At 46.0% G+C, this 41,172-nt stretch carries 37 protein-coding genes, 1 pseudogene and 1 riboswitch (1 of these 39 only partly in view); of the genes and pseudogenes, 9 read left to right on the forward strand and 29 right to left on the reverse strand.

Annotated features, from left to right (window positions below; genetic code table 11):
* The 3 genes from FHS16_RS15640 to FHS16_RS15650 form a co-directional block, all read right to left on the reverse strand.
* Positions 1 to 524, reverse strand: the beginning of a protein-coding gene (locus FHS16_RS15640; RefSeq protein WP_183564100.1) for a sensor histidine kinase. The gene continues 1,249 nt to the left of window position 1, outside the view; 524 of the gene's 1,773 nt are visible here — the first part of the coding sequence; it begins with the start codon at positions 522 to 524; the stop codon falls past the left edge of the window.
* Positions 525 to 527: 3 nt separating this feature from the next.
* Positions 528 to 2,105 (reverse strand): response regulator transcription factor, encoded by a 1,578-nt coding sequence (locus FHS16_RS15645; RefSeq protein ID WP_183564103.1) that lies wholly within the window; start codon positions 2,103 to 2,105, stop codon positions 528 to 530.
* 77 nt (positions 2,106 to 2,182) lie between these two features.
* Positions 2,183 to 3,085 (reverse strand): ArsR/SmtB family transcription factor, encoded by a 903-nt coding sequence (locus tag FHS16_RS15650; RefSeq protein WP_183564106.1) that lies wholly within the window; start codon positions 3,083 to 3,085, stop codon positions 2,183 to 2,185.
* Positions 3,086 to 3,238: 153 nt separating this feature from the next.
* Between FHS16_RS15650 and arfA the strand changes: the two genes are divergently transcribed.
* Positions 3,239 to 4,753, forward strand: a complete 1,515-nt coding sequence (gene arfA, locus FHS16_RS15655) for an arabinosylfuranosidase ArfA (RefSeq protein WP_183564110.1) — start codon at positions 3,239 to 3,241, stop codon at positions 4,751 to 4,753.
* An 893-nt stretch (positions 4,754 to 5,646) separates the two neighbouring features.
* On the opposite strand, the gene FHS16_RS15660 is transcribed toward arfA, so the two are convergent.
* The 6 genes from FHS16_RS15660 to FHS16_RS15685 all read right to left on the reverse strand — a co-directional run bounded on the left by FHS16_RS15660 (position 5,647) and on the right by FHS16_RS15685 (position 13,299).
* Complete coding sequence (locus FHS16_RS15660) at positions 5,647 to 7,269, reverse strand: cellulase family glycosylhydrolase (protein WP_312890929.1); 1,623 nt, start codon at positions 7,267 to 7,269, stop codon at positions 5,647 to 5,649.
* A gap of 20 nt (positions 7,270 to 7,289) precedes the next feature.
* The gene (locus FHS16_RS15665; RefSeq protein WP_246431766.1) at positions 7,290 to 8,147 is read right to left on the reverse strand and encodes a carbohydrate ABC transporter permease; all 858 of its coding nucleotides are present in this window, start codon (positions 8,145 to 8,147) and stop codon (positions 7,290 to 7,292) included.
* Positions 8,144 to 9,031 carry a carbohydrate ABC transporter permease gene (locus FHS16_RS15670; protein WP_183564113.1) on the reverse strand — a complete coding sequence of 296 codons (888 nt, stop codon included), beginning with the start codon at positions 9,029 to 9,031 and terminating at the stop codon, positions 8,144 to 8,146. Before FHS16_RS15670 ends, FHS16_RS15665 begins: the two co-directional genes overlap by 4 nt.
* 31 nt (positions 9,032 to 9,062) lie before the next feature.
* Entirely contained in the window at positions 9,063 to 10,334 is a 1,272-nt protein-coding gene (locus FHS16_RS15675) for an ABC transporter substrate-binding protein (RefSeq protein ID WP_183564116.1), read from the reverse strand.
* A gap of 111 nt (positions 10,335 to 10,445) precedes the next feature.
* On the reverse strand, positions 10,446 to 11,528 hold the full coding sequence (locus tag FHS16_RS15680) for a response regulator (RefSeq protein WP_183564120.1): 1,083 nt from the start codon (positions 11,526 to 11,528) through the stop codon (positions 10,446 to 10,448).
* Positions 11,521 to 13,299: a sensor histidine kinase gene (locus FHS16_RS15685; RefSeq protein ID WP_183564123.1), complete on the reverse strand. Its 1,779-nt coding sequence runs from the start codon at positions 13,297 to 13,299 to the stop codon at positions 11,521 to 11,523. Before FHS16_RS15685 ends, FHS16_RS15680 begins: the two co-directional genes overlap by 8 nt.
* A gap of 234 nt (positions 13,300 to 13,533) precedes the next feature.
* On the opposite strand from FHS16_RS15685, the gene FHS16_RS15690 reads away from it, so the two are divergent.
* Positions 13,534 to 13,809, forward strand: coding sequence for a hypothetical protein (locus FHS16_RS15690; protein WP_183564126.1), 276 nt, complete (start codon positions 13,534 to 13,536; stop codon positions 13,807 to 13,809).
* 157 nt (positions 13,810 to 13,966) lie between these two features.
* On the opposite strand, the gene FHS16_RS15695 is transcribed toward FHS16_RS15690, so the two are convergent.
* From FHS16_RS15695 to FHS16_RS15725, 7 genes are all read right to left on the reverse strand, one after another.
* On the reverse strand, positions 13,967 to 14,227 hold the full coding sequence (locus tag FHS16_RS15695) for a hypothetical protein (RefSeq protein WP_183564129.1): 261 nt from the start codon (positions 14,225 to 14,227) through the stop codon (positions 13,967 to 13,969).
* Positions 14,228 to 14,481: 254 nt separating this feature from the next.
* On the reverse strand, positions 14,482 to 15,633 hold the full coding sequence (locus FHS16_RS15700) for a TolB family protein (RefSeq protein WP_246431767.1): 1,152 nt from the start codon (positions 15,631 to 15,633) through the stop codon (positions 14,482 to 14,484).
* A gap of 36 nt (positions 15,634 to 15,669) precedes the next feature.
* Complete coding sequence (locus FHS16_RS15705) at positions 15,670 to 16,359, reverse strand: metal-dependent hydrolase (RefSeq protein ID WP_183564132.1); 690 nt, start codon at positions 16,357 to 16,359, stop codon at positions 15,670 to 15,672.
* A gap of 75 nt (positions 16,360 to 16,434) precedes the next feature.
* Complete coding sequence (locus FHS16_RS15710) at positions 16,435 to 17,052, reverse strand: cyclase family protein (protein ID WP_183564135.1); 618 nt, start codon at positions 17,050 to 17,052, stop codon at positions 16,435 to 16,437.
* 206 nt (positions 17,053 to 17,258) lie between these two features.
* Positions 17,259 to 17,510 (reverse strand): hypothetical protein, encoded by a 252-nt coding sequence (locus tag FHS16_RS15715; protein ID WP_183564138.1) that lies wholly within the window; start codon positions 17,508 to 17,510, stop codon positions 17,259 to 17,261.
* A gap of 161 nt (positions 17,511 to 17,671) precedes the next feature.
* On the reverse strand, positions 17,672 to 18,394 hold the full coding sequence (locus tag FHS16_RS15720) for an MORN repeat-containing protein (protein ID WP_246431768.1): 723 nt from the start codon (positions 18,392 to 18,394) through the stop codon (positions 17,672 to 17,674).
* Positions 18,395 to 18,520: 126 nt separating this feature from the next.
* Positions 18,521 to 19,057 (reverse strand): GNAT family N-acetyltransferase, encoded by a 537-nt coding sequence (locus tag FHS16_RS15725; RefSeq protein ID WP_183564143.1) that lies wholly within the window; start codon positions 19,055 to 19,057, stop codon positions 18,521 to 18,523.
* Positions 19,058 to 19,169: 112 nt separating this feature from the next.
* Between FHS16_RS15725 and FHS16_RS15730 the strand changes: the two genes are divergently transcribed.
* A complete protein-coding gene (locus FHS16_RS15730) occupies positions 19,170 to 19,385 on the forward strand; it encodes an alpha/beta-type small acid-soluble spore protein (RefSeq protein WP_138752092.1) in 216 nt (71 codons plus the stop codon).
* Positions 19,386 to 19,434: 49 nt separating this feature from the next.
* On the opposite strand, the gene kimA is transcribed toward FHS16_RS15730, so the two are convergent.
* Both kimA and FHS16_RS15740 read right to left on the reverse strand, forming a co-directional pair.
* Positions 19,435 to 21,252: a potassium transporter KimA gene (kimA, locus tag FHS16_RS15735; protein WP_183564146.1), complete on the reverse strand. Its 1,818-nt coding sequence runs from the start codon at positions 21,250 to 21,252 to the stop codon at positions 19,435 to 19,437.
* Positions 21,253 to 21,381: 129 nt separating this feature from the next.
* Positions 21,382 to 21,541, reverse strand: a riboswitch (cyclic di-AMP (ydaO/yuaA leader).
* Positions 21,542 to 21,835: 294 nt separating this feature from the next.
* Positions 21,836 to 22,261, reverse strand: a complete 426-nt coding sequence (locus FHS16_RS15740) for a hypothetical protein (RefSeq protein ID WP_183564149.1) — start codon at positions 22,259 to 22,261, stop codon at positions 21,836 to 21,838.
* A 213-nt stretch (positions 22,262 to 22,474) separates the two neighbouring features.
* On the opposite strand from FHS16_RS15740, the gene FHS16_RS15745 reads away from it, so the two are divergent.
* Positions 22,475 to 23,560, forward strand: coding sequence for a GIY-YIG nuclease family protein (locus tag FHS16_RS15745; protein ID WP_183564152.1), 1,086 nt, complete (start codon positions 22,475 to 22,477; stop codon positions 23,558 to 23,560).
* Between the two features lie 106 nt (positions 23,561 to 23,666).
* On the opposite strand, the gene FHS16_RS15750 is transcribed toward FHS16_RS15745, so the two are convergent.
* Both FHS16_RS15750 and uvrA read right to left on the reverse strand, forming a co-directional pair.
* The gene (locus FHS16_RS15750) at positions 23,667 to 25,193 is read right to left on the reverse strand and encodes an MDR family MFS transporter (RefSeq protein ID WP_183564155.1); all 1,527 of its coding nucleotides are present in this window, start codon (positions 25,191 to 25,193) and stop codon (positions 23,667 to 23,669) included.
* Between the two features lie 116 nt (positions 25,194 to 25,309).
* A complete protein-coding gene (gene uvrA / locus FHS16_RS15755; protein ID WP_183564158.1) occupies positions 25,310 to 27,814 on the reverse strand; it encodes an excinuclease ABC subunit UvrA in 2,505 nt (834 codons plus the stop codon).
* 268 nt (positions 27,815 to 28,082) lie between these two features.
* On the opposite strand from uvrA, the gene FHS16_RS15760 reads away from it, so the two are divergent.
* Positions 28,083 to 28,508, forward strand: a complete 426-nt coding sequence (locus FHS16_RS15760; RefSeq protein WP_183564256.1) for a MarR family winged helix-turn-helix transcriptional regulator — start codon at positions 28,083 to 28,085, stop codon at positions 28,506 to 28,508.
* A gap of 108 nt (positions 28,509 to 28,616) precedes the next feature.
* Positions 28,617 to 29,096 carry a free L-methionine (R)-S-oxide reductase MsrC gene (msrC, locus tag FHS16_RS15765; RefSeq protein WP_183564161.1) on the forward strand — a complete coding sequence of 160 codons (480 nt, stop codon included), beginning with the start codon at positions 28,617 to 28,619 and terminating at the stop codon, positions 29,094 to 29,096.
* Positions 29,097 to 29,174: 78 nt separating this feature from the next.
* Here the strand turns inward: msrC and FHS16_RS15770 are convergent.
* From FHS16_RS15770 to FHS16_RS15795, 6 genes and pseudogenes are all read right to left on the reverse strand, one after another.
* Positions 29,175 to 29,563, reverse strand: a pseudogene (locus tag FHS16_RS15770) (VOC family protein).
* 258 nt (positions 29,564 to 29,821) lie between these two features.
* Positions 29,822 to 30,112: a hypothetical protein gene (locus FHS16_RS15775; RefSeq protein WP_183564164.1), complete on the reverse strand. Its 291-nt coding sequence runs from the start codon at positions 30,110 to 30,112 to the stop codon at positions 29,822 to 29,824.
* A gap of 215 nt (positions 30,113 to 30,327) precedes the next feature.
* Complete coding sequence (locus FHS16_RS15780; protein WP_376769674.1) at positions 30,328 to 31,308, reverse strand: alpha/beta hydrolase; 981 nt, start codon at positions 31,306 to 31,308, stop codon at positions 30,328 to 30,330.
* Positions 31,309 to 31,561: 253 nt separating this feature from the next.
* Complete coding sequence (locus tag FHS16_RS15785) at positions 31,562 to 32,950, reverse strand: sensor histidine kinase (protein WP_183564167.1); 1,389 nt, start codon at positions 32,948 to 32,950, stop codon at positions 31,562 to 31,564.
* The gene (locus FHS16_RS15790) at positions 32,947 to 33,621 is read right to left on the reverse strand and encodes a response regulator transcription factor (RefSeq protein WP_183564170.1); all 675 of its coding nucleotides are present in this window, start codon (positions 33,619 to 33,621) and stop codon (positions 32,947 to 32,949) included. The genes FHS16_RS15785 and FHS16_RS15790 overlap by 4 nt, the downstream gene beginning before the upstream one ends.
* 126 nt (positions 33,622 to 33,747) lie before the next feature.
* Positions 33,748 to 34,941 (reverse strand): MFS transporter, encoded by a 1,194-nt coding sequence (locus tag FHS16_RS15795; protein ID WP_183564173.1) that lies wholly within the window; start codon positions 34,939 to 34,941, stop codon positions 33,748 to 33,750.
* A gap of 344 nt (positions 34,942 to 35,285) precedes the next feature.
* On the opposite strand from FHS16_RS15795, the gene FHS16_RS15800 reads away from it, so the two are divergent.
* Positions 35,286 to 35,864, forward strand: coding sequence for a TetR/AcrR family transcriptional regulator (locus FHS16_RS15800; RefSeq protein WP_221226366.1), 579 nt, complete (start codon positions 35,286 to 35,288; stop codon positions 35,862 to 35,864).
* A 1,424-nt stretch (positions 35,865 to 37,288) separates the two neighbouring features.
* Here FHS16_RS15800 and mobA read toward each other — a convergent pair.
* Both mobA and FHS16_RS15815 read right to left on the reverse strand, forming a co-directional pair.
* The gene (gene mobA, locus FHS16_RS32625) at positions 37,289 to 38,179 is read right to left on the reverse strand and encodes a molybdenum cofactor guanylyltransferase (RefSeq protein WP_376769673.1); all 891 of its coding nucleotides are present in this window, start codon (positions 38,177 to 38,179) and stop codon (positions 37,289 to 37,291) included.
* Positions 38,094 to 38,510, reverse strand: a complete 417-nt coding sequence (locus FHS16_RS15815; RefSeq protein ID WP_183564186.1) for a hypothetical protein — start codon at positions 38,508 to 38,510, stop codon at positions 38,094 to 38,096. Before FHS16_RS15815 ends, mobA begins: the two co-directional genes overlap by 86 nt.
* A gap of 232 nt (positions 38,511 to 38,742) precedes the next feature.
* Here FHS16_RS15815 and FHS16_RS15820 point away from each other — a divergent pair, with 232 nt between their 5' ends.
* Together FHS16_RS15820 and FHS16_RS15825 are read left to right on the forward strand one after the other, a co-directional pair.
* Entirely contained in the window at positions 38,743 to 39,594 is an 852-nt protein-coding gene (locus FHS16_RS15820) for a polysaccharide deacetylase family protein (RefSeq protein WP_312890930.1), read from the forward strand.
* Positions 39,595 to 39,848: 254 nt separating this feature from the next.
* A complete protein-coding gene (locus FHS16_RS15825) occupies positions 39,849 to 40,709 on the forward strand; it encodes an arylamine N-acetyltransferase family protein (RefSeq protein ID WP_183564189.1) in 861 nt (286 codons plus the stop codon).
* 57 nt (positions 40,710 to 40,766) lie between these two features.
* On the opposite strand, the gene FHS16_RS15830 is transcribed toward FHS16_RS15825, so the two are convergent.
* On the reverse strand, positions 40,767 to 41,039 hold the full coding sequence (locus FHS16_RS15830; RefSeq protein ID WP_183564192.1) for a DUF2277 domain-containing protein: 273 nt from the start codon (positions 41,037 to 41,039) through the stop codon (positions 40,767 to 40,769).
* Positions 41,040 to 41,172 lie beyond the last annotated feature (133 nt).

The raw sequence follows: 41,172 nt of genomic DNA on the forward strand, positions 1-41,172 counted from the left end.
TCCAATCCGCTAATGTTTTCTTTATCCAGCTGATACAGCAATCGTTTTGGCTCAACGAGCGTATTGACCGTCAACATGCTGTTTCTCAGCTTTTCCAGCGAATTCGGCCAGTAAGTACTATCATTCGAATGGCTTTTTCGATTGACGCCGGTAATGGTCATCATGACGGGATAAGCCGCAACGTTGGACTGAATCCGCTCCATTTGCTGACTGGCTTGGTAATAGCTTTTCAAAGAGGTAGTCGAGTTCAAATCCGGATTTGTGAGAAAACCCTTGATTGTCCCATTCTGCTGCACATTGTTCGACGCTGTTACAATGGAATAGTTAAAGGATTCGAAATTGGCTTTTATTTGGCTGATAATCTTTGAATTCGTGATGCTAAAGGTGTTCATGAACAGCTTCTCTGACATTTGAATCGTTACTAGCGAGGTTAACAATGCGACAGTAATGATGCTGACAAGCGTAACCATGAACAATTTGATAAAAAGACCGTGATACTTGAACCTATCCAAAAAACCTCTCATCGCCTAATCCCTCTTCTTAGCTGCGTATTGTTTTCTGTAATGGCTAGGTGACAGTCCCGTTACCTTCTTGAACACTTTCGTGAAATAACTATGATCGGAGTACCCAACCAAGCTGCTGATCTCCGAAATGGAAGCCGTAACGTCCTCTAGAAGCTCTGCAGCCTTCTCAACTCTAATCTTGTTCAAATATTCGCTAAAGCCCTCCTTATTATGCGAGGTGAAATAGCTTGATAAATAAGACGGATTGAAATGAAAATGCTTGGCCAGCTCCGTCAGGCTTAGCGGATCCGCATAATGCTCGCGAATAAACAGAAGCAGCTGTGTCATATTCGAATTGCTGCCAGTGACGCTCCTTTTTTCAATCACATCATTCGCTTCAGCGATAAACGAATGAAGGAGCGCTATAGCGCTGCTCGCATGTCCGGCTTCACCGATCTGCTTGAAATACGAATATTTCGATTCCTCCAGCTTCTTCATGTCGGAATCCAAGCGGCTAAGCAGAATGGTAATATTAAAAATAACGTTGCCAACGAAGGATTTAAATTCAAATACATCCGTTTGGTAGTTTGCTGCCAAACGATTCACATGCTCAAGCAGTTCGCCAAAAGCTGTGTCGAATTGCCTTCGGTTCATCAGCTCGGTGAATTGATTCATATTAAAAGGCTGTAATTCATTCGTGATAGACGGCAGCTCATCGTAAATGATCAAATGCTGTGAGAGGGGCAGGAAAAACTGATAAAGGTTTATTCTAATAAATTGCTCTTTATAGTTCGAACCAAGCTCCTTTACATGCAGGAATGGTTCGCTAATCGTCCATACGCGTGCGGGGTAATGCGCTCTTGAATACTCCGCCAGCCGCCTTCCCACACTAGTTAAACCATCCTTATCTGTATGATTCATATTGACGAGGAGCACGAGCATATCCGGTTCAGCCGGCAGCTTCGCATGCACCGCGTCAGGCAAATATTCATCGAGCGCTGATAAGATGCGCTCCATCCATTGCAGCTCCTCTCCCCTCTCGCTGCCCTTTGAACCTGCTTGCTTCAAATCTGTACCGATTAATTGAAAGATGTCATGCGGGAAAGATTGATTAATCCGATTTTCGTCAAGCTCAATCTCATATCCTGACATCAGCTTATCAAGTATCCACGGAATCGTCTGACCGCCTTCAACTTCTCCTTCTTCAAGCTTCAAAGACGGAATCTTGCGCGCCGTTCGCTTCACAATATCCAAGAGCTGAAAGGCTTCCAGCTTTGGCTTTAAAATATAATCGGCAACACCGCTTTGAAACGTTGATCTCACGTAATCAAACTCCCCGAAGCTGCTCAATATGATAACCTCGATTTGCGGAAATCTTGATTTGATCGCACGGGTCAACTCCTCGCCGCCCATAACGGGCATAACAATATCCGTAATGACAATATGGGGCTCCTCACGCTCAATCAGCTCAAGCGCCTCTTTTCCGTTAGAAGCCTCGCCTATAATTTGAAAGCCCTCTTGCTCCCAATTCAATAGATGCTTAATGCCTTGTCTGACCAATAATTCGTCGTCTACAATTAACACGCGACATGCTAGCGCCATCGTTAAACCTCCGCAATTGAAAATATATATTCCCATGCCTCTAAGGCGATTTATTCATAATAGCTTCTGAAGACGATTTATTCATAATAGCTTCTGAAGACGATATCTTGGTCATAATTTCCAAAGCCTTTTCCATATAGCGTAAGTCCGCCTCTGCCTTGTGAAGTATCGTCGGCGCTTATTCGAAGGGTCCAATGCGACCCGTCCCAAGGCAGCTCCATAATCGTTATATCGGATATTTGCATGCCGTCAATGAAGCTCCCTTGTTTGTTTATGCGAAGCACCTTCATTAAACCATATTGATTCACATCGCTATGCCACCAGGCTGGCGAGAAGCGTCCTCTCATTTTGCCAAAATCACCAGGACTTGTCCAAGTGCCAAGCGAAACCCCATTGATTATGAATTGGATATCCGATGGCCAATTGTCATTTATATAAGGCGCTTCGGAGCCAATTTCGAGCGAGATTTCAATTTCCTGTACGGCTTGGTCCTTAAATAAATAATTAGGCACTTTATATTCAACAAAACCTCGGGTGAACCATAGTATACCTGCATGGACACGCTCTGGGTCAAGAAAGTAGGCAGGATTGTCATAATGCCCAATCATTTTTTCGGTTGTGGCAAGCCCGCATGTCGGTGCTGCCTCAATATTCGTATAATGCCCTACCGGCAAAGATACTTCAGAAAATTTCCTTTCGATTGGCACCGTGCGGGACAACTTGATTTGTAGAAACTCTGTAGAAAGGGAACAGTACTTGTAGGTTCCCCCATTGATTCTTCGCATGCGATAGCTGACAAGGCCAGCCTTCTGCAGCTTGCTTACATGCGTGCTTACGATCGCGCTGCTCAAATAGAGCTCGGAAGCAAGCTCCTTAATATGCATCTCTTTCGTGTTCAAGCGATCGATGATTTGCAATCTTACCTCGCTTGCCAGTGCTTCATACACCTCGAGTGAGGCTGCATCCGTGGATAAATACATGTTTCACCTGCTTTAGAATTAGTTATTTCATTAATCCTTCGATTATAGAACCTGCGCATATTGATTGTATTTACTCATTATGATAAATATTATATATAAAATCAACAACATTGAATTCGTTTATTAATTAATTCAATATGGGAGGTTATTCATATGACTATCAAATCAACCATGCTTATCGACAAAAACTTTACGGTGTCCGAGGTGGACCCAAGGCTTTACGGCTCGTTTATTGAACATCTAGGCAGAGCCGTATATGGCGGCATCTATGAGCCGGGTCACCCCACTGCAGATAGCAACGGCTTTCGACTGGATGCGCTCGAAGCCATTCGTGCGTTGAACGTTCCCATCATTCGATATCCAGGCGGAAACTTTGTATCCGGCTATAACTGGGAGGATGGCGTTGGACCAAAGTCGGAGCGCAAACGTCTGCTCGAGCTCGCTTGGTGGACAACCGAAACGAATGAAGTCGGCACGAACGAGTTCGCCGATTGGGCGAGGCTTGCTGGAACCGAGGTCATGATGGCTGTCAATCTGGGTACGCGCGGTATTGATGCAGCTCGTAACCTGGTAGAGTATTGCAATCATCCCTCTGGCTCCTACTACAGCGACCTGCGGATTTCGCACGGTTATAAAGATCCTCACAAATTCAAAACCTGGTGTCTGGGCAATGAAATGGACGGGCCTTGGCAAATCGGAGCGAAGACAGCTGTCGAATATGGCAGGCTTGCGAATGAAACAGCCAAAGCAATGCGCTGGGTAGATCCATCCATTGAGCTTGTAGCTTGCGGCAGCTCATCCAGCGGAATGAGCACCTTCGCAGATTGGGAAGCAACCGTTCTCGACCTTACCTATGATCAAGTCGATTTCCTGTCGCTGCATACTTACTATAATAACAATGAAGGCGATAGCGCTAACTTTTTGGCGAAATCACTGGATATGGATCAATTCATATACGATGTGACGGCGATTTGCGATTACATCAAGGCCAAAAAACGGAGCAAAAAGAAGCTTATGCTCTCGCTTGACGAGTGGAATGTATGGAAGTCGATCGGAACAAGCCGAGCTGAGGAACTGTGGCAGGTTGCTCCTCCTGAATTCGAGGATGTCTATACACTTGAAGACGCGCTTGCCGTGGGATGCTTCGCCATTACATTATTGAAGCACGCGGATCGCGTGAAAATGGCATGCCTTGCGCAACTAATTAATGTAATTGCCCCAATCATGACCGAAAACGGCGGGCCTGTATGGCTGCAGACGACTTATTATCCTTACATGCATGCTTCCGTTCACGGCAGAGGCACTGTGCTGCAGCCCATCATCTCTTCACCGAAGTACGATTCCAAGGATTTCACTGACGTGCCTTATCTAGAGGCGATCAGCGTCCATAATGAAGAAAAGAACGAAGTGACGATTTTTGCGGTCAACCGTCATTTGACGGAAGGACTTGCCCTGGACGTGGACTTGCGCAGCTTCGGTGAAGTCAGCATCATCGAGCATATCGTGCTCGAGCATGATGATTTGAAAGCGAGCAATACGAAAGCGGCTCCTGCCAATGTCGTTCCCCATAACAATGGCAATGCCAAAGCTGAGCAAGGCAATGTTACGGCTGTGCTGGGCAAAGCATCTTGGAATGTGATCCGGCTGCAGGTGCATGCATCCCGTTAGGATACTACAAATATTACAAATACTACAAATGGAAAGGGATGTTCCATACGTCAATCTTTTGACAATGGAATATCCCCCTTTATTATTTAGGTTAAACAGCCAACTGTACATTTAAATATTCTTGCGATCGCCATTGCTCAGGGATTCCTTTGAATCAACGAGTAAAGGTTGGAATCCCCTCACAAAAACGAACGCTAACGTCATTTGACCATGGAATATTCCCTTTATTATTTAGGTTAAACAGCAAACTGCAATTTTAAATATTCTTCCGATCGCCATTGCTCAGGGATTCCTTTGAATCAACGAGGAAAGGTTGGAATCCCCTCACAAAAACGACCGCTAACGCTTCTCCAGAATCATTTAAATGCTTCGTTAACCATTAACCTGTTCATTACTTACTCAAACAAAGAAACCTGGCCTTATTAGCATGGAAGTGTGTCCAACCATCAACAAAGGATAAGCTGATTAAATATAGACATTTTCCTCAGATTCCTGCTTCGAGGCTTACACAAAGTTAGCCTTGAGGTCGGGTAGCTTTCGCTTGCTTACCATTTGCTGAAGAAAGCAGCAAGATACCAAGTCAAAAAAACGGCGCAGGGATTGCCCTCTGCACCGTTTTTTCATGGGGTTTTCTTCTTATATTTAATCGTACAAGCTGTTTCGTCAACGAGCGAATCCCTTTTGAGTCAGGTCCTTAACGGTTTCTGCTCTCTGTGCTCTCTGTGCTCTCTGTGCTCACTGTGCTCTTTCTGTTCTTTCAGCTTCTTCAGTTCTTCCAGCTCTTTCGGCTTATTCTTGTTTATTTTCTTTTTCTGCTTTTTCTGCTCTCTCTGCTTTTTCATTTCTTACAATAATTACTATTATCGCATCTAATCATGCGATCACTATGACTGCTAAAGCTTAACAATACTCACCCTCAGAAGATCGACTGATTGCCCTTCAGCACGCAGCAACAACCGTTGTACACCTTCCGTTTGGACAGCTGCTTGCATCTGAATAATCTGCCAATCGCATGCAGCAAGCTGAGCAGAGCCTATGAAGTTGCCGTTTAGTGCAATCGACAGCCTTGCGCCATGATCGCCGCGAGCCTCAAACTCCAATCGAAACAACGCAGGTGGAACCGGACTCGCTTCTGGCACCGACCATTCATATTCGGCCCAATCGGAAGCAGCTAGCCTAACATAGAGCAGCTCATCCGGCTGCCACGACTCACCCTTCATATGCTGGAAATTCGGCTCGGATCTTTCGCTGTCTACGAAGCGGATATCAGTCCCATCCATATGGCGGAAGCCCGTCTTGCTCTCCACTCGTTCGTTCATCCCGAAGCTTACTCCCTCGCCTTTGTAGCCATAGAATATAGCCGGGATGCTGACTGGCGCTCTACGGAACAATGCATCAACCACCGCTGAATGATACGTACAGTGCTCGATAGCCAGATTATCCAAATAGGACCATAAAATTCGTTCAGCACACTGTGCTTCCAGCTTACCGCCCTGCATGTAGTCGATAATCAGCTGCCAATCATCCGGCAAATTCACCGAGCATGGTGAATTGGTACAATCCAGCTTCTTCCACGTCCAAAAATTCCATGAGATCTCATGATCCTCGTATAAGCGAAACGCACCCGTAAACCAATCGCAGTTGTTCTCGCCGCCTTCACCCATATAGATAGGCACGTCAAGCTCTCTTCGCTTGTCCAAATAGGGCTGTATGCTCTCCGTATCGGGGTTGTTCCAATACTTGTGAAATTGCAACATAAGATTAGAATCGAACCGCTCTTCAAAAATGGACCAATCTGTCGCCCAGTGCGCGCCTTCCAGAATGATCATATGACGCTCATCGACCTCTCGAATAGCCTGAACGATATCCCGGTAAAGCGGCATGATTCGACCGTTGTATTCCGCGAACCAATTCGGAAGCGGCTCGTTTAACAGATCGAAGCCCGCCACAATCCATTCATCCTTATACCGCTCGGCAAGCAGCCTCCACAATTGAATCGTCAAGTGCCTATTCTGCTCATTTAAGAATAGTTCAGGCAGGTCATTCGCCGAATCATCAATATTCGTTCCCGTTTGTCCGCCAGGCGCTCCATGCATATCCAGTATGGCATACAGCGAATGCTTCCGGCACCAGCCGATAGCACGGTCAAGCAGCTCCAAGCGGCCTGGCTTCAGCTGGAGTTCTTCGCCCTCCTCGATCAGAAATCTCGCATTGATTGGGATTCGTACAGAATTAAACCCCTCGGCGCCTATCTGTGCCATATCTGCTTCCGAGATGTATCGATCGTAATAAAGCTCCCAGAATTCAGCCGCTTTCCGGCTGCCTATCAACTCTTCTATCACTCCCTCGATGCGTCTAGGCCGGTCACCTGCATCGGGAAACCTCCACATATACCCCTCAGGCAGCAGCCAGCTCCCTAATCCAACGCCGCGCAGCACTATTTCCATGCCGTCCCCGTTGACGACTTTTTGACCGGACGCTCTCAGAAATCCGCTCACTTCTTGATTCTTCTTCAACCAAGCCCACCCTTTCTGCGTTAACCTTTAATCGCACCCTCCGCTATGCCGCTCAATATATACTTCTGGAGCACCAAATAGACTGCCATAATCGGCAGCATGGTTAGAACCAAAGAAGCTAAGATCGCTGACCAATCATTATTGTACTCGCCGAACAGCATATTCGTAGAAATCAGCAAGGTATAATAGTCCGAGTTCGTCAGCATCAGCAGCGGAAGCAGGAAGTCATTCCACATCCACAGCGCATTTAGAATCGCAACCGTTGCCGTGATAGGCAGCAGCAATGGGAAAATAATCGTGGCGTACAGCCTCAGCTCTCCGCAGCCATCCATGACAGCCGCTTCATCCAGATCCCTGGGAATCGATTTGACGAAGCCATGGTACAGGAAAATCGCAAGCGCTACGCCAAGTCCGATGTAGATGAAGCCGAGTCCATAAGTCGTGCCTTGCACCTTAAGCTCCTTGGCGATCTTCACAAGCGTAATGAGAATCGAATGAAACGGAATCAGGGAGGATAATACAAACAGACTGAATAGAAAACGACTGAGCTTGCCAGGCGTTCGCGACATTTTGTAACCTGCCATGGAGGCGAATACGATAATGCCGGTAACGCCGATCAACGTCACGACCACTGTATTCACGAAGCTGCGCAAGAAATCAATTTTCTCGTAAGCATCCGCATAGTTGGCGAAGGTGACGGATGACGGCCATGCAAGCACCTGATTCAGCATTTCACCATCCGATTTCAACGAATTCAAGACGGCCATATAAATCGGGAATAACGTAATGACGGCCGCTGCTAGAAGGAAGAGAAAGATAAAAGCATGGCCGGCGCCGCTTCCCATCGATGAACGGATCACCCTGCGCTGAGCCTTCATGCTTCCACCTCCCGCTTCTTCATGACCCACAGCTGAATAATGGTCAGAATCAATACAATGACGAATAAAATGATGGCTTTGGCGCTCGCATAGCCATATCTCTGGTTGAAGCGGAATGCTTCATCGACAATGTTGAGGGCAATGACCTGAGTAGATCTGCCCGGGCCGCCGCCTGTAAGCGCAAATACGGCGTCGAACACTTTAAACGAGGAGCTCAGTGTCAGAAAAATGCCTATCGTAATCGCCGGATAGATCATGGGCAGCGTAACGTAGCGGAAGGCTTGCAGGCTGCTCGCCCCGTCAATGGCAGCCGCCTCGCGCAGCGAAGCAGGAACGCCTTGGAGCGCGGCTATATAAATAACCATCTGATAACCAACACCACCCCATAGCGATAAAATAATAATCGCATAGAAGGAGTACGCGGGGTCGCCAATCCAAGATTGATCCAGCTGCTGTATACCCGTTTGTTCAGCAAGTATCGGAAGCACCTTCGTGAATATAAACACCCACATAAAACCGCCAATAATGAGACTTAGCATGTTAGGCATGAAAAAAACAGTCCGGAACAGCACCTTGCTCCGCTTTCTTGATTCGATGAATACCGCTAGCGTTAATGCGATCGCATTCTGCAGGATTACCATAAAGATCACGTACTTGAACGTGAAACCTACTGACTTTATGAAGCTCGGATCATTCGTCAGCGCTTCGGCATAATTGGCGAATCCCACCATCTCGTAGGTGGGATTCAATCCGTTCCAATTCGTCAAGCTGTACCACACGCCGCCGAAAGCCGGAGCAATTGTGAATACCGCATAGAACAGCAGAGCCGGAAGCACGAAAGCTAGAAGAATGATCGTTTGTTTGTTTTTCCTGATTGTACTCATCCTCGTCACTCCAATCGGTCCGCGGCCTTCATTATTGCGCGCTTTTGATCGCGGTAGCCCATGCTTTGTCCATGCTGCTAATAAACTGCTCCTTGTTCACTTCTTTGGCAAAATAGCTTTGCAGCAGCTTCGCTTGCTCATCCGTTACTCCGTTAGGCAGCTTTAAATCTTGATAGGCTTTGCCTTTGGCTACGTATTCCGACGCTTCGTTAACCCAAGGGAAAACTTCATATTGGTGCACACTGGATACTGGATTGAATTTCAATTCTTGGAACAACGCGGACGAATCTTTTGCATCATAGAAATAGTTCAGCAGATCAAGCGCGACTTCTTTGTTTTTGCTCGTTTTGGATACGGCCAGTGTGGTAGAGGTGGACAAATTGATCATTGTTCCCGCAGCATTATTGCTGACTGGCAGCGGGGCAACGCCAAATTCCATATCAGGATTGACCTTTAGAATCGTTTCTGCGTTCCATGGCCCCTGCACCCACATCGCTGCTTTTCCATTCGCGAACTCGGTTGAACCTGCTTCGTTGCCGACTTCAAATGGCTTGGCCGTACCGTTCTCCATAATAAGGTCAATAATGTTGAAAATATCCGATACGTCCGCATAAGACGCTTCGCCTTTGTTCATCTTCTCAATCCAATCCTGATGCTCTGACGATACGAGTCCGCCCAAGGTCAATGCCGTCATCAGCTGCGGCACCCAAGACTCCTGAAAAGCGAGCAGGAAGGGCTTTTTATCGGCTTCGTTCAGCTTCATTACGACTTCCTTCATCTCATCAAGCGTTTGCGGAGGCGTCAAACCAAGCTCATTAAATATTTCTTTGTTGTACAGATAGCCCCATGACAAGCTCTCAAGCGGAAGCGCCATGATACGCCCCTCATTCATGACTGTGTTCTTCACCGTTTCATACAAAGTCTCGGTAGCTGGCTGACCGGTTAAATCCTCTAAATAACCCGCTTTGTCATACGTGTTCAGATCATTGGCATGAACGTCGAATATATCGGGCGCATCGTTCGATGCTAACCTTGCCTGCAGCACTTGCTTCGCCTGATCAGGATTCGGCATCTCCAGATCAATGGTGACGTCTATATTTTTCTCCGCCAGCTCCTTCGCCTTAAACTGCTCGAAATACTTCTCGAATTGATCCTTGAATCTCGGAGAACCGATCTGTACCTTCAATTCAACCTTCTGTGCAGCTTCTCCGCTATTGCCGTCGTCCGTTTCCTCCGAACCGCATGCCGAAAGCGACATCGCGAGAATAGCGGTTGCCAATCCCAGAACCAGCTTTTTCTTCATTCTCAAATCCCCCTAATTGATTCGGTTAATTGCTTCTTCAGTATAGGCAGGCGAGAGGATTGAAGCATTACAGCCGATTAGCAGCTTTTATTGCATAATATTGATTGCGCTTTATTCCGGTTTGCTGTTCCTAACCTCGCCCGGTGTCATGCCGAAATGCTTTTTGAAGACCCGGTGGAAATACGGAAGCTCCGTATATCCGCTAAGCAGCGCCGCTTCTTTAATCGAGACATGCGGCAGCAGCAAGAGATTCCTTGCATGATCCATCCGTTTGCCAATGATATAATCGGTAATCGTTTCATCTCGTGCAGCTTTAAAGGATCTGCTTAGATGTTCTTTGCTGACATAAAATTGCTGGGCAACGCTTTCAAGCGAGATCGGGTCCAAAAAATGTTTGTCCAAATAGGCTTTCACCTCTCCGATTAGGAGATTTCCTCTCTTTTTCAAAGTCGCTTCGATTCGTTCAATAGCCGTGCTGTATATGAATCCGATGACTTCTATCCGATCGCTGAGGTTCGTAGGCAGCCGCATAGAATCAGGGCTTACAATCTGTTCACCCAAGTTGTATTCCCCTAAAAACTGCTCCAGCAAGGCTGCATAGTCTTCATAGAGTCGCTCAAGCTGCTTGTGACTAAGCCCCTCGTGAAATGTTTCTGCTAACAACTGTTCCAATTTCCCGAGGTTCTGCAGTACTGCCGGCTTGTTCAGCTCAAACAACGCTGCTAGAGTCCGCTGCTTCAGCGATAGATAGCGATCCGACAGCGCCTTGCTTGGAAACGGCAAAGGAATGGTACGTGCCTGTTCATCTGTACCAGATGCTGCTTCCAGTTCAGCAGCGCATTTGCGCAGCGCGGCAATCAGCTCATCCGGATCGACAGGTTTGAGCAAATATTCGGCAGCCCGTGAGCGAATAGCTTGCTTCATATAAGCAAAATCATCATAGCCGCTCATCACGATAATTTTCACCTGAGGGAATTGCTCGTTCATTTGCTGCAGCAGCTCCACTCCGTCAACACCAGGCATTCTCATATCCGTTACAACGATGTGCGGAGCAAGCTCCTCAATAGACCGCAGCCCCGATTTGCCATCCTCAGCCTCGCCTACAACCGTCATATTCATAACGTCCCATTGACCTAGAGCCTTTATTACCTCCCGCGACCAAGGCTCGTCATCAATAATAAGCACTTTATGCATGAGCATGCTCCCTCCTTTGCACAGGCAGCTTGATCGCAATGATCGTTCCTTCATGAAGGCGGCTGAACATGCGCAGGTTCGCGCCTTCACCATAATGCAGCCTCAGCCTTGCGTTGACATTCATCAGACCAATGCCCTTGCGGCTCCTAGGTTTCCCTATGAATTCCTCTCGAGGCTCCTCCCTCATGGCAATACTTTCGCGGAGTCTTTCTCTAAGCAATCCTAGTCGCACCTTATCCATGCCTACTCCATTATCCTTAATCATAATCATGCAAGCATCCGGCTTTACTTTAACGCGGATATGAATTTCCCAGTTTCCCTCCTTAGGCTGAAGCCCATGCTCAAACGCATTTTCCACTATGGGCTGCAGAGTAAACCTCGGCAGCTGTATGCCTGCCACTGCACCTTCATATTCCATGCTGACGGTGCAGCGCCCTGCGAAGCGCTGCTCTTGAATGAACAAGTAATTGCGTATATGCTTCAGCTCATCATCCAGTGCCGCAGCATCGTTCCCGGAGCTTATGGCGTAACGGAGCAAGTCGCCTATGACATTCGTCAGCTTGTATATTTCGGGCGCTCCCTTTACAAGCGCCATGCCGCCAATGAGATTCAACGTATTATTCAGGAAATGGGGATTAATCTGGGCTTGAAGCGCCATGAGCTGCGCATTCTTCACTTCGATCTCTTTGCGGTATTCATTATCAATAAGCTCCTTCATCCGCTGCATCATGGAATTGTAGCCTCGTTCAAGCAGCCCGATTTCATCGATGCTTTGTACAGAAGTCAGCTCGAACTGCTGGATGTGCGCCATTCGCATCGTTCTAGCCAAACGAACGATAGGCCTGGTGATTCGAAGCGAAACCATGACCGACAGTATGATGGAAACCAATGCGAACAGCAAACCTGTAACGATGCCCGCCCGAACCGTATTGTTAGCGCTCTCAGTAATGGCCGTGATAGGCAGCGCTTTGATTAAGATAAGCTCTCCGTCGTCCACTTGTTTGATAAAGATATAATGGCTATCCGTCTTTTGAATCTCCAACTCCTTATTCTGCCTTCCTCCCAGGCCAATCAGCTCCGTAAAGGATGGCATGCCGTGCAGCGGAGCTGCTCCTGAGAGCTGTTCCCCTTCGTCATTGACCAGGAAAACCGAGCTATTCGTTTCTGATTGAAGAATGGCTCCGACACTCTTCCATACCTCCTCATTGATCCGGACTGACAGCCCTCCAAGCAACTGGCGATCTGAGAATCGGTTCATGCTGTGGAATGCATATATGCCATTGCCAGATTCCTTGAAGTACATATTGATTGGCGTGCTCAGCATCCTGCTCCAGCTACCCGTCCGAATATCAAGTGAATAGCTAAGGCCGCTGCTCTCATTATTGACGGAATACACCTTCTGACTCTCGTGCGAATAAAGTGCCAGCTCGTCGATTTTTTTGGAATTGGCGTAATAAGCCTTGATTAATGTGTCCTGCATGTATTTCTGCGTGCGGAATTGTTCGGAACCGGTTTGTCCGTCCAAATCACTCACGCCATCGAGCAGCGGTTGATTGACTTGCAGGGAATAAAATAATACACCAATCTGCCGAATGACCTCATCCAAATATTGATCCGCAGACAGCATTCGTGAACGGTTAGCCTCAAGCATCTCTTTCTCCACCGAGCTTCGGGTATTGTTCATCGCGATCCACGTGACCGTCAGCACCGGCAGCGTCGTCAAGCATATCATCAACACCATAAGCCTATAACGTATGCTGGCTCGCTTCATTTTCTATTCCCCCTTGCTGCAAGCTGTACGCATGTCTTACCTCTATAAGTGTACCAAATCAACGCCTGCTTTCATTGTCTTTTATTAGCGATCGGCATTGCACTTTATTGATATACACTGTTGATCCCCTCTAATGGTCTTCACTCGCCATATGTCTCGCAAGGCTCTAGCACAAGCATTATATAAGGTAGTTTCATATTGTATAGAAGACTATTAGAAGAGGAGCTGAACAAAATGTCTTGCCAACCTTTTTGCCCAACCGTACGGGTGTACGATCCTCCTGTCACCGTCGTTAATGACGTTTTCCACCCGCAAATCGTAGAGGTCGTCCACCAAATCAACGTCGTAAATCGCCATCATTGCGTACCTTGCGAGAAGCATCTTTATCAGTACTGCTATCAGGATGAAGTGGCTTCCGAACAGAACAGCAACAACTCTAACCGTTCCCAAAGACGTCATAGAAGCGGTAAATCTTATATTTCCAAATCGAAAAAGAAAAAAATGAAATAACGGATTCATGGACGTTCAAATAGAGAGGTTGCCTTTTCGAAGGCGCCTCTCATTTATTTGCCGCTTTTGCCTATTCATATCTGTTCTTACATAACGCAAAAAGCAAAAAAAAAAGACCTATTCGGTCTCTTTCTTTGAAACTGCCTATGAAAATTAATCAATAATACGATTCCTTGCGGTATTCCGTAAAATGAAATAAGCCCGTTCGATGATTGGAATCTCTTACCTTCTCGATTATTTCGCACAAGCTAACCATCGAGTCCGCATCTCTCGTCGACGAGGCGATCTGATATAGGGTGTTAAAGCTGCCCAAAGCATTTTCTTTGTTTACTGCCCCCGTTTTCAGATTCATTAATACGCGCTCAATCTCGCTGTTAATGAACCACACAATTCTTTTTCTAAGATTTGAATTAATCATGAGCAACCCTCCGCTGTCAATGAAATAGTACCTGTTTAGTATAGCCCTGACCCTGCCAAAACGTTGTCGAAGCGCGAAGTCGAAACACACTTATTTACCAACAAAAAGCCCGTTCCTTCACGCACATTGCGTAATGGAAAAGGCTTCTTCAATAAACTATTCTGAGTCGATAGATTCAATTCGGCAGTAGATGATGAGGACATCTGTCGGATATTCCGTATTTCATATTTTTTTCGACAAAACGGTTGCTGCATTTAAATCCGATAGCTGACAAAGGCTATGTATCGGCTGTCCGGAGACCATGAGTTAACATTAATGGTCCCTTGGCCTCCAAAAAGCGTCACCAATGTTCTCTCTTCACCGCCGCTGACCGACATGATTCGGATTTCAACCTCTTTGTTTGCAGGATGGTCATTCGGTGCAACATCCCCTTTCCGATAGGTCAAAAACGCGACTGAAAGCCCGTCAGGAGAAACATGAGGGAACCAATTGTTGCTCTCATCGAAAGTCATTTGCGTCTGATCGCTGCCATCCGTATTCATCCGCCACACCTGCATAAAGCCGGTTCTTGTAGAATTGAACCATATATGGCGTCCATCAGGCGAATATTCAGGTCCGTCATCAAGGCCAAGCGTATCCGTTAACCGTGTCTCCGTACCTCCGGCAGCGGGAATCGTATAGATATTATAATCACCGCTGCGTTCTGCACAATAAGACAGCGTCATCCCATCTGGCGACCAGCCATGCAGATAGCTAGGCGCAAGTGCCGTTACCAATTCAGGATGACCGCCTTCTATCGGAATGATATAAATGCGGGAACGCCCGTCCTCCTGCGTATGATGGCTAATCGCCAGCTTCGTTCCATCGGGAGAGAGTACATGATCATTATTGCAATGGATGGCATATCCCGAATCGATGCGTGTGCTCTCCAGCGTCTCAAGCTCAAATCGATACAGCTGGCCTTTGCTGTTATAAATCAAATATTTATGATCCGCCGTCCAATTCGGCGCTTCGATTACATAATCGAACTCTGCCAGCGTTGTACGCTCGCCTGATTGCGTATCGACGATTTCCAATACACTGTATATCGATTGCTTTTCCAATGAATTGACCCCCGCTTCCTGCTTGTCCATTCCAGTACCTTCCTCTCTGCCCAGATCATGCGGTTCCTGTTCTATTCTTTTTTTATTCTCGTTATAACGCATAATGGCTACCGGAAGATTGCCAAGTCCCATTAATATCGTTCCAAATATAGGTGCAAGCTGATAAAAGGTTGGCTTTTGCACGCCATTCCCGACTGGACCTGTTTTAGGCTGACTAACGTCCCAATAGATATAGGCGATAAAGAAAATCGGCATAACGATACAGAATACACTTGTCACGATATACGCGACATATTTATTCATACGATCTCTCCTATGCCCAGTATCCTCTGTGCAAGTTTACACCGTTGCTGTTTCACCGGGCTTTAGTACCAATCCCTTTATTCCTTTACTTTCTAGAAGCTGTACGTAATGCTCTGCCTCTTGCCGGATAACCGGGAAGGTGTTGTAATGCATTGGGATGACGAGCTTAGCATTAAACCATTCAGCAGCCTGCAGCGCATCTTCGATTCCCATCGTGTAATGGTCGCCAATAGGTATAAATGCAATGTCAATCGCATGTCTTTCGCCGATCATTTTCATATCGCTGAATAGCGCGGTATCACCTGCGTGCAGAACAGTTAAGCCTGCCATATTGACGATATAGCCTGCAGGCATGCCTCCGTAAATAATCGTTTTCTCATCGGATAACACGATCCCGGAGGAATGAAACGCTTGCACCATTTTCGCCTTGGCAAATCCAAGATCTACCGTCCCGCCGATATTCATATCGATTGTTTTTACGCCTTTCCAGGACATATAAGCTGCAAGTTCGGCAATCGCAACTACTGGCACATCATTGCTTTTGGCAATAAGATCTGCATCCAATATATGATCCATATGTGCGTGCGTCAGAAGTATAGCGTCTGTCTTGATCTCCTCTGGCTTGGTCACAGCAAGCGGATTGCCTCTCAGAAAGGGATCAATCACAAGTGATTTGTCTCCATCAACCATTTGAATACAAGAATGTCCATGATAAATCAATTCCATTGTATACTCAGCCTCCGCTAGTTATATTTTCTATTCGATATTTACACGCATCATTTGATATGTCTTAGTTGAAACTTACAGCCGCACGATTGCAATAACGCGGGCTACGGAAGAATCCGCTTGAATTCGCAGGGGTAACGCAATAACCTCAAAGGCTGTTACGCCAATTAATCGGTCTACATGAGCTAGATTTTCGATGATTGGTATTTGACCGCTGAACAAGGCTTGATGGCATTCGTATGGAAACTTGTCTGGTGAAGGCGTATCCAATCCGAGCATTTTTACTTTTTTGCGAATGAGCAGATCAACAAACGCTAAGGATAATGTCGGATAGTCCTCAAAATAGGCAGTCTGGCCATAAAGCTTGCTATGTCCTGTATGCACAAGCACGATATGCCCCTCCTGAATGAGGGCTTCATACTCTTCCTTGTACTCGACAAGGTTAGTTCCACTCGTATCAATCAATATCCCTTCCCCAACAAATGTGGTGATCGGAATGTCACTTATGTACTGCTGCACATCCTGCAAGTGCATAGGGCCATCGATATGGGTGCCTGCATGCATGTTGATGGACAATTGATGATTGTTGAAGCCGTTTATGCCGAATTGCTGTGTATGGATAATGATCGTTTCGTCATCCCCAGGGTATACAGGCATACCGCTCATCACCGTATGGGTTAAATCAATAACCAAACTGCCGCAGCTCCTTTCTCCATTGCTCATTCATCATTGCTTTCTTTGCGTTCCGATCTTACTTGAAAACTATAACATATCTGTACATCATAGAAAAACATGGAGTGGCGCAAGGATAATCGGACATTACCTGTACATGCTAGAGATGCGGATGGGAGGCAATTGAGGAGTTCAGCAGATATACTGCGGAGATGCTTTCTTAGCCTTTAGAGCGCTTGCCGCAATATGGATGCTTTAGTGGAAAGTGAGGTTTGGATTATCTTGCGTTTCATTAGCTGCTTGCGATGCTCGCACCCGTGTGTGAAAAACGCTTCATCATTAAGGAGTTCTGCCAGCGCGCAGGACGCGGCCTGAGAGGCGAGATCCTCGTCTTCGAGCAAGTAATATGCGGCTTGATAGGCATAGTGTTCATGCTGCTTCAATATCGCAGCCCTCTGCATGATCACGCTTCTTGTCATCGTATCCAATCCCTTCCTTGCAGCCTATAGTCGTCTCATTAACTCAACTATACACAAGACGGTAGCGCTCACCTAGTACCATATTTCTATGGTACCAGGCAGCGTCGGGAAAGAAAAAACGGCAAGCATTGGAATATCCAAGCTTGCCGTTTTTCGAGCCGTTAAGCTAAAGGAACACGCTTAGACAAAGCTTCAAACTTCACTAAGTGCGGATTGATCTGCGATTGAAGATTTTTCAGGTACACAAGCGTTGCTTTGTTCGACTTAATTAATGAAGGGTTTTCGTTAAAAGCAACGGAGTAATGCTTTATAACATTGCCTTTTTTGTACTGAATCAGAGGGAATTTCCCCGTTTTCCAAGCGTCCTTCATATTAACGTTCGTGCCTGTAATTTGCAGGTTCATCTTAGCATCTTTGTAGTTGTAGCTGTAAACGGGATTCGCCTTCGTATGTGCAACGGAGTAGCCAGCAGCAAAAATATCATTGGCAAATGTACCGAACTGGATTTTGTGATAGTCAACCACGCCATTAATATTAGTAATTTTCGTATTTAACGAACCATTTCCAACCTTAATATCGTTTTTCCATTCGCCGCTGTATGTAATGACAAAATCTTTGCTGTCTTCCTTGTACTTGTTCACGTACGTACCCGTGCCGGTACGTTTGCCGTTAACCCAATCACCGGAATACGATTTCGTGGAATACCATGACATTGTACCTTTACCGTGCGGTTTCCCATCTTTTAATTGACCGTAATAATTTTCGTATTTGGAAATTTGCAAAAACTCTTTTTTGGCGCCAGCTTCAACTTTTGCAGCACCTCCACCTGCCGTTAACACAAATACCAATGCAAAGCTGAACAACATCATGACCGTTTTTTTCATTGACCATCACTTCCCCTTATCTAGTTATATAGTATCATTCTATTAGGATAATAAACACGGTATGCGATTTCGAAACAGGTTTTAAACATATTTAGGGTTTTATTTCATTTGTTTATGCGTCATCAGTCATACATCCTCCGTTGTTATGGCATACAATGCGTGGTCTTCCCATTCGCCGTTGATCTTTAAGTAGCGTTTGGCCAGCCCTTCATACCGGAAACCAGCTTTCTCCAGAACGCGAACAGACGCCAGATTTCGCGGCATTACGCCTGCTTGAATACGGTGAAGGCCTACTTCCGAGAATGCATACTCAAGCACTAATCCAATTGCTTCGGTCATATATCCCTTTCCGTTATGTACCTCATCCATGAAAAAACCTAGACTGGCATTCTGAAAGGGTCCGCGGACAACGCCGGAAAGCTCGATTCTCCCCATTAACGATTCTGATTGTTTTTCAAATACACCAAACACATAATTACGGTCTTCTTCTGCTCCCTTGATGCCTGCTTGGATAATCCGCCGCTGCTCTTCCAGCGTGAAATATTCATCCGGCCGGATCGGCTCGAAAGGCTTAAAAAAATAATAGTTCCGCTGTCTTATTGCATGTAATTGTTCCGAATCCTTGTCAGCCATTAGCCGAATATACACGCGATTATTGTTCATTCATTCGATCTCCTCCATGTTCTAAATTATTTTGAAAATTCTGTCCTCTTTTCTGTATAGATTTACAAAACTCACACATAATAACCTCACATCCCATGAAGGAGTGATTGAAATGAGCAGAAGAAATTCGAATACATTGGTTGTACCGCAAGCAAGAGGCGCGATTGAGCAATTGAAAACAGAAGCCGCACAACAACTTGGCGTAGCCTTCTCACAAGATGGTTACAATGGCAATCTGTCCACACGCGATGCAGGTTCAATCGGTGGTTATATTACAAAAAAACTTGTTCAAATTGCGGAGCAGCAACTTGGCCAACGCAACTTCTAAAGCAGCCTTCGAAAAGCCCTCCGAACTCTGGAGGGCTTTTCTTCTGCGCCTACTTCCTTAAATGGTAAGGTACCGTTGCGATAACAACATCCTTCTGCGCGTACAGATAGGCACGCAGCATCAAGCTCGTTTGATTGTGCAAGAAGTAGTGCCACCAATGCTTTGTAATAAACTGCGGGATAAGAACCGTAATATGATCCGTTTCGGAAGTTTTCCACTCAATCGTATCAATAAACCTCATGAGCGGTCGAATGATGCTCCGATAGCTCGAACGGAGTACGATGAGCCGCACTCCAGGATTCCACTCCTCCCACTTTTTATCCATCCGCTCAATATCCTCGTCGTCGAACCCGACATAGACAGCGACTACGTTGTCCGTCAATGACTTCGCATAACTAAGTGAATGATTAACGACGCGAGTGATACCAGCGATTGGCACAACAATCGTGCTCCCTTTGATAACAGGCTTATCTTCGGTCAAGTTGATCCGCAGTTCATTCGCCATATTCATATAATGACGATGAATGCCATAAAACAACATGATGACCAGTGGAAGGAAAATAAAGACCATCCATACATGGCTGAACTTCGTAAATATGAAAATAAGCGTAATCGCAAGCGTGGTGAGCATACCGATCGTGTTTATGATAAGACGCGTCTTCCAGCCAGAAGGTTTCAGCTTAAACCAACGCACCATCATTCCAAGCTGAGAAAGCGTGAAAGGAATAAATACACCAACCGCGTATAATGGGATTAAATTTTCTGTGTTGCCATGGAAGGCAATAACAAGCATTGCTGATAACACGCCCAATATAATGATGCCGTTCGAGAACCCAAGCCGGTCGCCGCGTGCCATAAACATATTTGGCATGTATTTATCTTTCGCCAGCATGAAAGCAAGCAGCGGGAAAGCAGCATAGGCCGTATTCGCAGCCAAAAATAGAATGAGTGCGGTTACTCCCTGAATGATATAGTAGACAACGCCTCTTCCGAATGTTGCGTTCGCGATTTGCGATACAACAGTTTCTTTCTCATTTGGCATTATGCCGTACCAATAGGCCAGCAAGCTAATGCCGATAAACATCGCACCTAGAATCGTTCCCATCATGATCAGCGTCTTTGCTGCATTGCGTTCGGCAGGCTGTTTGAAATTCGGTATCGCGTTAGACATAGCTTCCACGCCTGTTAATGCAGAACAGCCTGAGCTGAAAGCCTTTAGTAGCAAAAACAAGCTTATGTTCGATACCGTTGTGCCAAGCTCCGGGACTGCCGCATGCGCGCCGCCTGCCATAAACTTAACAACACCTGAAATGATAAGAATAAAGATGGCAATAACAAACAGGTACACCGGCATGGCTAGTACGGATGCAGACTCTGTAATTCCCCTGAGATTAATGATCGTCAGTATAACAATCATGACTAATGCGATGGAAACCCGGTGATCATGCAGCGATGGAAAAGCAGAAGTGATCGCGTCCGTTCCCGCAGACGTGCTAACCGCAACCGTCAGGATATAATCTACGAGGAGCGAGCCCCCTGCCAGCAAGCCTGTAGAAACGCCGAGATTATCCTTTGCTACGATATATGCCCCTCCGCCGGCTGGGTAGGAGAATATCGTTTGCCGATACGATAAAATAAGCACCAGCAATAGTCCTAATACAGCTATTGATATGGGAATCGAATACCACACCGCCGCGAGTCCGGCAACCATCAATACGAGCAGTATTTGCTCTGTTCCATATGCAACAGATGATAGCGCATCGGAAGAAAGGACCGCGAGCGCTTTCAGCTTGCTAAGCTTTTCCCCTTCGATCTCCGAGCTTTTCATCGGACGCCCGATCAGAATCCGTTTAAACCTGCTAACCATGTTGACTCCCCATTCCTTAACCATAGGTGTTGATAACTTGCTTCCTTGTTTAACGGCAACAAAAAAAAGCCGCAGGAAAGTAAGGACTCTCCCGCAGCTTTCCAAAAAAAAGTTGGATGGCTGGCGTTAAGTTCCTCTCTTGGACGCTTACGAGGTTAGCTGACGGATTCGGGCGCAAAAGTCGCCCTACGGTTGAAAAACTCCAACCGATTCACCCCTGAGCACGGACCACTTGGATCCCGCTCTTTGGTTCCCCCGATTCTTTGTCAGAATTCAGCGATTAAGGATTATAGCAATCAATCGTTTGCAATGATCACGCTCTGAATCTTACTCCTCTGCAAAGCCATTGTAAACGAGCATAAATGGCTGAATTATTTTGAATTGGAACATCGCGCATTCATTTAACCGCTTACATCGTGATGAACCTTTCCATATCACGTTTATGCTCTTGTTATCTTCACTATACATCATTCAAGCGGTGTAAGTTATACTTTACGGAGCTAATGGAACGATTGCATATTGACAAATCGGCTGCCTTTTAGAGCACTACAAAAAAAAGCAGCCATCGAGGCTGCTTTCTCCATTACCCTTTTTGAATTTTAAAATGAAACTCCCACTTCGCAACGTTCCCGGAATATCTTCCGCGGTTTTCTGTAACCGAAACTTCCAGCGTCTTAGTCACCGCTTTTGCACCAATTGCCGATACTTTAACACTTGCATCCGTTGCACCGTCGTCTGGATATTTATCCTGCTCCTGTGCCTCTGCCCGCAGCTTAATGAGATCGGACGCTTTAAGATTGAGGACTATCGTCGCGCCCTCCTTCACTTCTTTCCCGTTTATCGTTGCGCCGCTCCACCATTCATTTCCGACACTGTTTTTCTCGATAAGCTCAGCGCTTACAAATGTGACCTTTATCTTGATCGTCTTGGCGGCTGCAAACAACGGCTGTGTTGATAAAGTTAAGAGAAGAATGATGCTGATGAATACCGCGATAATTGGTTTCTTCATGTTGAAATCCCCTTTATTATCTCTATTATTCCAATATATTCTATCACGACAATTGGCATAGGTCTACGGACTCTATCATGTTTCTAACATACTCTTATGATTATGAGTAATCATGGTTATTCCTTTCAAATGACGACTCTCTCAAAAACAAGGAACACGCGGCATGGATGTCGAATACTGCCGGAAGAGAATCCAAAAGGAGGAGGATACTGTATGTCATTCCCTTTCAAAGCTGCCGATTATCCTTCGAGCCCTGGCTGCTATCTCATGAAAAATAACGATGGCCGGATTATCTATATCGGCAAATCCAAAAACCTAAGAAGCCGGCTTCGCTCTTATTTTTCAAAAAAGCAAACCCATAAAAAAATCATCCAGCTTGTGCAGGAGATTGCATCAATCGAAGTTGTTCTTGTCAATAATGAGGCGGAGAGCCTATTGCTTGAAAATAATTTAATTAAAAAGCATAAGCCTTCATTCAATAGAGCATTGAAAAAAGATAACAGCGGATACGCCTACTTGCAGCTTACGGCTGAACCGCTTCCAAGGCTGGACGTCTATTACCGGAACCGTACCGGCAATGCACATCCCTGTGAGCTTACAACTCCGCAACGACTAGGACCATTCAAAAACGCGAGATTCCGGGATGCGCTGCTTGAATTTGTAACCGAGCACTACGGCCTCCGCACCTGCAAAACGATGCCCAAAAAAGTCTGCTTGCTCTATCATATCGGAAAATGCAGCGGCGTATGCGAGGAGAAAATTTCAAAACAGGAGTATCTGAGCAATGTCGATCAAGCCTCGGCGCTGCTTGCTCATCGCGGCAAGGCGTTAATTCAAACGCTATATCAAAAAATGGACGACTATGCCTCTCAAATGGAATTTGAGAAAGCGCAGCAAATGCTCGTCAGCATAAGAAATTTGGAGCAAGCTTCTGATAAGCAAATCGTTGATCGAGAAGCGTTCATTGATCAGGATGTTGTTTACTTCGGGTCCTTGCACGCGATGGTCGCGAAGGTGCAGGCAGGCATGCTAACCGATTTCCAGCTGTACAAGCTTGAATCATGCTCCGAAGATGCCTGTGACCAGTTTCTAATGACTAGATACGCGAATGAAATGCCAGATGAGCTGATCGTGAACAGGCTAACCGACCGAAGGAAGGTTCAACAGTTTTTCAAAACCAAACGCCGAGCCCCGCTCCTCCTCACCGAGCCCAAACGAGGATTAAAGCATGATCTGCTGCAGCTGTGCAAGCATAACTACGAATATCGCATCGAACATTTGTCACCGACAAGTAAGTAGTCTGCTTAGAATCTCATTCATTCGCCTGAGCTACCTGCTCTGTTGGTTTTTTTCCTGCACCGAGAATAGACAAATCCTTCTGAGCCTGCCATAACTAGATTATGAGTTAATGCGATCCTGAATATTCTTCAAGCTCGCTTGCTGGATCAAACTTTTCTTTGCTCATGGCGAAAGCTGCTATGAGTGCGATAAGGGAAGGTATAATGGCCCAAGCGAACGTTTGAGTGAGCGATAAAGACAATGCCCCTGTTATTTGATCTAGTACAGGCGCTGGCATATTGTCCCGTGTTTCTGGAGTCAAGATTTTGCTCGGATCACTTAAATCAATAACTCCTCCTGTCGTTCCTTCGCTGCTGAATTTAGAAGCCAACTGTTTCATGAAAATATGGCTTTGGATAATACCGAACACCGTAATGCCAAGTGTCATGCCGAGCTCCCGAGTAAAGCTAAGCGTCGAGCTTGCCGAGCCGCGCTGCCTTGCCGCAAATCCGTGAATTGCCGCATTGCTTAGCACCGAGAAGGAAGAACCTATCCCGAGCCCGACCAAGAACATAAACACAGTAACCATAAACCGCGAAGAATTCGGGGTCAGCGCGGTAAGCCATGCAATTCCAGCAACAAGCAGCACTAACGTCGATATCATAATGGAGCGGTAAGTAAATTTGGAAAGCAGGATACCACCTCCCGCCGCCGTTATAACAGAACCAACCATCATTGGAAGCAGAACAAGGCCAGAATTCGTTGGTGAACCGCCAAGAACCCCTTGAATATAGATTGGAATGTAGACAGAAGCCGTTATAAAAGCAGCGCCGCTGAATATAGCCATCATATTGCTCGTTGAATACAGACGGTTTCTAAACATGCTGAAGGTGATGATCGGTTCTTTCGCATGGCGTTCGATAAAAACAAAACTAATAATTAGAACCGCAAAAGCGAAGAACAAACCTATAATCTGCGCAGAGTCCCAAGCATATTCCTTGCCGCCAAGCTCAAGCGCGAACATCAAGCAAAGAATGGAAGCAACAAGCGCAAACGCGCCAAGATAATCAATCTGTTGCTTGGCATGCTTCACCGATTCCTTATAGAAAACAGCAATCAAAAGGAATGCAATAATACCTACAGGCAAGTTAATATAAAATATCCATGACCAATGGACATAATCCGCCATATAAGCGCCAATAAGCGGTCCGAAAATGCTGGAGATCCCGTACGCGGCACCGAATAATCCACCAATCTTGCCTCGTTTCTCCGGCGCCACAACATCGAACATTATCGTAAATGCGATCGGCACGAGAGCTCCCCCGCCAATCCCCTGTATCACCCGATAAATGCTCAGCTGTACGATTGAATCCGCCGTGCCGCACAATGCAGAGCCGATCATAAATACGAGGATACCGAAAATAAAAAATCGCTTACGTCCGTACATATCCGATAGTTTACCGAATATCGGCATGCCTGCCATCTCTGCGATCATATATGCTGAGGTCACCCACATCAGTTTATCGAATTCGCCTAAATCCCCTACGATTGTACCCATTGCTGTTGCTAATATCGTATTGTCCATCGATGCCATAAGCGTTGCTAACAGCAGCGCTGCTATAATCACGCTGACATTATTTCTTTTTGCAATCATCCTGATTCTCCTTCGCCGTTCCATTGCCTTGCTTTACCCGGATTAGGACGCCACTTCATACCTGCTCTGCCCTACTCCGATCCTATGCTGCAAACATTTCATTTCATCAGCGACGACTAAAGACCTTCCGCCAATATTCGCTTTAAGAACACGCCTGTATACGAGTCGGGCACCTCTGCGACTTGCTCAGGTGTTCCTGCAGCCATTAGTCTCCCGCCAGCCGCTCCTCCTTCAGGTCCGATATCTATGACCCAGTCAGACTCCCGAATTATTTCCAAGCTATGCTCGACAACGACCACCGTGTTTCCCGAGTCGACTAGCTTATCAAGCAGCGATTGCAGCTGTTTGATGTCTGATGGGTGGAGCCCAGTTGACGGTTCGTCCAGCAAATAAAGAGTATGGAGCTTGGAATTTTTATTCAATTCTTTCGCGAGTCTAATCCGCTGTCCCTCGCCTCCAGATAAGGTTTTGACCGATTGCCCCCATTTCAGATATCCAAGCCCTACTTCGCATAACATCGCAATGAGGCTTGCCAGCTTCTTATCCGATGTCAGAATTGGTAAGCTTTCCTGCACGGATAGATTCAATAGGTCCGAAATAGAGAAGCCATCGTATTTAATCTGCAGAACCTCTTCTGTAAATCTTTTACCCTTGCAATCATGGCATTTCACCTCTAAGTCAGGCAAAAAATTCATATCAACGGTTAGGACCCCTAATCCTTGACAGGTCTCGCATCGCCCGCCAGGCGTATTGAATGAAAAATGCTTTGAGGTCAGCTTTCTCTGCTTAGACTCCGGCAAGCTGGCAAACAACTGGCGAAGATGCGTAAAAACATCCGTGTATGTTGCAACGTTCGAGCGCTGCATTCTCCCCATTGGGGCCTGATCAAAAATCACGATATTGCCGATGTGCTCCAAACCATTTATTGCTGCGCAGCCCGGCTGATCGGATCTGCTAGGGTCTCCTTTTGCAACAATATCGAACACGAAGGTGGATTTGCCAGATCCTGATACTCCCGTTACGGAAACGAATGATCCAAGCGGAAATGAAACTTCAGGAATCGTTACATTGCGCACATTTGCTCCACGGATGGTAATGTGCTGCCCATTCCCCTTCCTTCGAATGCGAAGCGGTGCCGGCGTTTTTTCTTTTCTTAAGAACGCCCCCGTAACCGAACACTCGCTTAACAGCAAATCCTCCAATCTGCCTTCGCCAACGACAGCTCCGCCGTTAATACCTGCTCCCGGCCCAATATCGATAATATGGTCGGCAGCTCGCATCATTGCGAAATCATGCTCGATAACGAGGACGGTATTGCCTAAATCGCGCAGCTGCTGCAGTACCTGAATAAGACCTGCCGTGTCCCGCGGATGAAGTCCGGTAGTGGGCTCATCCAAAATATACAATACGCCGGTCAAGCCTGAGCCGAGCAGCGAAGCAAGCCGAAGCCTTTGCGCTTCTCCCCCAGACAGCGTTACCGCTTGCCGATTCAAGCTCAGATAGCTAAGTCCGACGTCTATGAGCCGTTTGAGCCGTATTGGCATATCATTAAGAATCGGTTCAAGCACATGCAAGCCCTCTGGAGGAATGGCTGCTTCCAGCCCCATTGCCCATTCATGCACAGCACCGAGCGACCATTCCGATACGTCTGTAATCGATGCACCTGCCACCTGTACGAGACGGCTCTCTTTCTTTAATCGCGCACCAAGGCATGCTGGGCAAAGCTGCTCATGAAAGAAGCCGCCATCTTTCTCGAATGAGCCAGCCTCCCCTTCCTTCTCCTTATAGCGTCGCCATAAACCGGGAATAACGCCTTCGAACTTTGTTCCTTGGACGGGCTTTACATCTGGGTAATGCGCTTTGAATGCCTCGCTTTCAACGCCGTAATAGAGCATATCTCGCTGAACTTCGCTGTATTCCTTCAGGGGCTGGTCTGGGTCAAACCCGCATCCGTAATGCTTTCCTGCCGCAACTAGAATCCGGATTTGAATGTCGCGGTGCACGCCGTTTAGCGAAGCAACTCCTCCATCGCGCAAGCTAAGGTCTGGATTAAATACCGCTGATTCATTGATGCTTGCCACATGCCCAAGGCCGCTGCACGCTTCGCAAGCTCCTTCCGGTTTATTGAAAGAAAAATGCGACATGCCGAGAAGCTCCAGCTCTTCCTTGCAATGCGGGCAGTTCACCGCCTGATGGTGCATATCCTCATCATCCTCCGCCAGCACGCCAGTCTGCTCAAAAACAGGCGAGATGCTGCCGCTGCAGGACGGACATTTGCGCACGCCCAATCTGGAAAAAATAAAACGAACGTACGTATAGATATCAGTCACCGTCCCTACCGTAGATCGGGGATTGCGGTTCGTCACATGCTGTCCAACGCTGATCGACGGGGACAACCCTTCGATGGACTCTACTTTTGGCTTTCGAATGGAATCCGAAGACATGCCCATCGATTCCATAAACTGTCTATGGCATTCCCTTTGGAGCGTATCCATAGCCAACGTCGATTTGCCTGAGCCTGACGGTCCAGTTAGGACGACGAGCTTATACTTCGGAATGGATAGCGACACATTCTTCAAATTATTTTCCCTCGCGCCTTTAATACGGATTGATTCTTTCACAAAAAATCCCCTCTCATTGCCCATTCATCCATTCGGTAAAAGAAATCATGCAAACAATTGGTGTTTTTGCAAAGCTTTGTGCCTGTTTCCTTTTGCAAAAAAGTTCTATTTTCGTTAAAATAAATGAATATTGCACGCATCTATCAAGTATCTTGATATTAAAAGTATCTCGACAATCAAGATACTTTTATCTTAAAAGGAGGGTTGCCGTTTGTCAAGCAAGCAACAGCATCAACCAACAGCGCTTCAAGAAAATTTCACGCTCGGCATGCGCAGCCTGGGAAGCCGGACCGTGCTTTACCAGCAAAGCGTTGCCGCTTCTATCGGCTTGTATAATAATGATTTTTTGTCCATTGATATTCTCCGTGAAAAAGGACCCATTACCGCTGGTGAATTATCGAAGCTTACCGGTCTTACAACAGGCAGCGTCACCTCTTTAATTGACCGACTTGAGAAAAATGGCTTTGTTCGCAGACAAAACGATCCGAGTGATCGTCGCAAAGTCATTATCGTCCCTATTTATGAGCAAAAAGAAGAAATAACAAACACCTATATGCCGCTGCATGCTTCTATGGTGAAGCTGGCAGCCTTATACACGGATGAACAGCTGGAGCTCATTACGACGTTTTTAGGCAGAGCAAGCGAGGTTCTGGAAGAACAAATCCAACAACTCAATAGCAAACCACGGAGCTAGCTTTTTTCCGGTACGATGTAAACATCCAAAAAAAGACGCTCCTCCCTCTCGTCATTTGACCTCGGGGTAACGTCTTTCATCTTAGAACTTGAGCGAAGGAGTATGTATATGTTTGAATCCAAACCGATTAACGGCACAAGAGAGCAAAATTACGAATCAGTCATTCAGCAAATGGACGCTCTGCTAACGGGGGAATCCGATATCATCGCGAACCTGTCCAATACATCAGCATTGCTAAATCAATTTTTGGATCAAATCAATTGGGTAGGCTTCTATCTTTATCGCGATGGAGAACTCGTTCTTGGCCCCTTCCAAGGATTGCCTGCCTGTATTCGCATTCCGTTATCGAAAGGCGTTTGCGGAAAAGCTGCAAGCGATAAAACTACTGTCAGAGTCGGGAATGTTCATTTATTCCCCGGGCACATTGCCTGTGACTCCGCATCGCAATCGGAGATTGTCGTACCCATTATAGTCGGTGGCGAGTTATTTGGCGTTCTGGATATTGACAGTCCGATATTGGACCGGTTTGACGAGGTGGACCAGCACTACTTAGAATTGTTCGTCAATCAATTGAGCACGCACTTATAGCTTATTGTCTATTGTCCTACAGTGAAACAGAACAGGCTGCCGATTATATATCCGGCAGCCTGTTTTTGATATGTATTTCTAGCTTTTTCTTTTTTCCAGGACGGCAAAATAATTGCCTTCATTATCAGCAAAGTTAACTGCTCTTCCTATAGGCATATGTACGAGCTCGCCGACCGTAATCTCTTTTTCCGAAAATCTTTATACCATTACCATTCATCAAGGTTGTCCGAGAAAAACAATAAAGACGGTGTTAGGAGATTTAATTCTGGCTGCATTTTAGCTATCAATTCTTTATTGTGGAGAATAATGCTTGTTGCTGCGTCATTTGTTGGCGCAATTTCAATCCATCTGATGAACTCGTTATTTTCTTCTGAAACGAAGCTGAACCCTAATTTCTCTGTCCAAAATTTCAATGACTCATCTTGATTATTTACATATAACATAATCTGACCAACTTTAGTTATCATTTGCTCGTCTCCATTCATCCGTTTGGAATGTTTTCCTTCACTGATGGACAAGTATCGCTAAGTTGACATTCAAAATTATACATGATCTTACGCCCCCATTTAATGAAACTTCCATGAATCTGCGCGCTGTTAGCCGTCGATCCATGACGTTGCACCGTAAATTCATAAATAAATACGTGCTGGCAAGCTTAAGACCCGTAAGTTGTCCGCTTCATTCCGAAGCATCCTTTCTTACGGGTCCGTACTCGATTGGAAAGACTATTTATTCGAGCGTTTTTTGGAAGAAATTTTAGCGCGTTTCTTTTTTTTCACGCTTGAAACCATAACGTTTTTCTCCGTATGCGTGTATTGATGCTGATAGACTGGGCAGCAATGATGCTGTTTCACCGTTTCGATATTTTGAATGACATTTACAAGCTGTGGATGGTAATAGTTTTCGTATTGCGTAATAGGAGGATCATAAATCGTCTGCGTCGGACAATCGGGACAAAATTCAGCTTCGTTCGCGCCGCCTACATTTCCCATATTATTGTAATAATTACGGTTCACAATAATTATCCCCTTCCTGATTTGGAATACACCTTATTGTATTCACGAACAGGAGAAACGACCTGTACGCTTGACCCGCAAGGCAATGGCCTGCAAGGTTTGAGCGGTTTACAGGCGAGAGATTTACCGTGTACCTTCAAATCCACTCCACGCTTGTTGTCCCCTCTTGCTTCTGACTCTCGCACCTTCGCCTGGGCTAGCAACGCCAATCAAGTCTATTTTGTTACATCCATAAATGCTCTAAAATTTTCAACGATTTCTTTGGACCTCGTATGATGCAAATAATGCCCTCCTTCAAAGGTCATCAATTTGCCGTGAACAGACTCTTTGACTTGCTCTTCGTGCAGCGGTATCCAGCCTTCTACGCCCGTGTTGTTCGCTTGTATAAAGAAAACAAGCGGCAGTTCTTTTGGAAACGTTAAACCTCTTGCTGCTACAAAATTAGAATAAATATGTTCCATCTCATTTAAAGTGGTGGATTCATACATGTTTTTGAGAGAGAGCAGTCTCATTTGTTCTTTAGTCTCCTCATCAAAAGGCAGGCCCGCATAGGGATCTTCTCCGAATTTCAGCATCAATCTGCCGAATCCGGATTGTTTGAGCAGTTTAAACGTCCCGATTGGAAGCTCAGCATCCATTCCGCCCTGCGTAGGAACGCTGCTGTCGATTCCTGCAAAAGCACTCACTTCGTTCGGATACTTATTGACATAATCGATCCCGTAAATGCCCGCAATAGAGTGGCCCATTAGTATATAACGGTCAATTTGAAGACTCTGCAATGCTTCATGAATTTCACTTACAATATTTTCAGTCGTTCGTTCTTTCGTCGTTCCGTCACTTAATCCATAACCAAACGGCTCGATTGCAACCACTTTATAAAACGGAGACAGCTCATCAATCAGAGGCTTAAAATCAAGCGCAGGTGCTGCCGTTCCATAGCCTGGCAGGAGCACGATTGTTTCGTCGCCTTCTCCTTGAATGAGAACATTCATCTGTTTCCCATCTACGGGTACAAGCTGACCATAGGCTTGAATTTTCCCTTTTTCCGATTTGCTGCTTACCTTATTAACTATAAAGACGATAGCTATAAAAACCACGACCGCTATAACAAGAACGGCTAACGATTTCAAAATAATCTTACCCATTTTTTTCATTTTGCTTGCTGGTTTAATACCCGTTGTTGCATCCGACCCCATTTTCATTGCTTCTCGTAATTTCACTCACATCTTCTCCTGTCATCTTCTCTGTATGCAGGTCCCTAAATGGGCTGCTAGGAAAAGCTTACATGACGAAAATGTACTCTCCGTGACGCCAATATGAACGGAATATGAACGGGCACAAAAAAAATGCTGCGATTCATATGCAAAAAAGTTGCATAAGCTTCCGCAGCATGCAGAAAAGGAAACAAGTGAACCAAGAAATCTAAAGAGATTGAGAAACAGCTTATTATTATTCCTTATTGAGAATGAATGACGCTGTCGGAGCCTTGATCGGCAACGTCACGATGAAGATTGTTCCTATCCCTGGATCGCTTTCAACCCGGATATCACCTTGATGCAGCGATATGATCTGCTTCACGATGGCAAGTCCCATGCCGCTGCCATCATATTTGCGGCTGTGAGAACGATCCGCCTTGAAAAACCGCTCGAATATCCGCTTCTGATCCTCTAACGAAATACCAATACCCGTGTCGGATATTCGGACAGTCACGTTTTTCGTATCCGATTTCATCTCGACAGTTATGGTGCTGCCATCCTCGGAAAATTTGATGCTGTTACCGAGTATGTTAGTCCATACCTGGTTGAGCTGATGATGGTCAGCCGTAAGCAATACTGCCTTCAATTTGAGCTCGAAATGAATGCTGCGCGCCGACCATTGCGGCTGGATTGCAACAATTACGCGTCTTATCTGCTCGTCAAGTCTGAGCGATGCCAGCTGCATCTGCTGCGACTGCGATTCTAACAAACTTAGCTTTAACAGGCTATCGCTCATCTTGGACATCCGCTCTGCTTCCGTAATTATAATATCTAGATAACGGGTTCGCACTTGAGCTGCGATATTATCTTGCTTAAGTGCGATCGCATATCCAGATATCGACGTGAGCGGCGACTGTACTTCATGTGAAACATTCGTTACGAATTCTCTGCGCATTTGCTCCAGCTGCTGAAGATCGTGCATCATTTCTTCGAAGCTGCGAGCCAAAGTGCCCAGCTCGCCTGATTGCTTAATATTCAACTTAACGTCGAAATCTCCAGCAGCTATCCGTCTTGTCGCGATTGTCAGTTTTTTGATCGGCCTTACGAGAAATACGGAGGCAATCAGAACAAATATACTTCCTATCATTAAAGAAAAACCTACGAAATACAATGCCCACCTTATAACAAAAGAGGCTGAAGGCGGAGCGAGTGGCTCGAGAAACATTGCTTTTGTTCCGATCTCCGTTTTCAAAGGCATCCCTAAAAGAACGGTAGCAAAACCACTCGTATTGTATTGAACCATTTCTCCATGAAGGACTTTCCCAACTTGTTCTTTCGTTACATTGGCAATTTTCTGTCCGTTAACTTCCCCATAGGACTTGAATTGACCGTCTGCTTCATAAATTCGAATGTGATAGGAATTGAGCATCTTCATTTCGCTTACGAACGCTTCCGCTTCACGCATCGGAATAGTCTCATAGATCTGTGCAATGTCTTGCCCGAAATTACGCAATAGAATTTGCGAGTTTTCGCTCAATTTCTCTTCAAATAACCAAGTAGCCGCAAAAAACGCGATGACCGTTCCCCCGACCACGGATACCAGAAAAATTAAGACTACACGTGTATATAAAGATTTGATCACGTTTGCACCTCTAGACGGTAGCCTAGCCCACGAACCGTTTCGATATGAAAATCAGTTGTAGTCGCAAACCGCTCGCGCAGTCGTTTAATATGTACGTCTATCGTTCGATCATCGCCTGCGTAATCGAGTCCCCATATTTGATCAATCAACTGCTCGCGCGTATAAATTTGCCCCGGCGTTCCCGCCAGCTTGTAAAGCAATTCAAACTCCTTAAGCGGCAGCGTGAACGACTCTGTCCCTCTCTTCACTTTATAAATCTGCCGATCAAGAACGACGCTGCCTAAACGAATCGTCTGCGTGGAACCAATCCGGTATCGTTTTAGCAACGCTCTAACACGTGCCGTCAATTCCAACGGATCGAATGGTTTCGTCAAATAATCATCTGTCCCCAGCTGGAACCCCTTCACTTTCTCCCATGTTTCGCCTCTCGCAGTAAGCATGAGCAGTGGAAGATCCGGATTGCTCCTTCTGAGTTCCTTGCATAACGTCCAACCGTCCATATTAGGCATCATAATATCGAGAACGACAAGATCAACATGCAACGAGGCATAGATAGCAAGTGCTTCCTTTCCATCCGCAGCTTCCACCGTTTCGAATCCGTCGTTGCGTAAAAATAAACAGACAAGTTCGCGAATGTTCGCGTCGTCATCAGTAACCATTATAGTAGCCATTCGCTCCCTCTCTCCTTGTTTTCCATCCCATATCGTATTAACCATTATACAATACAAAACCTGTTCATGATTGCGGATGGTCCGCATAGCTCATTTTCTGCTGAAAAAAAACGGTGTCTTAACGCTTCATTTCTTCTCTGTAAAGAAATAAAGCAGCGCGATAACCGGGAATACGATGCCGATCCACAAAGCTGCACTCCAGCCTCCCCAAGCGAAAGCCCATCCGCCCACTGCGGATCCCAATGCGCCACCAAAAAAGAAAATAGCCATGAATAGGCCATTCAATCTGCTACGAATCTCCGGACCGAGCGCAAAAATCGCTCGTTGACCAAGTACAAGATTGGCTGATACACCCGCATCCAACAGGATGGCTGATACGACTAAAACGGTTATGCCAACGGGAGAATTAGATTGTATGACCAGCAGGAGCAGAACAGAAACGATAACCATGCCAAGCGCTATTCCAGTAGCGGATCTAGTCCAGCCGCGGTCAGCTAATCGGCCAGCCAACGGCGCTGCTATCGCACCTGCGACTCCAACAAGCGCATACAAAGCAATGGCTTTTTGGGAAAAATGAAATACGGGACCAGATAATAATAACGGAACAGTTGTCCAGAATAAGCTAAAGGTCCCAAATACGCACGCATGATAGATCGCGCGACGACGCAAAATCGGCGTTGTTCGCAGAAGATACCACATGGAGCTCAGCAGCGCTCCATAGCTTGTATTTGACGATGGCTTTCTTTCTGGCAGCACTTTTGAAAGGACGGCCGCCAGCACAATGATCGCTGCAGCTGATATCGCGAATATGGTGGGCCAGCTAAAGAAATCAGCCACCAAACTCGACAACGGTCGCGAAAGCATGATGCCAAGCAGCAGCCCGCTCATGACATTTCCAACAACACGGCCGCGTGAGGAAGCTGATGCAAGGTATGATGCATAAGGCACGAGAACTTGCGCCGCGACCGACCCCAATCCGATAAAAAGAGCCGCTGCCAAAAAAAGCATTGGGCTTTTCGTCATCGCCGTCACAACCAAGGCAATTGAAGTGAGAAGCAACGAAAATACGACTAGCCTTCGGTTTTCAACAAGATCGCCTAACGGAACGATAAAAAGCAAGCCAATGACATATCCTATTTGGGTCAAGGTCACGATCAAGCCGGCACTGCCAGCCGACAGACCGATTGAAGAGCTTATTAAGCCCACCAAGGGTTGTGCATAATATAGATTAGCAACGATAATTCCACAAGCGGTCGCTAGCAAAACGGTTAACCAAGTCGGAATATTCTTTTCGATTTTTTGTTTGTTTGATGCATTCATTGCAATCACTCCTTCATTTTGGTAAGAACTTAGGGCTTAATCGGTTGCCTGTTCATCAGGTATTGTTTATAACATCCCCTCGGCTTTAATTTTAAAATCAACGGATGAATTGAAGACGTTCGAGAGCAATACCGCAGTTGCAATAGGGAACTTGAAAACGAAACTTTAAAAATCCATCCCAGTTGCTTCTTTTAAATACTAAACGTATCGTTTATTAATTATGTTTAAATAGTATACTGAACGTATCGTTTTGTAAATAGGCATTATGCAATTTTATTTCGATTTTACTTTTGATATACTATACGTACAGTTTATATATAATCAGTTTAAAAGGAGTGATTGGCTTGGAGGCTAAAAGAGGACGTCCGCGTAACGTTGAAACGCAACATGCGATCCTTAGCGCTTCGTATGAATTATTGCTGGGGGATGGCTTTGGATCGGTCACCGTTGAAAAAATCGCTGACCGCGCAAAGGTAAGCAAAGCCACGATTTATAAATGGTGGCCTAATAAGGGTGCAGTAGTGATGGACGGTTTTCTTGCTGCCGCTGCGGCTAGACTGCCCGTGCCTGAAACTGGTTCGGCATTCGACGATATCGTTATACATGCCACAAATTTAGTTCGGTTTTTGACAAGCCGCGAGGGCACGATCATTAGAGAATTATTAGGTGAGGGGCAGTTTGATTCCGGATTGGCGGACGCCTATCGGACAAGGTATTTCCAGCCACGTCGGCTTGAAGCTAAGAGCCTTCTAGAAAAAGGGGTTCAGCGCGGAGAATTGAAAAAAGATCTTGATCTTGAATTAAGCATCGATCTCATTTACGGTCCCATTTTCTATCGATTACTTGTGACAGGCGGGGCATTGGACGATTCCTATGTACAGCATTTGGTGACGAATGCATTTGAAGGAATCAAGTCGAAGTAAAGCCGAATATAAAGGCAACGATTCAATTTGGATAAGCAATCTGCAACAAGAGAGACAGCGGCATAGGTTTCTATCGCATTAATAGAAACTTAGTGTCACCAGGTGGCTGCAAGGTTAGGTTTCTATTGCATTAATTGCAATGTACAGTACATTGTACTTCACACCATAATCGATTGGTGAGTGTAATAAGACTAGTCGCCATACGTGAGATCAAGCTACGCTGCACTTTGTACACTCTATTCGTCGTTTAAGCAGCCTCTTTCTTGCTACGTTGCAGTTTCTGCAACAGAATGCAGCTACATTGCACTTTCTACACTCTATACGTCGTTTAAGTAACCTCTTTCTAGCTACATTGCAGTTTCTGCAACAGAATGCCTCTTTCCCGGCGGTTATTCGCTTATAAACGCAATTCTGCTGCACTTTGTACACTCTATTCGTCGTTTAATTAAGTAACCTCTTTCTTGCTACGTTGCAGTTTGTGCAACAGAATGCCTCTTTCCCGGCGGTTATTCGCTTATAAACGCAATTCTGCTGCACTTTATACAACGTAGCCTCTCCAGGTGGCCGCAATGTTAGGTTTCTATTGCATTAATTGCAATGTACTTCACACCATTATCGATTGGTGAGTGCAATAAGACTAGTCGCCATACATGAGACCAAGCTACGCTGCACTTTGTACACTCTATTCGTCGTTTAAGCAGCCTCTTTCTTGCTACATTGCAGTTTGTGCAACAGAATGCCTCTTTCCCGGCGGTTATTCGCTTATAAACGTGATTCTGATGCACTTTGTACAACGTAGCCTCGCCAGTCGGCTGCAATGTTAGGTTTCTATTGCATAAAGTACAATGTACAGTACAATGTACTTCACTCCATAATCGATTGGTGAGTGCAATAAGACTAGTCGCCATACATGAGACCAAGCTACGCTGCACTTTGTACACTCTATTCGTCGTTTAAGTAACCACCTTCTAGCTACGTTGCAGTTTCTGCAACAGAATGCCTCTTTCCCGGCGGTTATATGCTTATAAACGCAATTCTGCTGCACTTTATACAACGTAGCCTCTCCAGGTGGCTGCAAGGTTAGGTTTCTATTGCATTAATTACAATGTACAGTACAATGTACTTCACTCCATAATCGATTGGTGAGTGCAATAAGACTAGTCGCCATACGTGAGACCAAGCTACGCTGCACTTTGTACACTCTATTCGTCGTTTAAGTAACCACCTTCTAGCTACGTTGCAGTTTCTGCAACAGAATGCCTCTTTCCCGGCTGTTATTCGCTTATAAACGTGATTCTGCTGCACTTTATACAACGTAGCCTCTCCAGGTGGCTGCAAGGTTAGGTTTCTATTGCATAAAGTACATTGTACAGTACAATGTACTTCACACCATTATCGATTGGTGAGTGAATTAAGACTATTCTCTATACCTGAGACCAAGCTACGCTGCACTTTGTACACTCTATTCGTCGTTTAAGTAACCTCTTTCTTGCTACGTTGCAGTTTCTGCAACAGATTGCCTCTTTCTCGGCGGTTATTCGAATATAAACGTGATTCTGATGCACTTTATACAACGTAGCCTCTCCAGGTGGCTGCAATGTTAGGGTTCTATTGCATAAAGTACAATGTACTTCACAAACTCCTTTCTCGTTCAAATACCGATCATCCAGCTCACTCCAGAAAACTTGCTCTAGCAAAGCAGAAAGCTGCGTTTCTCCTTGCTGCAGGAGAGGAATGATATGAGCGGCAAATGCTCGATCATGAATGACATGCAGAGGATTAATTACACCGGCAATCTGCGGAACGGCTGCTTCAAAGCCATTCCGCTTCCTCTCCAGTAATAGCTCAGCTGCTTTGCTGGATATGAAAGGCATATCGCACCCAACTACCCACACAGATGCATACGTTGCAAGAGACAATGCTCCATGCAGACCTCTCAGAGGCCCATGACCATCATAAAAGTCGGTAATAATGCGCAATGACCGATTTACGATATGCAAAAATGGCTTAGGATCATGGGTTACGACAATTAATTCATCGCATATTTCATGCATCCGCTCCAATTGCCGCGCAATCAACCTGTTGCTCCGACTGGGCCTCCCTGTCCGGCAGGTCCTGCTGGCCCTTGAAGTCCGGCTGGTCCTTGCGGGCCTGGTGGGCCTTGGAGCGACTGTTGCAGCACCAAATTTAGTTCGTTCTGGATCGTTCTTATCGCTGTGGTTAACTCCTCTACGACTGCGCTTGCCTCCACTCCAACGTACCTTCACCATTAGGTATGAACATCGAACGGAAACGGTCCTCGTATGCATATTCATGTACCTTGTACCAAGCCGAGGGCTTGACGCCAAGCAGAATATCGTCTTTTTGAACCCATTCATCCATATCGGTCAATTGCTTGAGCCTGGCGAACTCTTCCGGTTTATCAAATATAATTTGAATTTCTTGGAGGGGGTGGATCTCCACGTCTATAGGAGAATGAATGGTCCATCCCAATTCCTTTGCACTCCGATAAGGCCAGCAAGCACCTTTAATTCTGCGATTTTTGACCCATCTCGCTTCGGCATCGTATTTTGGCGGGAGCACCATTTTATCCTTGCTGGGGAGAATCGCTGCTTGTATTTGACGTTGAAAGGTAACCATTCCCAAGTCAAACCTCTCCTATCGTAGGTGTGCTTCACATCAATTACACATGAGGCTAAACGAATTCTCCCTCAAAAACTGACTGTTTTACATAAAATGAACGCTAAAGCCGTTATGGTAGGTTTGAAATACCAGTATATGAATGAAAACCCGAACGTTCACTAAGTAGGCTGCAGCCTAGTGCTATTCCTATAATCATGGATTTGTTCATTGACCAACTGACAAGGGAATAGTACCCTTGCGTAGAGAACGATTGGCTAATCTAATGAAGAAGGTGACCTACTTGAAGGTGCAATTAAATTGTTTTCCTGGCGGGCGATTCAAAGCGCTAACGATGAGCTATGATGATGGCAAAGAATATGATAGAAGGCTCGTCGAAATATTCAACAAGCATGGGATCAAAGGTACGTTTCATTTGAATTCGGGCAATCTCGGTCGCGACAGTTTTGTCTCGCCTGAAGAAATTAGTCAACTATTTAGCGGTCACGAAATATCGGCACATAGCGTAACGCATCCGTTTTTAGACCTATGCACAAAGGAACAGATCATCATGGAAATGATGGACGACCGTAGAGCGCTGGAGCGCCTTGCCCGCTACCCGGTTCGCGGCATGTCCTATCCTTACGGTACATATAATGAAGAAATCATTTCGATTTTAGCAACAATCGGCTTTCGGTATGCACGCACGACGCAGAAAGCTGATAATTATAACCTGCCTAACCAGCCCTTAGCTTGGCATCCAACCTGCCATCATAAAGAAATGCTCGAGCAAGGTGAAGCTTTTCTAAATTTATCTCCGCCATCATGGAAAATAATGCCTCAGCTACTATACGTTTGGGGCCATAGCTATGAATTCGAAAATGATCAGAATTGGCAGGATATTGAGCGGTTTTGCCAATTGATAGGCGGCAAGCCGTACATTTGGTATGCGACAAATATTGAAATCATCGATTATATGGATGCTGTCGCAAGGCTTCAGTTTACGCTGGACAACTCCGTCGTCCATAATCCTAGCAGTATAGCGGTATGGATTACGGCCGAGGGGCAGCCTGTTGAGATCGCAGCCGGACAAACCGTGCAGCTTGATTGAATGATTCAAAGCTATCAAAAAGCCGAACAGGCTTACATTTCCTGTTCGGCTTTTTATGCTGCAGTTTATTTCATGTCGGCAGCTTCGCATTCGTTGCGTTTTCTCCTTCAACACAAAAGACCAGCTATTTTGTACCGGTACAGATCATCCTTTTACCCGTTGTCGCTTTCCTTCTTATCGTTTACGCTAGACTTAGCAGCTTCAGCGAACTATCTGCTGTGGCATAACTAGTAAATCCGGCGAGGTGGCCCCCTATGATTACATTGACTGCGCAAGAAATACGAGCTTATTTAAATCGAATTGGCATTGTCGACATCGAGGCTCCCACTCCAACATTTTTATTCGAGCTTCACAAAGCGCATGTGAGAGCCTTATCTTGGCAAACCGTCGATATTTACGGCGGGAAGCCTGCTTCCATCGATGTCAAGCAATCGATTGCGCTTATCCTTGGAGGCCGCAGTGGATATTGTTTCCACTTGAATGGAGCATTCAGCGCTCTGCTGCATGCCTTAGGCTACGACGTTTCGCTCCACCGGGCAGGTGTGCAGCCGATCGGAACAGAGCCGCGCATCAATTCTTTTCATCTCGGCGTATTGGTCAGACTGATGGATAAAGCATGGATTGTTGACGTCGGGCTTGGCGATATGCCTCACGAGCCCTTGCCACTAGTCTATGGAACATATGGGCAAGCACCTTACGAGTACCGAGTAGAATCGTCCCTCGTTGCTCCAGACGGCTGGCGTTTGGCTCATGACCGTGATGCGTCCTTTGTCGGTGTGGATTTCGACCCAAATGTCGTAGAGGATATCGGAATTTTCAAAAATAACCATCATTTTTATAGCACCTCGAAGAACTCTCCGTGGCATAACATTTTCCTGCTCAGGAACCGGGACGAGAAGGAAGGGCATGAGCTGCGCGGCTGTATGTGGAGAAAACGCGACAAAGATGGTTTTCAAATGACGGAATTAAATCAGAAATCGCACTGGCTTGACGTCATGGCTGAGCAGCTGGGCGAGACGCTTACGCACTATAACGCCATAGAGAGGGATGAGTTGTGGAAACGGGTTCGCGAGGATCATGAAACGTGGAAAAAACAAAAAAAGCAGTTCATATGAACAGTGGCGGGTACTGTGCGACAAATCAGCGGCCCGCCTTGCCATTGCCGCAATAACTTACGCCGAGCCGAATCTTTTGGCATTTCGGATACGGGCGCGTTCTAGCTCTATGTCACGGTCGCGCGGCTCAGCGTTTGTGACCAATGAATCCAATAGCTTCTGTGCCGCAGCCGTTACTTCTAGAACCGCGAGCTGGAAGGCCGCTTCATTGGCTTTGGATGGCGCTTGGAACCCGGATAGCTTCCTTACGAATTGCAGCGAGGCTGCTTCTACCTCATCTCCCGTTGCCGGCGGTTCGAAGTTGAATAATGTTTTGATATTTCTGCACATCGTCTATCTCCTCCTTCATCCGAATAGTTTTTTTATAAGACGAATTGTCAAGCTAAGTGCGACACCTCTTCCATGAATGCTTCGTGAGCCGACCTCCAACCGAGACATTTACGAGGACGGTTGTTAATCAAAC

The organism is Paenibacillus endophyticus (genome assembly GCF_014192395.1).
Classification (GTDB): Bacteria; Bacillota; Bacilli; order Paenibacillales; family Paenibacillaceae; genus Pristimantibacillus; species Pristimantibacillus endophyticus.

Excerpts from the sequence above, each read along its gene's own strand:
- FHS16_RS15690 (WP_183564126.1), top strand. The coding sequence starts at position 13,534 with ATGTCTTGCCAACCTTTTTGCCCAACCGTACGGGTGTACGATCCTCCT.
- FHS16_RS15750 (WP_183564155.1), bottom strand. The coding sequence starts at position 25,193 with ATGATTGCAAAAAGAAATAATGTCAGCGTGATTATAGCAGCGCTGCTG.
- FHS16_RS15745 (WP_183564152.1), top strand. The coding sequence starts at position 22,475 with ATGTCATTCCCTTTCAAAGCTGCCGATTATCCTTCGAGCCCTGGCTGC.
- FHS16_RS15670 (WP_183564113.1), bottom strand. The coding sequence starts at position 9,031 with ATGAGTACAATCAGGAAAAACAAACAAACGATCATTCTTCTAGCTTTC.
- mobA (WP_376769673.1), bottom strand. The coding sequence starts at position 38,179 with ATGAATATGCATACGAGGACCGTTTCCGTTCGATGTTCATACCTAATG.
- FHS16_RS15760 (WP_183564256.1), top strand. The coding sequence starts at position 28,083 with ATGCGCAGCCTGGGAAGCCGGACCGTGCTTTACCAGCAAAGCGTTGCC.
- FHS16_RS15720 (WP_246431768.1), bottom strand. The coding sequence starts at position 18,394 with ATGAAAAAAACGGTCATGATGTTGTTCAGCTTTGCATTGGTATTTGTG.
- FHS16_RS15740 (WP_183564149.1), bottom strand. The coding sequence starts at position 22,261 with ATGAAGAAACCAATTATCGCGGTATTCATCAGCATCATTCTTCTCTTA.
- FHS16_RS15705 (WP_183564132.1), bottom strand. The coding sequence starts at position 16,359 with ATGGAATTGATTTATCATGGACATTCTTGTATTCAAATGGTTGATGGA.
- FHS16_RS15780 (WP_376769674.1), bottom strand. The coding sequence starts at position 31,308 with ATGGGGTCGGATGCAACAACGGGTATTAAACCAGCAAGCAAAATGAAA.
- kimA (WP_183564146.1), bottom strand. The coding sequence starts at position 21,252 with ATGGTTAGCAGGTTTAAACGGATTCTGATCGGGCGTCCGATGAAAAGC.
- FHS16_RS15695 (WP_183564129.1), bottom strand. The coding sequence starts at position 14,227 with ATGATTAATTCAAATCTTAGAAAAAGAATTGTGTGGTTCATTAACAGC.
- FHS16_RS15795 (WP_183564173.1), bottom strand. The coding sequence starts at position 34,941 with ATGAATGCATCAAACAAACAAAAAATCGAAAAGAATATTCCGACTTGG.
- FHS16_RS15675 (WP_183564116.1), bottom strand. The coding sequence starts at position 10,334 with ATGAAGAAAAAGCTGGTTCTGGGATTGGCAACCGCTATTCTCGCGATG.
- FHS16_RS15700 (WP_246431767.1), bottom strand. The coding sequence starts at position 15,633 with ATGAATAAATATGTCGCGTATATCGTGACAAGTGTATTCTGTATCGTT.
- FHS16_RS15685 (WP_183564123.1), bottom strand. The coding sequence starts at position 13,299 with ATGAAGCGAGCCAGCATACGTTATAGGCTTATGGTGTTGATGATATGC.
- FHS16_RS15830 (WP_183564192.1), bottom strand. The coding sequence starts at position 41,039 with ATGTGCAGAAATATCAAAACATTATTCAACTTCGAACCGCCGGCAACG.
- arfA (WP_183564110.1), top strand. The coding sequence starts at position 3,239 with ATGACTATCAAATCAACCATGCTTATCGACAAAAACTTTACGGTGTCC.
- FHS16_RS15715 (WP_183564138.1), bottom strand. The coding sequence starts at position 17,510 with ATGACAAGAAGCGTGATCATGCAGAGGGCTGCGATATTGAAGCAGCAT.
- FHS16_RS15680 (WP_183564120.1), bottom strand. The coding sequence starts at position 11,528 with ATGCATAAAGTGCTTATTATTGATGACGAGCCTTGGTCGCGGGAGGTA.
- FHS16_RS15730 (WP_138752092.1), top strand. The coding sequence starts at position 19,170 with ATGAGCAGAAGAAATTCGAATACATTGGTTGTACCGCAAGCAAGAGGC.
- FHS16_RS15825 (WP_183564189.1), top strand. The coding sequence starts at position 39,849 with ATGATTACATTGACTGCGCAAGAAATACGAGCTTATTTAAATCGAATT.
- FHS16_RS15665 (WP_246431766.1), bottom strand. The coding sequence starts at position 8,147 with ATGAAGGCTCAGCGCAGGGTGATCCGTTCATCGATGGGAAGCGGCGCC.
- FHS16_RS15645 (WP_183564103.1), bottom strand. The coding sequence starts at position 2,105 with ATGGCGCTAGCATGTCGCGTGTTAATTGTAGACGACGAATTATTGGTC.
- FHS16_RS15650 (WP_183564106.1), bottom strand. The coding sequence starts at position 3,085 with ATGTATTTATCCACGGATGCAGCCTCACTCGAGGTGTATGAAGCACTG.
- FHS16_RS15725 (WP_183564143.1), bottom strand. The coding sequence starts at position 19,057 with ATGAACAATAATCGCGTGTATATTCGGCTAATGGCTGACAAGGATTCG.
- FHS16_RS15790 (WP_183564170.1), bottom strand. The coding sequence starts at position 33,621 with ATGGCTACTATAATGGTTACTGATGACGACGCGAACATTCGCGAACTT.
- msrC (WP_183564161.1), top strand. The coding sequence starts at position 28,617 with ATGTTTGAATCCAAACCGATTAACGGCACAAGAGAGCAAAATTACGAA.